Source organism: Micromonospora sp. CP22, from assembly GCF_009712475.1.
Taxonomy (GTDB): Bacteria; Actinomycetota; Actinomycetes; order Mycobacteriales; family Micromonosporaceae; genus Micromonospora.
Window position 1 is genome coordinate 1 of the sequence record NZ_VCJO01000025.1, and the last position, 54,254, is coordinate 54,254.

General features: G+C 69.2%; 49 protein-coding genes. 18 read left to right on the forward strand and 31 right to left on the reverse strand.

Annotated features, from left to right (window positions below; all coding sequences use genetic code 11):
* Positions 1–73: 73 nt before the first annotated feature.
* The 3 genes from FF096_RS24085 to FF096_RS24095 are packed head-to-tail and all read right to left on the reverse strand — an operon-like array spanning position 74 to position 4,134.
* The gene (locus FF096_RS24085) at positions 74–1,681 is read right to left on the reverse strand and encodes a tryptophan halogenase family protein (RefSeq protein WP_155221852.1); all 1,608 of its coding nucleotides are present in this window, start codon (positions 1,679–1,681) and stop codon (positions 74–76) included.
* A gap of 57 nt (positions 1,682–1,738) precedes the next feature.
* The gene (locus FF096_RS24090) at positions 1,739–2,467 is read right to left on the reverse strand and encodes a tryptophan 2,3-dioxygenase family protein (RefSeq protein ID WP_155221853.1); all 729 of its coding nucleotides are present in this window, start codon (positions 2,465–2,467) and stop codon (positions 1,739–1,741) included.
* Between the two features lie 41 nt (positions 2,468–2,508).
* Positions 2,509–4,134: a (2,3-dihydroxybenzoyl)adenylate synthase gene (locus FF096_RS24095; RefSeq protein WP_155221854.1), complete on the reverse strand. Its 1,626-nt coding sequence runs from the start codon at positions 4,132–4,134 to the stop codon at positions 2,509–2,511.
* A 123-nt stretch (positions 4,135–4,257) separates the two neighbouring features.
* Here FF096_RS24095 and FF096_RS24100 point away from each other — a divergent pair, with 123 nt between their 5' ends.
* The 5 genes from FF096_RS24100 (at position 4,258) to FF096_RS24120 (ending at position 8,288) form a co-directional block, all read left to right on the forward strand.
* Entirely contained in the window at positions 4,258–5,025 is a 768-nt protein-coding gene (locus FF096_RS24100) for a thioesterase II family protein (RefSeq protein WP_196222624.1), read from the forward strand.
* Positions 5,022–5,768, forward strand: a complete 747-nt coding sequence (locus FF096_RS24105; protein ID WP_155221856.1) for an SDR family NAD(P)-dependent oxidoreductase — start codon at positions 5,022–5,024, stop codon at positions 5,766–5,768. Before FF096_RS24100 ends, FF096_RS24105 begins: the two co-directional genes overlap by 4 nt.
* Before the next feature lie 50 nt (positions 5,769–5,818).
* Positions 5,819–7,066, forward strand: coding sequence for a pyridoxal phosphate-dependent aminotransferase (locus FF096_RS24110; RefSeq protein WP_309223854.1), 1,248 nt, complete (start codon positions 5,819–5,821; stop codon positions 7,064–7,066).
* Between the two features lie 100 nt (positions 7,067–7,166).
* Positions 7,167–7,736, forward strand: a complete 570-nt coding sequence (locus FF096_RS24115) for a flavin reductase family protein (protein ID WP_155221858.1) — start codon at positions 7,167–7,169, stop codon at positions 7,734–7,736.
* An 18-nt stretch (positions 7,737–7,754) separates the two neighbouring features.
* A complete protein-coding gene (locus FF096_RS24120; protein ID WP_155221859.1) occupies positions 7,755–8,288 on the forward strand; it encodes a helix-turn-helix domain-containing protein in 534 nt (177 codons plus the stop codon).
* 6 nt (positions 8,289–8,294) lie between these two features.
* Here the strand turns inward: FF096_RS24120 and FF096_RS24125 are convergent, their stop codons facing one another.
* Together FF096_RS24125 and FF096_RS24130 are read right to left on the reverse strand one after the other, a co-directional pair.
* Positions 8,295–10,253, reverse strand: a complete 1,959-nt coding sequence (locus FF096_RS24125; protein ID WP_155221860.1) for a multicopper oxidase family protein — start codon at positions 10,251–10,253, stop codon at positions 8,295–8,297.
* Complete coding sequence (locus FF096_RS24130) at positions 10,250–10,681, reverse strand: DUF6220 domain-containing protein (RefSeq protein WP_155221861.1); 432 nt, start codon at positions 10,679–10,681, stop codon at positions 10,250–10,252. The genes FF096_RS24125 and FF096_RS24130 overlap by 4 nt, the downstream gene beginning before the upstream one ends.
* Before the next feature lie 152 nt (positions 10,682–10,833).
* On the opposite strand from FF096_RS24130, the gene FF096_RS24135 reads away from it, so the two are divergent.
* The 4 genes from FF096_RS24135 to FF096_RS24150 all read left to right on the forward strand — a co-directional run bounded on the left by FF096_RS24135 (position 10,834) and on the right by FF096_RS24150 (position 15,726).
* Positions 10,834–12,066 (forward strand): sensor histidine kinase, encoded by a 1,233-nt coding sequence (locus tag FF096_RS24135; protein ID WP_230462910.1) that lies wholly within the window; start codon positions 10,834–10,836, stop codon positions 12,064–12,066.
* Positions 12,063–12,743 carry a response regulator transcription factor gene (locus FF096_RS24140; protein WP_309223855.1) on the forward strand — a complete coding sequence of 227 codons (681 nt, stop codon included), beginning with the start codon at positions 12,063–12,065 and terminating at the stop codon, positions 12,741–12,743. The genes FF096_RS24135 and FF096_RS24140 overlap by 4 nt, the downstream gene beginning before the upstream one ends.
* Before the next feature lie 76 nt (positions 12,744–12,819).
* The gene (locus FF096_RS24145) at positions 12,820–14,031 is read left to right on the forward strand and encodes a cytochrome P450 (protein ID WP_155221862.1); all 1,212 of its coding nucleotides are present in this window, start codon (positions 12,820–12,822) and stop codon (positions 14,029–14,031) included.
* A 120-nt stretch (positions 14,032–14,151) separates the two neighbouring features.
* A complete protein-coding gene (locus tag FF096_RS24150) occupies positions 14,152–15,726 on the forward strand; it encodes an NAD(P)-binding domain-containing protein (RefSeq protein WP_155221863.1) in 1,575 nt (524 codons plus the stop codon).
* 109 nt (positions 15,727–15,835) lie between these two features.
* Here FF096_RS24150 and FF096_RS24155 read toward each other — a convergent pair whose 3' ends face one another.
* The 17 genes from FF096_RS24155 to FF096_RS24235 all read right to left on the reverse strand — a co-directional run bounded on the left by FF096_RS24155 (position 15,836) and on the right by FF096_RS24235 (position 32,843).
* A complete protein-coding gene (locus FF096_RS24155) occupies positions 15,836–17,629 on the reverse strand; it encodes a non-ribosomal peptide synthetase (protein ID WP_309223856.1) in 1,794 nt (597 codons plus the stop codon).
* 177 nt (positions 17,630–17,806) lie between these two features.
* Positions 17,807–18,376 (reverse strand): helix-turn-helix domain-containing protein, encoded by a 570-nt coding sequence (locus FF096_RS24160; RefSeq protein ID WP_155221865.1) that lies wholly within the window; start codon positions 18,374–18,376, stop codon positions 17,807–17,809.
* A gap of 66 nt (positions 18,377–18,442) precedes the next feature.
* Complete coding sequence (locus tag FF096_RS24165; RefSeq protein ID WP_196222625.1) at positions 18,443–19,852, reverse strand: cation:proton antiporter; 1,410 nt, start codon at positions 19,850–19,852, stop codon at positions 18,443–18,445.
* Positions 19,849–20,112 carry an MbtH family protein gene (locus FF096_RS24170; RefSeq protein ID WP_309223857.1) on the reverse strand — a complete coding sequence of 88 codons (264 nt, stop codon included), beginning with the start codon at positions 20,110–20,112 and terminating at the stop codon, positions 19,849–19,851. The genes FF096_RS24165 and FF096_RS24170 overlap by 4 nt, the downstream gene beginning before the upstream one ends.
* A gap of 112 nt (positions 20,113–20,224) precedes the next feature.
* Positions 20,225–21,892: a fatty acyl-AMP ligase gene (locus FF096_RS24175; RefSeq protein WP_196222626.1), complete on the reverse strand. Its 1,668-nt coding sequence runs from the start codon at positions 21,890–21,892 to the stop codon at positions 20,225–20,227.
* A 173-nt stretch (positions 21,893–22,065) separates the two neighbouring features.
* Positions 22,066–22,695: a 4'-phosphopantetheinyl transferase superfamily protein gene (locus FF096_RS27380; RefSeq protein WP_155221868.1), complete on the reverse strand. Its 630-nt coding sequence runs from the start codon at positions 22,693–22,695 to the stop codon at positions 22,066–22,068.
* A 9-nt stretch (positions 22,696–22,704) separates the two neighbouring features.
* Positions 22,705–22,959, reverse strand: a complete 255-nt coding sequence (locus FF096_RS24185; protein WP_196222627.1) for a phosphopantetheine-binding protein — start codon at positions 22,957–22,959, stop codon at positions 22,705–22,707.
* Positions 22,952–23,818 (reverse strand): alpha/beta fold hydrolase, encoded by an 867-nt coding sequence (locus FF096_RS24190; protein ID WP_155221870.1) that lies wholly within the window; start codon positions 23,816–23,818, stop codon positions 22,952–22,954. The genes FF096_RS24185 and FF096_RS24190 overlap by 8 nt, the downstream gene beginning before the upstream one ends.
* Before the next feature lie 536 nt (positions 23,819–24,354).
* Positions 24,355–24,954 carry a GNAT family N-acetyltransferase gene (locus FF096_RS24195; protein ID WP_155221871.1) on the reverse strand — a complete coding sequence of 200 codons (600 nt, stop codon included), beginning with the start codon at positions 24,952–24,954 and terminating at the stop codon, positions 24,355–24,357.
* Positions 24,955–24,985: 31 nt separating this feature from the next.
* A complete protein-coding gene (locus FF096_RS24200; protein WP_155221872.1) occupies positions 24,986–27,667 on the reverse strand; it encodes an aminotransferase class III-fold pyridoxal phosphate-dependent enzyme in 2,682 nt (893 codons plus the stop codon).
* Positions 27,664–27,924 carry an acyl carrier protein gene (locus tag FF096_RS24205; RefSeq protein ID WP_155221873.1) on the reverse strand — a complete coding sequence of 87 codons (261 nt, stop codon included), beginning with the start codon at positions 27,922–27,924 and terminating at the stop codon, positions 27,664–27,666. Before FF096_RS24205 ends, FF096_RS24200 begins: the two co-directional genes overlap by 4 nt.
* A gap of 102 nt (positions 27,925–28,026) precedes the next feature.
* Positions 28,027–28,893 (reverse strand): alpha/beta fold hydrolase, encoded by an 867-nt coding sequence (locus FF096_RS24210; protein ID WP_155221870.1) that lies wholly within the window; start codon positions 28,891–28,893, stop codon positions 28,027–28,029.
* A gap of 27 nt (positions 28,894–28,920) precedes the next feature.
* Positions 28,921–29,880, reverse strand: a complete 960-nt coding sequence (locus FF096_RS24215) for a nitronate monooxygenase family protein (RefSeq protein ID WP_155221874.1) — start codon at positions 29,878–29,880, stop codon at positions 28,921–28,923.
* Positions 29,880–30,707, reverse strand: a complete 828-nt coding sequence (locus FF096_RS24220; RefSeq protein ID WP_155221875.1) for a hypothetical protein — start codon at positions 30,705–30,707, stop codon at positions 29,880–29,882. Before FF096_RS24220 ends, FF096_RS24215 begins: the two co-directional genes overlap by 1 nt.
* Positions 30,704–30,952: a phosphopantetheine-binding protein gene (locus tag FF096_RS24225; RefSeq protein ID WP_230462911.1), complete on the reverse strand. Its 249-nt coding sequence runs from the start codon at positions 30,950–30,952 to the stop codon at positions 30,704–30,706. The genes FF096_RS24220 and FF096_RS24225 overlap by 4 nt, the downstream gene beginning before the upstream one ends.
* The gene (locus FF096_RS24230) at positions 30,949–31,827 is read right to left on the reverse strand and encodes a diiron oxygenase (protein ID WP_155221876.1); all 879 of its coding nucleotides are present in this window, start codon (positions 31,825–31,827) and stop codon (positions 30,949–30,951) included. The genes FF096_RS24225 and FF096_RS24230 overlap by 4 nt, the downstream gene beginning before the upstream one ends.
* A 44-nt stretch (positions 31,828–31,871) precedes the next feature.
* Positions 31,872–32,843, reverse strand: a complete 972-nt coding sequence (locus FF096_RS24235; RefSeq protein ID WP_155221877.1) for a hypothetical protein — start codon at positions 32,841–32,843, stop codon at positions 31,872–31,874.
* Positions 32,844–33,623: 780 nt separating this feature from the next.
* Between FF096_RS24235 and FF096_RS24240 the strand changes: the two genes are divergently transcribed.
* Entirely contained in the window at positions 33,624–34,562 is a 939-nt protein-coding gene (locus FF096_RS24240; RefSeq protein ID WP_196222628.1) for an alpha/beta hydrolase, read from the forward strand.
* Positions 34,563–34,599: 37 nt separating this feature from the next.
* Here the strand turns inward: FF096_RS24240 and FF096_RS24245 are convergent, their stop codons facing one another.
* The 5 genes from FF096_RS24245 to FF096_RS24260 all read right to left on the reverse strand — a co-directional run bounded on the left by FF096_RS24245 (position 34,600) and on the right by FF096_RS24260 (position 39,515).
* Entirely contained in the window at positions 34,600–36,309 is a 1,710-nt protein-coding gene (locus tag FF096_RS24245) for a fatty acyl-AMP ligase (RefSeq protein WP_155221879.1), read from the reverse strand.
* Between the two features lie 363 nt (positions 36,310–36,672).
* Complete coding sequence (locus tag FF096_RS27385) at positions 36,673–37,278, reverse strand: response regulator transcription factor (RefSeq protein ID WP_155221880.1); 606 nt, start codon at positions 37,276–37,278, stop codon at positions 36,673–36,675.
* Positions 37,279–37,665: 387 nt separating this feature from the next.
* Positions 37,666–37,839 carry a hypothetical protein gene (locus FF096_RS26415; RefSeq protein ID WP_309223858.1) on the reverse strand — a complete coding sequence of 58 codons (174 nt, stop codon included), beginning with the start codon at positions 37,837–37,839 and terminating at the stop codon, positions 37,666–37,668.
* Between the two features lie 82 nt (positions 37,840–37,921).
* On the reverse strand, positions 37,922–38,461 hold the full coding sequence (locus tag FF096_RS24255) for an aromatic ring-opening dioxygenase LigA (protein ID WP_309223859.1): 540 nt from the start codon (positions 38,459–38,461) through the stop codon (positions 37,922–37,924).
* 133 nt (positions 38,462–38,594) lie between these two features.
* Positions 38,595–39,515 (reverse strand): hypothetical protein, encoded by a 921-nt coding sequence (locus FF096_RS24260; protein ID WP_155221881.1) that lies wholly within the window; start codon positions 39,513–39,515, stop codon positions 38,595–38,597.
* Positions 39,516–39,853: 338 nt separating this feature from the next.
* Here FF096_RS24260 and FF096_RS24265 point away from each other — a divergent pair, with 338 nt between their 5' ends.
* A complete protein-coding gene (locus FF096_RS24265) occupies positions 39,854–41,293 on the forward strand; it encodes a cellulase family glycosylhydrolase (RefSeq protein ID WP_196222629.1) in 1,440 nt (479 codons plus the stop codon).
* 69 nt (positions 41,294–41,362) lie between these two features.
* Here FF096_RS24265 and FF096_RS24270 read toward each other — a convergent pair whose 3' ends face one another.
* Positions 41,363–42,808: a glucose-6-phosphate dehydrogenase gene (locus FF096_RS24270; protein ID WP_155221882.1), complete on the reverse strand. Its 1,446-nt coding sequence runs from the start codon at positions 42,806–42,808 to the stop codon at positions 41,363–41,365.
* 234 nt (positions 42,809–43,042) lie between these two features.
* Between FF096_RS24270 and pgi the strand changes: the two genes are divergently transcribed.
* The 3 genes from pgi (at position 43,043) to FF096_RS24285 (ending at position 45,968) form a co-directional block, all read left to right on the forward strand.
* Positions 43,043–44,677, forward strand: a complete 1,635-nt coding sequence (pgi, locus tag FF096_RS24275) for a glucose-6-phosphate isomerase (protein ID WP_155221883.1) — start codon at positions 43,043–43,045, stop codon at positions 44,675–44,677.
* A gap of 126 nt (positions 44,678–44,803) precedes the next feature.
* Positions 44,804–45,406 carry an MOSC domain-containing protein gene (locus FF096_RS24280; protein ID WP_155221884.1) on the forward strand — a complete coding sequence of 201 codons (603 nt, stop codon included), beginning with the start codon at positions 44,804–44,806 and terminating at the stop codon, positions 45,404–45,406.
* Between the two features lie 262 nt (positions 45,407–45,668).
* Entirely contained in the window at positions 45,669–45,968 is a 300-nt protein-coding gene (locus FF096_RS24285) for a BON domain-containing protein (protein WP_155221897.1), read from the forward strand.
* 73 nt (positions 45,969–46,041) lie between these two features.
* Here the strand turns inward: FF096_RS24285 and FF096_RS24290 are convergent, their stop codons facing one another.
* A complete protein-coding gene (locus tag FF096_RS24290) occupies positions 46,042–46,611 on the reverse strand; it encodes an STAS domain-containing protein (protein WP_155221885.1) in 570 nt (189 codons plus the stop codon).
* Between the two features lie 211 nt (positions 46,612–46,822).
* Here FF096_RS24290 and FF096_RS24295 point away from each other — a divergent pair, with 211 nt between their 5' ends.
* The gene (locus tag FF096_RS24295; RefSeq protein ID WP_155221886.1) at positions 46,823–47,929 is read left to right on the forward strand and encodes an L-dopachrome tautomerase-related protein; all 1,107 of its coding nucleotides are present in this window, start codon (positions 46,823–46,825) and stop codon (positions 47,927–47,929) included.
* Between the two features lie 103 nt (positions 47,930–48,032).
* The gene (locus FF096_RS24300) at positions 48,033–48,203 is read left to right on the forward strand and encodes a hypothetical protein (protein ID WP_155221887.1); all 171 of its coding nucleotides are present in this window, start codon (positions 48,033–48,035) and stop codon (positions 48,201–48,203) included.
* 51 nt (positions 48,204–48,254) lie between these two features.
* Here the strand turns inward: FF096_RS24300 and FF096_RS24305 are convergent, their stop codons facing one another.
* Entirely contained in the window at positions 48,255–49,883 is a 1,629-nt protein-coding gene (locus FF096_RS24305; protein WP_155221888.1) for a glycosyltransferase 87 family protein, read from the reverse strand.
* 273 nt (positions 49,884–50,156) lie between these two features.
* Between FF096_RS24305 and FF096_RS24310 the strand changes: the two genes are divergently transcribed.
* The gene (locus FF096_RS24310) at positions 50,157–51,494 is read left to right on the forward strand and encodes a PHB depolymerase family esterase (RefSeq protein WP_155221889.1); all 1,338 of its coding nucleotides are present in this window, start codon (positions 50,157–50,159) and stop codon (positions 51,492–51,494) included.
* Positions 51,495–51,681: 187 nt separating this feature from the next.
* Positions 51,682–53,292: an RICIN domain-containing protein gene (locus FF096_RS24315; RefSeq protein WP_155221890.1), complete on the forward strand. Its 1,611-nt coding sequence runs from the start codon at positions 51,682–51,684 to the stop codon at positions 53,290–53,292.
* 321 nt (positions 53,293–53,613) lie between these two features.
* On the opposite strand, the gene FF096_RS24320 is transcribed toward FF096_RS24315, so the two are convergent.
* Positions 53,614–54,254: endo-1,4-beta-xylanase (locus FF096_RS24320; protein WP_196222630.1), on the reverse strand; the 641-nt coding region annotated here is incomplete at its 5' end.

Here is a 54,254-nt window from a genome sequence, read left to right on the forward strand (position 1 = left end):
GTGGTCAACCGGCACACCGACAAGCCCGCCGCACCTTCAACCGGACCTGACCAACCTCATCTCAAACACGCACTCAGAGACCGGCGCGCATGGCGGCGAAATACTCGTTCTGCGTGGGCAGTTCCTGCACCAGCTTCTGGGCCTTGGTGCGGATGCGCTCGAACTCCGCCATCGCCGCCCGCTCGTCGGCGAACTCCAGCGCCGGCGAGTGCCGCACGTCGATGCCGCCCGCGCCGAGCAGGATGCAGTTGTACGAGTAGGGCGGCAGACCGTGGTAGTACGGGTAGATCGACTCGGAGTCCGGCACCTTGTGCTGCCAGATCTCCAGGCGCTCGGCGAGCGAGTCGGGGATCGTACGGGTCTTGGTGTCCTTCCAGTACTGGTTGTCGACCCGCTTCGCACCCCGGTAGTGCAGGCAGAGGAACTCACGCACGCCGTCCATGACGTGCGAGACGGACTTGTTGTACTGCTCCCTCAGCAGGTCGTCACCGCGCCCGGCCGGGAAGTACTTGACGATCTGCTCGATGGCGTGGTGGATGAAGAAGATGCCGGTCGACTCCAGTGGCTCGACGAAGCCGCTGGCCAGACCGACGGCGACACAGTTCTTCACCCACGAGCGGCGGCTGCGGCCGATGCGCATCCGGATGTGGTTCGCCGGCACGTCGGCCGCCTCCGGCCCGACGAACTCGCGCAGCGTCCGCTCCGCCTCCTCCGGCGTGGTGTACTCACTGGCGTAGACGTAGCCGGTGCCGATGCGGCTGATCAGCGGGATCGTCCAGATCCACCCGGCCTCCTGCGCGGTCGCGGTGGTGCACGGCCGCAGCGGCTTGCGGTCCATGTCCAGCGGCACCTGGAGGGCGACCGCGCTGTCGTTGGGCAGCGTGTCCTGGTAGGACACGAACGGCTCGCCGAGCGCCTTGTTCAGCAGCAACGCCCGGAAACCGGTGCAGTCGACGAAGAGGTCGGCGGCGAGTTCACCGTGCTCGGCGGTGCGTACGTGCGAGATGAACCCGTGTTCGTCGAGCGCCACGTCCACGACGTTGTCGACGATGTGCTTGACGCCCCGCTCGGTGGAGTAGCCGGTCAGGAACTTCGCCAGCAGGTGCGCCTCGAAGTGGTACGCGTAGGGGATCTGCGCACCCTGGTACTCCGCCATGGTCGACCGGGCCGTGGTCTCGTCCTGGTTCTGCTCGACGAATCCCTGGTCGACCAGGCTCCCGTCGAGGTACCGGGGGGAACGCTCGGCGTCACACAGCGACGCCATCACGAAGCAGTCCTTGTCGAACCGCGACGTCGTCGGGTAACGCAGCCACCAGTCGCTGAGGGGGAACCCGTCGACCGAGGCCATCTGCTCGAACGGGTGGTAGAAGTGGTGGCCCGGCTCGCGCCAGTTCTCGAACCGGACGGCCAGCTTGTAGGTGGCGTTGCAGGCCGGCATCCAGTCGGACTCTTTGAGCCGTAAGAACTCGAAGAAGTGCCGGATGTCGCTGAAGGTCGCCTCGCCGACGCCGATCGTGCCGACGCTCGCCGACTCGACGACGGTGACGTCGATCCGGCCACCGAAGGCGGCTGCCAGGTACGACGCGGTCATCCAACCGGCCGTACCACCACCGACGATGACGACTCGCTGTGTCCTGCCGGGCTCGCGCGTGTTCTTGGCGGCGGCACCACTGACAGTCATTGCGGTTCCTCCTTGTACCCGATTACCCGGGACTCGACGAAAGGGGTGTGCTTCGGCTCAGTGCTGGTCGACCCCGCCGCTGATCGCTGGCGTCAGGACCTCCGGGAACAACGTGCGCTCAGTCGACCGCCACAGGTAGGCGGCACCGGCCGACCCGGCCGTGCCACGGGCCGCGCCGAGGAACTGCTCGGCCAGTTGGGCATGGCGGGCACGCCACGAGCGCACCGCGTCGTCGAAGGCCACCAGGGCGGCGCGTACCCGCTCGACCGACCTCAGGTCACCGACAATCCGTGCCCGGTCGCGGTACTCGACGAAGGCGCACGACAGCGACTGCTCCTCGCAGCGGGCGACGAGCCGAGCCCGTTCTCCCGAGGTGAACCCTGGCGTGTTGAGGAAGCGCGGGTCCCGGGCCCCGCACAGGAACTCGATCTCCCGATACTGTGCGGACTGGAAGCCGCTCGACGAGCCGAGGGTCGCTCGGATCTCGTCGAACGACTCGGGTGCCAGCGTGCTCAGAACGTCGAAGTGTCCGCTGAGCACCCGCATCGCCGACGGTAGCCGTTCGATGTGGTCAGCGGCGTCGTCCGCCCGGTCGCGGTTCAACGCGTCCCGAGCGGACTCGAGGTGTCGCAGGATGACCGCGAACCACAGCTCGCACGCCTGGTGGGCGGCGAAGAAGAGGGTTCGGTCCGGCTCGTCGCGCACGCAGGCGATGTCGAGCAGTTCCGCCAGCCTGAGGATCTCCCCGTACGCACGGTCGCGCTTGGTGTCCGTCGGATTGGTCATCGGTGTGCAGGCCCTCCTCAGCAAGGTGCAGCGACGGTGGCTCAGTGGCGCTGAAGCTCCCGCCGCCCCGCGCGCAGGGCGTTCTTGTCGATCTTTCCCACGGGGGTACGAGGCAGATCAGGCACGACGACCAACTCGTCGGGCAGCTTGTACGGCGCCAACCCACGGTCGCGGATGTGCTCCCGGATGGTGCGCAGTGACAACGGCGTCGCCGCCGCCTCCGCCTCGGCGGTGAGTACCACGAACACGCAGATCCGCTCGTCGACGGCGTCGTCGGGAATGCCGACGACCGCCGCGTCCCGCACCGACGGGTAGGTCAACACGTGGGCCTCCACCTCCTCGGCGGAGACCTTCTCGCCGAAGTGGTGGATGATGTCCTTGAGCCGGCCCTCGATGACGATGCGCCCGTCCTCGGTCAGCTTGGCCAGGTCGCCGGTGCGGTAGAACCCGTCGGCGGTGAACGCCCGACGGTTGTGCTCCGGCGCGGCGAAGTACCCCCGGATCGTGTACGGGCCACGGGTGAGCAGCTCGCCGGTCACCCCGGCCGGAAGCTCGCGGTCCTCGGCGTCGACGATCTTGACCTCGTCGTCCGGGCAGATGGGCGTGCCCTCGGTGGTGTAGACCACCTCCAGCGGATCGTCGAGCCGGGTGTGGGTGATCAGGCCCTCGCCGATGCCGTAGACGTTCATGATGCGGCACTTCAGGCCCGACCTGACCCGCTCGGCCGCGGCGGGGCTGAACTTCGAGCTGCCCACCTGGAGGGTCATGCCGCTCATGTCGACCGGCATGAACTGCGCCGCCTCGGTCCACAGCAGGGCCAGCGCGGGGACCAGTGCGGTGTGCGTGACCCCCTCCCCACCGATCAACGGGAAGACGTGGTCCGGGCTGGGGTTGGCGGCCAGGACGGCCTTCCCGCCGAGGAGCAGCGCGCCGAGCACACCCGGGCAGCCGAGCGCGGCGTTGTGCGGTACGGGGTTCGCGGCGAGATAGACGCTGTCCGCGCCGAACCCGGTCACCTCGGCGCACGCGAAGATGTTGTAGGCGTAGTCGTCGTGGGTGCGGGGGATCAACTTCGGCACACCCGTCGTCCCGCCGGACAGCAGCAGTAGCGCGATCTCCGAGGCGTCGACCGGGGGCAGCGTACGCGGTTCGGACTTGACCAACTCGGCCAGCGGGGTGAACTCGGCGCTGTCGCCGACGATCACGACGTGCCGCATGCTCGGCACGTCGGCGACGATCTCGCGAGCCAGCGCACGGTGGTCGAACCCCTGGAAACGGTCCGGACCGATGTAGGCCACCGCGTCCGAGGCACGGGCCAGGTGGGTGATCTCGTCCCGGCGGTGACCGGGCAGGGCCAGCACCGGTATCGCGCCGATGCTGAACACCGCCAACAGGACCGACAGGAATTCGTTCACGTTCGGCAGGTGCAGGATCAGCCGGTCGCGACTGCCGACACCGAGGTCGAGCAGGCCCGCGGCGATGCGATCGGCCTCGTCCGCCAGCTCCGCGTAGGTGACGCGACGAGTGGCGTCCACTGCGGCGATCCTGTCCGGATGGCGGCGGACGCTGTCGTCGAAGAGCTGCCGAAGGGAAAGACCTCGCCAGTAGCCCGCTTGGCGGTAGCGTTCGGCGACATCGGGCGGCCAGGGCACGAACCCGTCGAGCATGTGTCTGTCCTCCTTCGGTACGGCGATAACAGATTCCGGTAGCAGCCCAGGGGCCGCGTCACACCCGACAGAGCCTTGACAGATTGTCTAGATGATCAAGCGGCCTCGGTGACGCTCGATATCGTGAGCCGAACACGGAGATCCAATCGGGGTTGGTTACGTACGCTCACCAGCGTCGAAGAACCCACCGCACGGCTGGTCTGTTTTCCGCACTCCGGAGGCACGGCGGCGGTGTACCGCCCCTGGTCGACGGCGCTGCCGGCCGACGTGGCGCTGCACGCCGTGCAGTACCCGGGCCACGCCGACCGACTGGCCGAGCCGCCCGCCGACAACATCGCCGAGATGGCGACCCAGGTGGCCGCGGAGCTACGACAGCTGCCGCCCGTCCGGTGCGCGCTGATCGGACACAGCCTGGGCGCGCTGGTCGCCTACGAGACCGCCCGCGCGATGCGGGACAGCGGCGCCCCCGTGCACCACCTGTTCGTCTCGGGCGCGGCCGGGCCGTGGCTGGCCGGTGGCGGCACCACCCACCGACTCGGTGACGACGAACTGTGGTCGTCGGTCGTGCGACTCGGCGGGATCGAACCGGAGATCGCCGACCAGCCCGAACTGCGCGACCTGCTGCTGCCCGTACTGCGGTCGGACATCACCCTGCACGAGACCTACCGCCCGGCACCGGAGGCCACGCCGCTGGAGTGCCCGGTGCGGGGCTACTACAACACCGAGGACCCGCTGGTCGACGCCGATCAGGTGGCCACCTGGGCGGCGGTCAACGACGGGGAATTCAGTATGCGAGCCCTGCCGGGGGGTCACTTCCGGTTGCTGTCCCACCCGGACGAGATGGTCGCCGACATCATGGCGGCCCTGACAGAGAGCGGGGTACGGCGATGAGCCTCGACGGCACTTCGGTCGTCGTCACCGGCGCCGCCACCGGCATCGGCCTGGGAATCACCGAGTGCCTGGTGAAATCGGGCGCCAAGGTGACGGTCGTCGGCCGCCGCGAGGAGCCGCTGCGGGTGCTGGCGGACCGCCACCCGTTCGCCGTGGCGGTGGTGGCGGCGGACGTCTGCGCCCCCGGCACCGCCGAGCGGGTCGTCGCGGTCGCCACGGAGACCTTCGGCCGCCTCGACGCGGTGGTCAACAACGCCGGCATGGCCCAGTTCGGCCCTATCGACACACTCGACCCGGCACGGTTCGACGAGATGTTCGCGGTGAACGTCCGCGCGCCCGCCGACCTGATCCGGTGCGCGCTGCCGCAGCTGCGGGCCAACAAGGGCAGCGTGGTCAACATCTCCTCGGTCGGCGGCGTGCTGTCGATGCCGGGTCGTGCCTACTACGGCGCGACCAAGGCGGCCCTCAACAGCCTCACCCGTTCCCTGGCCCGCGAACTCGCCCCGGACGTACGCGTCAACGCCATTCTCCCGGGCCCGGTGGACACACCGTTGTGGACCAACGCCGGACTGGACGACGCCGGCATCGAGCGGCTGCGGACCGACCTGACCGCGGCGACCCCGATGGGCCGTTTCGGCGACCGCACGGAGATCGGCCAATGGGTCTGCAACCTGCTCGATCCGGCGTTGTCCGGCTGGGTCACCGGCGCGCTGATTCCCGTCGACGGCGGCCGCACGGCATGAGCCCCGCCCAGTCAGGTACCAACCCTTCACGGAACAGAGGTGGTCAGAGCGTGAGCCCCGAAATCTCGTCCGCTGCCAGCTTCATCCCCTCCTCGTGTCTGCACACCATCTTCCGCGCCGCCCAGGACATGGAGCAGCGCACCGGCGCGGAGGTGGTCAAGCTGCACGTCGGTGACCCGTACTTCCATCCCGCCGACAACGTCGCCGACGCGTTCGTGGCCGCGGTGCGGCGTGGCGACACCAAGTACACCGGGCCGGAGGGCCTGCCCGAGCTGCGCGAGGCGACGGTCGAGAAGCTGCGTACGGACAACGGTGTGGACACCGTCGTCGACCGGGTGCTCGTCACGCCGGGCTCGTGCGAGGGACTCGCCGCCCTGCTGCAAACCCTCACCGAGCCCGGGGCCGAGATCCTCCTGCCGGAACTGCACTGGCCGGTCCACCTTCAGCAGAGTCTGCTCGCCGGTCTCCGGCCGGTCCTGTACCCGCTCGGGCCCGGCTTCCGACCCGACGTCGAGCAGATCGCGGCCGCCGCCAGCCCACGCACCAAGGTGCTGCTGATCAACTCGCCCGCCAACCCCACCGGTGTCGTGCTGAACCCCGACGAGATCCGGGCCCTGCTCGACCTGGCCCGCACCCGGGGCTGGCACGTGGTCAGCGACGAGGCGTACGAACACTTCTGCTACGAACGCGAGCATCTCTCCGTAGCGTCCCTGGAACGCGACGTCCCGGTCGACGAGCGCATCGTGCACAGCGTCTTCAGCTTCTCCAAGAGCTTCGCGATGACCGGCTACCGGCTCGGGTACGTCGTGCTGGCCAACGACCGCGCCGCCGATGTCATGCGGGTGGTCCAGGAGGCGAACATCATCGGCACCTCCACCCCGGTGCAGCACGCCGGAGTGGCCGCGCTGGCCAGCCGGCACGACGCCGCCGCCACCAACCGGAAGCTGGTGCAACGCAACCGCGACGTGGCCCTGCCACCGCTGGTCAAGGCCGGACTGCTGAGCGACCTGCCCGCAGGTGGCTGGTACGCGATGCTGGACGTGGCCCGGACCGGGCTGGACGCGGAGACGTTCGCGCTGCGCCTGCTGGAGCGCAAAGGTGTCGCCGTGGTCGCCGGCAACGGCTTCGCCATGCGTCCCGAACTCGACGACCGGGGCCACATCCGTGCCCACGACTTCGCACCCTGGGCGCGGCACCTGGTCCGGGTCGCGTTCTGTGTGGATCCCGGCTGGCTGGAGACCGGCGTACGCAAGATCCTGGAGTTCGTCGACGAATGCGGCGAAGAGGGTCCCCGATAGACCGGTCGCGCCGATCACCTGCCGTCGGGTTCTGCCCGACCGGCAGGTGCGGCGATCCGCAAGGCTCCCTGTGCGTTCGAGCGAGGAGGTGGGCAACACCATGCCGGAGCCCGTCACAGGCACCGTGACGTCACCGCTGGTCGACCCGGCGCAGTTCCGTTCCCTCATGGCCACACATCCCGCCGGGGTCGCCATCGTGACGACCACGGCGTCGGACGGCGTGCCGTGGGGACTGACCTGCTCGTCGGTGTGCAGCGTCGCGCTACAGCCGCCGACCCTGCTGGTCTGCCTGCGCGCCGCGAGTCCGACACTGGCGGCGCTGCTCGCGGTGTCCACCTTCGCGGTCAACCTGTTGCGCGACCACGCCGAGCGGGCCGCGCAGTTGTTCGCCTCCGGCGCGCCGGACCGGTTCGAGAAGGTCGCCTGGGCCCCGGATCCGGCATCCGGCATGCCGCACCTGGTCGACGACGCCCACACGACCGCGGACTGTCGCGTCAGCAACGCCATGCCCGTCGGTGACCACGTCGTGGTCTTCGGCACGGTGTTGCGGATCCGCGCCCACGCGGTCGCCCCGGTCAGCCCGCTGCTGTACGGCATGCGGCGGTACTGGTCGCTGGCCGGCACCCCGCCGTCCGAACCGTCCGGGCCGGATCCGGACGCTCGACGGTGAACGAGACCTGGAGTTGAGATGAGCAGTGTCCGCACCAGCGCCCAGCAGGGCGCACCGCGTTCCTCCGGCCCGAAGGCCCGGATCCCCGACTGCCCGCTGGGACGCACCGTGGAGACGGTGGGCGCCTGGTGGACGTTGGAGATCCTGCACGAACTGTTCAACGGCCACACCCGGTTCGCGGCCATCCGAACCAACCTCGAGACACCCACCGAACTGTTGACGGAGCGACTCGACGACCTGTGCACCCGGGGCCTGATCGAGCAGGTCGCCGACGTCGCGGGCGCCGAGGACCGGGAGTACCGACTGACTCCCCTGGGCCGGACGCTTCGTCCGCTGCTGCTGGTCATCGCCGCCTGGGGCAACCACCGGCTGGCCCCGGAGGACCGCAGCGTCGTGCTGGTCGACACCGAGACCTCGGCGGAGGTGGACCCGGTCGTGGTGGACCGGCGGACGGGTCGGCGGATCGACACCGAGAACGTGGTGTTCGCTCGCGGACCGAAGGCCAGCGAGAAGGTCGCGGCGAGATACCCGAAGATCATGCTGGCCACCTGAGTGCCGTCAGGAGGGGTGGCGGTGCCCCGCCGCGTGCGAGCCGTGGAACGGGGTGCTAACGCCGTCGTAGCGCAGGTGCAGCATCATGCCCTGTTCGGCGTGCGGCAGGTTGTGGCAGTGGTTCATCCAGATGCCGGGGTTGTTCGCCTGGAACGCCACCTCCCACACCTCGCCGGGGCGTACGTCGAAGGTGTCCATCCAGAGCGGACTGCCCTCGGCGGGCTTGCCGTCGCGGGACAGGATCAGCACCGGATGACCGTGCAGATGCCACGGATGGGTTTCCAGACTGCGGTTGACCACGGTGAAACGCACCACGTCGCCCTCGGTCACGATCTGGTCGGGGATCGACGGATGGCCCCGCCCGTTGACCGTCTGCGCGAACGCGGGCCGCCCGTCGACCATGGCCACCCCACGGTCGAGCACGAGGGTGAAGTGCCGGTCCGGGGTCGCCGTACGCAGGGGCACCGGTGCCGAGGTGCCGTAGGTGAGCAGGTCCAGTTCCGGCCAGCCGGCCGTGTCCTGCGTGGCCGCCTCGCCGTCGGGCGCGTCCGGTCGGGGTCGCACCCACACGGCGGCCACGCCGTCGACGAACAGCGCCACGGGGGTCTCCGGCATGGCGAACACCAGGTCGCGGCGCCCACCCGCGGCGACCCGCAGCGCCGTCCGGCTCGTCTCACCGGGCCCCTGTAGGTCACGGCCGTCGACGGCGACCACCCGGAACCCGGTGCCCGCCAGCGCGAAGCGACGCGGGTCGGAGTCGGTGTTGACCAGGCGCATCCGGACCGTCGCGCCGGCCGGCGCGACATGCTCGACGCCCGCGACCGCCGGGCCGCCGTTGAACGTGTGCACCGGAACGACCACGTCGAGATCCGCCGGCTGGGGATCCGCGCGGGGTGTCACGACGAGGACTCCGTAGAGGCCACGCCGCACGCCGACGTGGGACACGTGATGGGTGTGGTACCAGTAGGTGCCGACCTGGTCGGCGCGGAACCGGTAGTCGAAGGTGGCTCCGGGGTTCACCTTCGGCTGGCTGAGGCCGGCCACTCCGTCCTCCCCGCAGGGCACGTCGTAGCCGTGCCAGTGCAGGGTCACCCCCTCGTCGATGTCGTGGTTGGCCAGCGTCACCTCGACGAGGTCCCCCTGGGTCGCGGTGATCTGCGGGCCGGGGGCCACGCCCTCGAAGGTCCAGGCGTCGACGTCCTGCCCCGACGGCAGCCGCACGGCGGCCTTGCGGGCGGTCAGCTCGTAGGCGCGTCGTACGCCACCCGGCGCGGGTGTGTCGGGCCCGCGCAGGTCGGCCACCGAGACCGGGGAGGCGCCGGACGGGCCGGGACCACCACCGGCCGTGTGTTTCGGCGCGGAGGACAGCAACGTCAGGCCCACGCCGGTGCCGGTGGCGCCCACTGCGGCCACTCCGCCGGCGACGCCGAGGAAACCGCGACGGGACAGGCTCGGCCCGGCATCCGGGTTCGCCTCCCCCGCCTCGAGGGGCGCGGCCAACGATCGCGCGGTCAGCAGCACCGCCGCCAGCACCAGACCGACCGTGATCAGTGCCACGGGCAGGGTCAGCGGATACCCGGCCAGGTAGGTGAGCCCGAACCCGGCCAACGCGGCGTACCCGGCGCCGAACAACGCGACGACGCCGGTAGGTCGGTCACCGGCCCGGCCGGACGCCCCGGTGACCCGCGCGTACAGCGGCGGCCCGGCCACCGCCACGGCGATCACCGCGGCCACCGCGAGCAGCGGCATCCCGAGCAGCACCTTCTCCTGGGCGAACCACCAGCCCCGCCCGGCCAGTAGTGCCACCGACACGGCCTTGCCGACGGTCAGCGCCAGCGCCGCGACGAGTAACGTCAGGGCGACCCTGGCGTAGCCGCGTAACGTCGTCACGGCGGCGGCGAGCCACCCGACGGCGGCCAACAGCGCCCAGGCGTGATCCAGGACGGTCAGTGCCGCCGTCGTCATGACCGGGCGGCGTGACTGGTCTCAGTGCTGCTCTCCGTGGGCTGCCAGGCGATCTGGCGTGCCTGACGGACCACCCACAGGGTGACGCCGAAGATGACCAGCCCGTTGACCGCGTGCACGCCGAAGATGAGGTGCCCCGCCTCGGAACCCTCGCCGAAGGACCGGGCCACCTCCCGGATCAGCGACTGGACGAGCACCAGTCCGGCCACCACGGCCGTCCTGCCGATCACCCGTCCGGGCATCCGGGCGAGCGCGGAGACCCCCACGAGCACGATGGCGAACGCGAGCATCGAGTACCCGAGGAAGCGGTGGGGTGAGAACGACTCCTCGATGGGGGCGGTATCGAACGCCCCACTCGCGGCGAGGTAGAACTGCACGACCTCGGCGAACAGCAGCAGCGAGGCCAGACCCGCGAAGAGCTTCTTCATGGGACAGATCGTCGCGTCGCACCGCCCCGCGCGCATGGCACCAAACGCGGCATCCGCTACGCCGATGCGCGTAGCGGACGCCGCTGCGGGTACGTCGCAGGGCGTAGTCGGCCACGCACCGGAGAGTTCGGTCGTTGTCGTAGGATCGCGGCATGAACCTGCGGGTGATGCCGGAACGACTGCGCTCCTGGTTCGCGCGGCGGCCTGCCTGGTTCGTCGACCTGCTGTTGGCGTTGTTCGTCACGGTGATGCAGGTCCAGAGCGTCAGCAAGCACGGTGCCGTCCTCCCCGAGCCGATCGCCCGACCCGTCTCCGACTTCGGGTACGCCGGCTTCGGCCTGGTGGTGGTGAGCGGCCTGGCCATCGCCGTGCGACGCCGGTGGCCGATCGCCGTGTTCGCGGTCACCGGCGTGACCAGCCTGGTCTACTTCGGTCTCGGGTTCCCCGACCGGATGGCCTGCCTCGGTCTCTTCGTCGCCCTCTACACCCTCGCCGCCTACGGCGACGGACGCCGCTCGCTGCTGATCGCCGGCGCGGGCACCGCGGTGCTCGCCGTCGGTTGGCTGGTCGCCGGGGCGGACATCCAGCCGGTGGAGGCCGTGGGTTGGGTGTTCCTCCGGATCGGCGCATCGGTCATCAGCATCACGCTCGGCGAGTCCGTACGATCCCGCAGGGTCATCGCCGCCGACGCCCAGCGGCGGGCCGAGCTGGCCGAACGGGCCCGCGAGGAGGAGACCCGGGCGCGGGTCGACGCCGAACGGTTGCGCATCGCCCGCGAGGTCCACGACACCGTCGCACACGCCATCGCCATCATCAACGTGCAGGCCAGCGTGACGGCCCACGTGCTCGACAAGCGACCGGCTCAGGCCCGCGACGCGTTACGCGCCATCGAGCAGACCAGCTCACGGGCGCTGCACGAGATGCGTGCCGTGCTCGGGGTCCTGCGTGAGGACGGGCGCGAGCCCAGTCCCGGCCTCGACCAGCTCCACGAGCTTGCCGAGAAGGGCCGTGCGGCCGGTCTCGACATCAGCATCGAGCAGACGTCGGCGACATCGCCGCTACCGAGCGCGGTGAACAGCGCGGCCTACCGCATCGTCCAGGAATCGATCACCAACGTGATCCGCCATGTCGGGCCGACCCGGGTGAGCGTGACGATCGAGGCGGCGTCCGACACGCTCCACATCCGGGTCACCGACGAGGGGGTACGCGACTCCGCGCTCGTCGCGGTGGGTGCGGGCGGTCCACCGTCGAGTGGTCGGGGCATCATCGGGATGCGGGAACGCTGCCAACTGCTCGGCGGGGACCTGCACGCCACCGCCCGTCCCGACGGCGGCTTCGAGGTCATCGCCCGCCTGCCGCTCGCGCCGGTTGCGGCACGCCAGTGACCGACCCGCTCATCAAGGTGCTGCTCGCCGACGACGAGCGGCTGGTCCGTTCCGGCTTCCGGCTACTGCTGGACCTGGAGGACGACATCACCGTGGTCGGCGAGGCCACCAACGGCGCCGAGGCCGTCGAGTTGGCCCGCGTCACCCGGCCCGACGTCATCCTCATGGACATCCGCATGCCGCGACTGGACGGCATCCGTGCCGCGGCGCAGATCGCCGAGATGCCGGGGTTGGAGCAGGTGCGGATTCTCATCCTCACCACCTACGACACCGACGAGAACGTGTTCGAGGCCCTCCAGGCGGGCGCGAGTGGTTTCCTGCTCAAGGATGCCGGCCCCGCCGAGCTGCTGCACGCCATCCGGGTCATCGCCGCCGGGGACGCGCTGCTCGCCCCCCGGGTCACCCGCAGGCTCATCAGCCAGTTCACGGCACGACGTAAGGCCGCGCAGGCGGGCGAGGAGCGGCTCGCGGTACTGACCGACCGCGAACGTGAGGTGCTGACGCTGGTCGCGCAGGGGTTGAGCAACGACGAGATCGGTGCCGCGCTGTTCCTCAGTCCGGCGACCGCGCGTACGCACGTCAGCCGCATCATGGGCAAACTCGGCGCCCGCGATCGTGCGCAGCTGGTGGCGATCGCCTACCAGACCGGGCTGGGCCAGTACACCGAGCAGCACTGAACCCGTAGCGGGTCGGGCCCGAAAGGAACAGGCAAGAGTCCACACCAGAGGGTGCTCTGGCTGCCACCATCTTGCCATGAGCGAGTCTGCCCTCGGTGTCCGGTCCCTGGACCTGGTCGATCCCGCCACCTTCGTCGACAACGACGTGCACGCGTTCTGGCGGGAAGTACGGGCGACGAGGCCGGTCTACTGGCACGAGGCCACGCAGGGCGGTCCCGGGTTCTGGGTGGTGTCCCGGTACGCCGACGTCCAGGCGCTCTACCACGACGCGGCGCTCAGTTCCGAACGCGGCAACGTGCTCGATGTGGTGCTGCGGGGCGACGACTCGGCGGGCGGAAGCATGCTCGCGGTCACCGACGGACCGCAGCACCGGAAGCTGCGCAACCTGATGTTCAGCGCCTTCACCCCACGCGCGCTGGGCGAGGTGGTGGCCAAGGTCCAGATCCGCTCCACCGAACTCGTGGCGCAGGTCGTCGGTGCGGGGCCCGTCGACTTCGCCGCCGAGGTGGCCGACCAGATCCCGATGAACACCATCTGCGACCTGCTGTCGGTGCCGCTCGGCGATCGCAAGGACCTGTTGCAGTGGAACAAGATGGCGCTGTCGTCCGACCGGGCCGACAGCACCGACCTGGACGCGCTCAGCGCTCGCAACGAGATCCTGCTCTACTTCGTCGACCTGGCGCAGGAGCGGCGCGACAAGCCCGGCGACGACGTGATCAGCATGCTCGCCAGCGCCGAGGTGGACGGGGTCGCGCTGACCGTCGAGGAGATCGCGGTCAACTGTTACAGCCTGATCCTCGGCGGCGACGAGACGTCCCGGATCTCGGCGATCTGCGCGGTCCTGGCCCTGATCGAGAACCCCGACCAGTGGGAGGCCCTCCGCACCGGCGCGGTCGACCTCGATTCCGCCGTCGAGGAGGTGCTCCGCTGGGCGACCCCGGGGATGCACGTGGCACGCACCGCGGTGAGCGATCTGGAGATCCACGGGCACCGGGTCCGCCCCGGCGACATCGTCACCCTGTGGAACACCTCGGCGAACAACGACGAGGCGGTCTTCCATCAGCCGCGTCGGTTCACCCTGTCCAGGTCACCCAACAAACACCTCTCCTTCGGTCATGGCCCGCACTACTGCCTCGGCGCCTTCCTCGGCCGCGCCGAACTGCGGGCACTGCTGGCCACCCTGACCACCCAGGTGGCCCGGATGGAACTGTGCGGCAAACCGCGTCCCATCTACTCGAACTTCGTCTCCGGCTACGACACGCTGCCCGTCCGTTTCGAAACCGGCTGATTCACGGCGACACCGGGCGGCAGCCCCTGGGCGACCCGGCTACCCGTGTCCATCCCCGACGGGCGCGACCGCCGCGGCCGGGCGATCCCACCCCCGAGACCGCATTTCGAGAATGTCGAGGTGACCGTGAAAAACGTCTGTGTCATCGGCGCGGGCCCGTCGGGCCTCATCGCGATGAAGGAACTACTGGACGAGGGTCACACCGTGACCTGTTTCGATCACAACGCCGAGATCGGTGGAGTGTTCCGCGCGGACGCCGGCAACGACGAGCCGGCTGCCTACGACTCGACGCTGCTGACCATCTCCAACTACATGATGGCGTTCTCCTGCTTCCCGCCGCCGGAGAAGCAGGAACGGCGGTTCTGGACGGCCGCCGAGTACCGGCAGTACCTCAACGACTTCGCCGACACCTTCGGTCTGCGGCCCCTGCTGCGCCCCCGCACCGACGTGCTGAGCATCGCCAGGAGTGACACCGGCGACGGCTACGTGGTCGAGACCGCCTCCGTGGACGACCCCGCCGCCCGCACCAGCCATCAGTTCGACGCCGTGGTGGTGTCCAGCGGCACGCACCGGGTTCCCAACAAGGTCAGCCTGCCGGGTCAGGAGGACTTCACCGGGGTGATCACCCACTCGGCCTACTACCGCAACGCCGAGCCGTTCCGGGGCAAGCGGGTGCTGTGCATCGGCATCGGCGAGACCGCTGCCGACGTCGTCAACGAGATCGCCCAGGTGGCGGCGAGTTGCACCCTGTCGGTACGCCGCTGGCAGTCGGTCGTCGCACGGTTTCCGGGGAACCGCCCGCATCCGAACGACGCCTACACCTCGGAGATGCTCAACGCGTTGCCGCTGGCGGCCGCCACCGCAGTGCACCGCGTCGGGACGCTGATCGGCAAGCGGTTCGGCAAGAACCCGGTGAGCCGGGCGGTGGCCGAGTGGAACTCGCACAACAAGACCTTCTTCAACCACTTCCTGACCAAGAACGAGGCGTTCATCCACCGGATCGTCGACGGCACGCTGACGGTCAACGCCACCGGCATCGAGCGACTCGGTCCGGACTACGTCCAGTTCAAGGACGGCAGGCGGGTCACGATCGACACGATCATGCTGAACACCGGCTACACCGAGGACTTCACCCTGCTCAAGGACGTGCAGATCACCGACGTGCGCCAGATGTACAAGCACATGATCCACCCGGAGCTCGGCACCGGTGTGGTCTTCATCGGGTGGGCCCGGCCCGCGGCGGGTGGCGTCCCGGCCTGCTCGGAGATGCAGGCCCGCTACTTCGCGCTGCTGTGCAGCGGCAAGCGGACCCTGCCGCCGCCGGCCGAACTCGATCAGCTGATCAAGCGGCAGGCGGCCTACGAGGACGAGTTCTTCACCGGCAACCCCGAGCTGCGTACGCTGGTGCACTACAACCGCTACATGATCGATTTCGCCAAGGTGATCGGGTGCTCGCCGTGGCGACCGGAGGTGTTCCGCGAGCCTCGGCTGGCGTACCACCTCTGGTGCGGTTCGCAGGTGCCCCTCGTCTTCCGCCTGTACGGGCCGCACAGCGACCGGGAGAACGCCAAGCGCCGGATCCTGGAGCTACCGGTCGCCTTCGGCCCCGCGGAGATCATCCTGGCCACCGCGCTCACCGGTGTCACCCGCGCGCTCGGCGCGGTGGGCCTGGTGAAACGCGACGGCGTCTACTGACTCCGGAGCCGGCGGTACACGTCACCGCCGCGCGCCCGCTCCACCCGACAACCACGGTGAGCCGGGGTGCTGCCCACGACCGACGGTCCGGGCAGCACCCCACCCACGCCTACCGTGACCGCGCCATGATCTCGGCCAGCTCGGCCAGGCTCTCGGCCTCGAAGACCGAACGCATCGCGACGCTCACGCCCAACTCCTTACGCATCCGGCTGGCGAGCTTGGCCGCGAGCACCGAATGGCCGCCCAACTCGAAGAAGTTGTCCTGCGGCGTCACCTCGGTGAGGTCCAGCGTCTCGGCCACCAGGCCGCAGAGCAGCACCTCCAGCGAAGGCGCGTCACCGGTGGCGGGCGGGTCGACGGCGCCCGACGGAGCATCCTCCGGCCCGGGTCGCTGCTCGGCCGCAGCCGTCGCCGCCCGCTCGGCGAGTGCCTTGCGGTCGATCTTGCCGTTCAGCAGGGTGGGCAGCCGGTCCAGCACGACCACGGTCGACGGGACCATGTGGTCGGGCAGCGCCGCCCGCACGTGCTCGCGTACCTCCGCCGCCTCCGGACTGCGCTCCCCCGAGGCGGTCACGTAGGCGACGATGTGCTGGGACGAGGCGTCGGCGCCACCGAGCACCGCCACCGCCAACTCCACCGCCGGGTGGCTCTCCAACCGCGCCTCGACCTCGCCGAGCTCGACCCGGAAGCCGCGAACCTTCACCTGGTCGTCGACCCGCCCGGTGAAGTAGAGCTCGCCGTCGGCCGCGCGCCTGCCCCGGTCACCGGAGCGGTACATCCGGCTGCCGGGCGGGCCGTACGGGTTGGCGACGAACCGTGCCGCGGTCAGGCCCGGACGGTGCAGGTACCCCCGTGCGACACCGCTGCCGGCCAGGTAGAGCTCACCCTCGCCACCGTCGCGCAGATCCCGCAGCTGCTCGTCGAGCACGTACACCGCGCTGCCGTCCCAGGGTGACCCGATGCTCACCGCCTCCTGCACACCGTCGACCGGTCCACCGATCGACGTGCCGACGGTCACCTCGGTCGGGCCGTAGCCGTTGAACAGCCGCCGCCCCTGAGACCACTCGGTCGCCAGAGCCCTGGTGCAGACGTCCCCGGTGGAGGTGAGGGTGCCGCCGGACAACAGGCCCGCGCTGTCGGTGATGCTCAACGCCACCGGCGGTAGCGTCGCGTGGTCCACCCGGTAGGTCAACATCGTCTCGCGCAGCGAGTCACCGGGCATCAGGGCGTCCTGCTCGGCCATCACCAGCGTCGCCCCGTGCATGAGGGCCATGGTGAAGTCCCAGAACCAGGCGTCGAAACTGAACGACGCCCACTGCAACACCCGCTCGCCGGGGCGGATGCCGTACACCCGGGCCTGCGTGGAGACCAGGTCCGCCACCCCGGCGTGGGTGAGCGCGACGCCCTTGGGCACGCCCGTCGATCCCGAGGTGTAGATGACGTACATCAGGTTGTCGGCGGTCAGCGGTCCCAGCCGTTCGTCCGCGGTGACGTCGTCACCGCGTTCGCCCGCGCACTGCGCCACGCACTCCGCGGAGTCGAGCACCAGCTCCGGCACGCCCAGGTCCAGCGGGGCGACGCTGCCGGTCCGCAACAACAGCACGGCACGGGCGTCGGTGACCATGTGGGTCAACCGCTCGGCCGGGTAGGTGGGATCGAGCGGCAGGTACGCACCGCCCGCCTTCAACACGGCGAGGACCGCCGTGATCAGCGCGTCGGAACGTGGCACCGCGATCGCGACCAGCGAATCCGGCCCCACGCCGGCCGCGATGAGCCGACGGGCCAGTCGATTCGCGCGTGCGTTCAATTCCGGATACCCGACGACGGTTTCCCCGAAAATGACCGCCGGAGCCTCACCGGAGGTCAGCACGCTCGCCTCAAAGAACTCCGAAACAGTGTCCACTCCGCCTCCGACGCAGCTTTCCTGCCAATGTGTATCGACCATAGCCGTGGTCACACCACGCTTTGTCGTACGCTTTCCCGGGTCTTTCAGATTGCTTGCGCTCCGACGGACCGCACGATCGGATCCGGGTGACCGGTCGCGGTCAGGGTCGGATGAGGTCGACGGGGTCACCTCCGCTCACCGTGACCGGGACCTTCTCGACGCCGCCGTGACCGCCCGCCGGGTGTCCACCTGAGGGGTCGACGTTCGGGAGGCGGGCTCGACGAAGAAGCCACGGCCCCAGACGGTACGGATCGCGAGGCCGACGATCTCAAGACGTCGACGGAGCCGCATGACGTGCAGGTCGAGCGCGTTGCTCGACGAGCTGGCACCGGAGCTTTCCAGGATCTCCCGTAGCTCTGTCCGGTAGACCAGCTGGCCGTATCTGTTCAGCAGCGGCGCCAGCATCTCGCACTGCATCAGCGAGAGCGTGACGGATGTGTTGTTGAAGTACAGCATCCCGGCCGGGTCCAGCACCGGCTTCTCGTTGAGGACCGCCCGGGCCGCCAACTGGCGGATCCGGACCTGGAGGTCCTCCCGGCCGATCGGCGGGCGCACCCAGTCCTCGTAGATACTCAGTTGGTCTGGCGGTGCCGCGCCGTGCTCCACGATCAGCAGACAGAGATGCTGCTGCTCGTGGCATTCCGCGCGGATGTCACTCTCCGCAGGCCAACGTACGAACTTAACCAGGTTCTTGACATCGACCATCGCCTGCATCCCCCATAGCCACCATGTCTCGATGGGAATTAAGAAATGCCACCCCTGAGACACTCCTCACAGGTCTCTCTTCTTTCCGTCGAAGCGATCGGCCGGCGCGCCGGCCACCAGCGGGTGTTCCCGCCGGTCGGATGTGGAGGGCGGTAGCGCCGCTGCGACCCGCCCGTCGTGCCGTAGTGACCAGCGCACCAGTGGCCCCGTCGCCGCCGTGGTGAGCACCGCGACGAGCACCAGGACGCTGTAGCCCAACTGGTTGAGGAAGCCGGCTTGGTAGCCGATGCTCAACACGACCAGTTCGGTGACTCCTCGGCAGTTCATGAGCATCCCGAACCGCAGCGCTTCGCCGTTCGGCATCCCGGTCAACCGCGCCGCCCCGCCCGCCCCGATGATCTTGGTGACCAACGCGGCCACCAGCACCCCGATGAACACCAGCCAGGTGACCGGCGTGGTGCCCAGCAGCCCGATCGAGGTCGTCATGCCGACCCCGGCGAAGAACAGCGGCAACAGGATGAGCAGGGTGAAACCCTCCAGTTGCTGGCAGATCCGTTCCACGACCAGGGAGTCGCGCGGCACGGCGACGCCGAAGAGGAAGGCGCCCACCACCGGGTGCAGGTGGATGGACTGGGTGAGCACCGAGTAGCCGATCGCCCCGGCCACCAGCACCACCGTCAACGACGGGGCGGAACCCAGTCGTCGCACCAGCGCCACCAGCAACGGGCGTACGCACAGCGCCGTGACGAGGACCAGCGCGGCCCCGAGCAGCAGGACGCGTACTCCCCCACCGCTCGTGCTCTGCCCGGCCAACAGGAAGGCCAGCACCAGCCAGAGCAGCCCGTCGCCGATGGCTGCCGCCGAGATGGACAGCACACCGACGCTGGTGTGGCGCAGCTTCAGGTCGTCGAGGATCCGGGCCAGCACGGGCAACGCGGTCACCGCCATGGCCAGCCCGACGAACATCATCGTGCCCGTCGGCGAGTCCTGCGAGCCGACGAACAGACCACCGGTGAGGGCAACGATGCCCATCCCCGCCAGCCACGGCAGACCCATGCCGGCGACCACCACCGCGCCGACCACGCCCTTGCGCTCGATCCGGTCGGTACGCAGCTCACAGCCGAGCAGGAAGACGAAGATGACCAGACCCAGCTGAGCGACCTTGTCGAGCCCGTCCATCACCATCGGAGGGAACAGGAACCCGGTCGCCGACGGCCAGACAGCGCCGAGCAGCGACGAGCCGAGCACCAGGCCGCCGACCATCTCGCCGACGACCGACGGCTGACCCAGCCGCCGGGCCAGCGCCGCGATGGCCTGGCAGGTCACCAGGACCACCGCGATCGCGAGCAGGAATCGGGTGAGCGAGTCCCCGTCGGGCGAACCCGCCGTGTCCCACAGCGGCACCGTGCTCACCAGCACGACAAGCCCGAGGGCCGCACCGAGCAGGGTCCGGGTCCGTGTGGACAGGGTGATCACGCTCGCAAGCCGGTTGACCAGGTTCGGCCTGGGTCCGGGCCTACCCAACCGGCCCCCGACCCGGCGTCCCGCAGGCTCTTCGGGCGCATGTCGGTCCAGGTCCGGTCGATGTGGTCGACGACCTGGCGTCGGGCCGCCGGCCCGTACACCACGTGCCAACCGTCGGGGACGGCGATCCCGACCGGCCACAGGGAGTACTGTTCCTCGTCATTACGCAGGGCCAGGAATTCCTGGCTGTCGTCGTCGAACGGATTGGACACGCGGACAACCCCTCAGGATCTCGAATGGTTTCCGGACGGTGACAGGTCAGGGTTGTGGCAGGCCCCAGTCCTCGTGGCCGGTGAGCCGGCGAGGTCGGTGGGCGTCCGGCTGTCAGGTCGGCGCGGACGCCGGGTCCTCGATGAACAGTTGACGTGCCTTCGCTCGTTGCAGCTTTCCGCTGGTGGTCTTGGGAATGCTTCGTCTCGGGACGAGGTGCACCTGCGCCACGGGCACGCCGGTCTTCGCGCTGACCGTGCTACGCACCGCCTGGCGGAGCGCCTCCTGCTGATCGGCGGGTACGTACGACTCGACGATGAGGTGCAGTTCCTCGGAGTCTCCGTCCTCGGGTCGGTGACCGACGGCCACGACCGTGCCGAGTCGGATGCCCGGCACCGACTCGACGGCCTGCTCGAAGTCGGACGGGAAGTAGTTGGACCCACGGATGATGATCAGGTCCTTCGACCGTCCGGTGATGCGGATCTCGCCGTCTCGCAGGTAACCCACGTCGCCGGTCTTCCACCAGCCCGGCTCGGCGATGGACGCGGCGGTCTCCTCCGGCATGTCGAAGTAGCCGACCGTCCGGGCGGGGCTGCGGAACTGGATGTCACCGATCTGGTTGTCGCCCAGTGGGTTGCCGTCACCGTCGACGACCCGGACCTCGGTGTCCACGACGGGTGCGCCACAGGCGACGACGTGCATCGCGCTCGGGTCGCCCGGGTCGACGTCGATCGCCTGGCCGTGCGTGACGGCGGCGGTACGGTCGATGGTGTCGACCTGGACCGGTCCGTTGTCCCGCGCCATGGTGATGGTCAGGGTGGCCTCGGCCATGCCGTAGCAGGGCATGAGCAGGTCCCGTCGCAGGCCCCACCGGGCGAACCGGTCGACGAAACGCTGGACCGTGCCGGGGTGGATGGGCTCCGCTCCGCAGAACGCCATCCGCCAGGACGACAGGTCCACGTTCTCCATGTCACTGTCGCGTACCCTGTCGGCCGCGTAGCCGTAGGCGAAGTTGGGCGCCGCCGAGAAGTTCCCCCTCGTCGCGCTGATGTTGCGCAGCCACTCGACCGGCGAACGCAGGAACTGCGTCGGGGGCATGAGCACGGTGTTGCTTCCGACGAACGTCGGAACCATCAACCCCGACATGAGGCCCATGTCGTGGTACAGCGGCAGCCAGCTCACTCCCGTCTCGTCGATCGACCATCCCGTCGCCTTGACGTTCTGCGTCATGTTCGCGGACAGGTTGGCGTGTGAGATCATCACGCCCTTGGGCCTGCCGGTCGATCCAGACGTGCACTGGATGAACGCCAGTTCGTCCTCGGAAGGCAGCCGGAACTGCCGCAGTGACGCCTCGGCCGACGCCGCACGCTCCAGCAACACGTCACCGTCGACGAACACCGTGTCCACCACGGTCTCCGACGCCTCGACCACGGCACCCTTGGCCACCACCGCCGCCGGCCGCAGATAGGCCACCAGCTCCTTGACCTGACCGTCGAACCCGGCCGCGCGCCCGAAGCTCGTCGGCACCGCGATCGCCGTCGGGGCCGCGCCGAGCAGCTGGCAACCGAAGAACGCCGTCACGAACGTCCAACTCGTCGGCAGACACAGCAGGACCCGATCGCCTCGGCCCACGCCGTAGTCGGCGAGGACCGCCGCGCACCGCATGGCCTCGTCGAGGACCTCGTCGTACCGGCGCGACTCCAACCGACCCGGCTCGGGCACGACCGTCATCTGCTTACCGTCCGACCCACGCTCCGCCTGCGCCACCAGCGCATGCGTCACGGTGGGATGGTTCGGAACACTACCCCTCATCAACCCGCTCCTCACAACCTAGGACGGCCCTACCCCACAACCCGTGACGAGTCCGGAGGCGATGCTTGTGGCTTGCCGATCCGGTCCCGAACCGCACGGTCAACTCGTCGACCACGTTCCGCACCACGTGGTCTCTCGCGATGTCACTGCTCACCCGACCCGCCGTCTGCGGTGGACCGCCCGTTCCCCTCGGGCTCCTCGGTGCCGTACCGCCGCACCGCCAAGGCGAACGAGGAACCAGCCTCGGAGCACACCCATACCGGCATCGACAGACCGCCGAACGAGGCGACCAGCCCGGCGTCGGACCGGACCAACCCGATCCGCCAGAACAGCAGGCCGTCCGCGACCACCGTCCCGGCCAACGCCTTGAACGCCGCCTCCTTGGCCGAGAACAGCTCGACCGGACTGTGCCGGCCGGCCGGCGCCAGCAGGGTGCGTCGCTCCCGATCGTTGAGAACAAACCTGGCCATGCGCTCGGTGACCGCCGCATCCTCGATGTCGACGCCGACCCCGGCCGCACCGGGGACCACCGCCGCGACCGCCATCCGGTCGGTGTGGGCGATCGACCCCGGGTACCCACGCGGGAAGTCCGGCCTGCCGCCGGTGGCGCGCGGGACGGCCCGCACCGCCGATCCCGCTGCGGCCAGTGCCGCCGCCGCGGCCTGACGACCGGCCTCGGACTGCTCACGCGGCCCGTACGGCGGCGGCACCGGGCACCACCGAATGGACGCCTCCGGCGTGACGGCGGTGGGGGTCCCGAGTACGGCGGTCACCGAGTCACCTCACACGCGCAGCGCCACGACGTGGTCGGCGAGCGAGCTGATCGAGCGCAGCACCTCCGGTTGGATGTCGTCGTCCCACTCGAAGCCGAACGCGTCCTCCATCCGCACCAGCAGGCTGACCAGGGCCGCCGAGGACAGTCCCTGCTGACGCAGCGACACCGTGTCGGATACGTTCCGCACGAAGCTGTCCGGGCCGTGCATCTCGACCAGCAGCTCACGGATGCGCTGCCGGGTCTGGGTTACCTGGTCAGGCATTCGCCTCGACCTCGTCGACGAACTTCGCCACCAACGCCTGGAAACCCGACGCGTCATCCAGGAACGGCAAATGCCCCGCCCCCGGCATGATCTCGCAACGACCATCAGGGAACTTCGCCGCCAACTCCTGCGCCCCCGACGGACTCAACAACACATCATCATCACCAATGACCACCAACGTCGGCGCCTGAACCCGAGCCAACAGATCCGGACTCGACTCACCAGTCAACGCCAACTTCAAACCATTGGTCAGATCCTCCTTGGTCGACAAAGCCAAAAAGCTCTCCCGCAACCCAAGGAAACCCGGAGTACCCAACTCCTCGATCATCTCCGCACCGAACACCTCCGGATACAGATGCGCATACAACGCCGCCATACCGTGATGCTCCAACGTCAACAACCACGCCCGCTGCACCAGACGATGCCGACGCATACCCCGAGGACCAAGCGCCGGACCCGCCAACACGATGCCCTTGACCCGATCCGGATACTTCAACGCCACATCACGAGCCAACACCGTCGAAATCGACGTCGACAACAAATACGCCTTATCGATCTCCAACGCATCCAACAACCCGACCACGTCATCCGCGTGATCATCCCACGACGGATACGTCTCCGGATGCGACGACCGACCATGACCCCGCAGGTCATAACTCACCACACGATGAGCCACCGACAACTCATCCGTGACCACCCGCCACGCCGGAGTCGTCATAAAAAAATTGTTCAGCGTCAACACAACCGGACCAGAACCGGTCGACTCGTAATACAACTCAACACCATCACGCACCCGAGCCCGCACCGCATCCTCGCGATACTCCAACTCAAGACGCTCAAGAACCTCACCAGCAGACACCACATCCCCCTTTATTCACACCTGCGCGCCGAGCGCGCATTCGGGTGACTGCATCACGTCCCGACGGCACCCCCGACGAATGGGCACCACCTCAACCGGCAGAGCCCCCCACCCGGGCGCCGCCTTCAATGACGCCGCCTTCTACCGCAAAAGCCGTGCCGATCTCGTAGCATCGCGCGTACTCCACTCTTGCCCTAAAGCCGGCGGGACACTTCCGCACGCTATCACTTGATCGACGTACTGCAATCCGTTAATTCTGCATACCACCCTGTGCGCTTCACACGCGGCGCACGAAGAGGATGGTTCGTCCTAATTACAGAGACCCTCCCGGTGCACTTCAATCATTGGATTTGTCCATGCCATGTCGGATAAGCGGCTGCGCGAATCGGTCGGATCCCACTGCGCTGCGACAAATCCGCCTCAGGCATACATGAAGGACCTGTGGACCGCCGGGAACGTTGTGCTCCCGGCGGCCCACAGGTCCGGCACCACCCCAGCCGGTGGCACTCAGCCGGTCCCCGGCACGAGGCGACGACCTAACGCGCGTCCCGCCACATGAAGCTGGTGTTGATGCCGAGGATCGCCTCCTGGGAGACCACCCGGAAGCCGAACCGCTCGTAGAGCACGACGTTGCGGTCGACGTCCGCCTGGAGAAAGGCCGGCACCCGCTGCTGATCGACATCGTCGAGGAATGCCGCGAGCAGCGCCGATCCGATCCCGTACCCCTGCTGCTCCGGGTGGACGGCGATCGGTCCGATGTGCCAGTGCGGCTTCTTCGGCTCGTGCTTGGCCCGCCCGCCGATCACCTTCAGGGCACGCGGCAGACCGAGGCCCATCGTGCGGACCTGCGACGGGATCGACTTGATCTTCTCGCCGACCGTCATCTGGCAGTGCGGCCACTGCGCGGCCTTGAGCACCCCGGCGAGCCGGCCCTCCCGCTCGGCGACGAGCACGTGGCTGGCGCTGTTGCTGAGCTTGAGGGTCAGGGCCGCGTTCTCCATGATCCGGGCAGCCTTGTCCTGGTTACCGCCGGCGATGGCCAGGTTGCTCGGGTTGAGGGCGAACGCGAGCCCGACGATCCGGCTCGCTTCGGCCATCTCAGCCGGTGTGATTCGCCGTACGGTGACATCGCTCATATATGAACCTCCGGGTCGGGTAGGTGGGGTGCTAGCTCGCCACCCACGGGTTCGTCGAAACGTCCGCCGTGGTGATGCGAGTGGGGTGGAACCCGTGTCGACGGGCCAGTTCCAGAGCGGACAACACCCCGGCGACGGACAGGCCGCCGTAGGACGGACTGGCCATCTCCGGTTCGAGACCCAGCAGGATCGTCTCCGCCAGACACGAGTAGACGACCCCCGGTGGCAGGGTGATGCCCGGGAAGTGTGGCGTCTGTCCACCCGGGAGCCGGATTCGACCACCGGAGACGAGGGTGACGTTCGGCAGGCCCGCCACCGCCGGGTGGGCGTCACCCGGCACCGCGAGATCGCAGACGAGCACCTCCCGGTCCGCCGAGAGGTGGGTGGGCAGGATGACCGGGTCGGCCGCGTTGGTGGCGCTGACCACGATCGGGCAGTCACGCAGCGCCTCGAGGTCCTCGGCGACCGAGACGTCGGTCAGGTGGGCCACCCGTTTCGCGACCGTGGCGAGTCGGCGCCCGGAGCCGGGCCGGCCGACGAGGACGAGCGACTCACAGTGCGGGGCGACCAGGTCGGCCATCACCGCGCCGATGTTGCCGATGCCGCCGACCAGACCGACCCGACGTGTACCGGAACCACTGCTGGCCAGGTGACGCTGAAGCAGGTCGTAGGCGCAGGCCGCGGTGAGCGAGTTGCCGGAGGTGATCCGTATCTCGTGCTCGACCACATCCCGTCCGGCACCGGTCACGATCGAGGTGTAGCCGCCCAGACCGACGACGTCGCCACCGAGTTCGACGCCCAGTTCCACCGCGTCCAGCACCGTCTGGGACAACCAGGGCCGTTGCCCGGCCCGCATCGCGTCGACCGCCTGGGCGGCGGTGAACGGCACCGCCACCACACTCAGGTCGGCCACCCGTCCGGTCTCCGAGGCGATCCGGTGTCGGACGACCTCGAACGGGCTCAGCTCGCCGCGCATCCGGTCCAGGGCCGCCGCGCACCGGCCGTCCGACCACTCCGCCAGCTCCGGGGCCAGCGAACGCACCGTGGAGGCGTTGTCGAGGTTGGCGAGGAACACCACACGCGGGACGTCACCGTCGTGCTCGACCCGCCGACGGCGAGGCGGCGCCGGCACGTGCTGACGTGGCCGCCAGGCTCCGGTCGGCGGCACGGCCAGGTGCGCCAGCAACGTCGCGTAGTCGCCCTTGGCGATCAGGCCGGCCACGTCGTCGAAGGCGGCGGCGGCCCGCTCGATGTCCGCGGTGTCGATCAGGGCGGACGGTTGTACGCGTACGGTCGTGGGCGCGGACAGGGTGGGCATGACCCGGACCCGGTGTGCGTGCAGCAACCGACCCGCGATCAGGAAGCCGAGCGACTCGGCGTCGAACACGGCGCGCAGCAGGGCCGACTCCGGCTGGGGCACCCGGAACTCCACCCCGAGGAGGAGTCCCCGGCCGCGCACCTCCGCGATCGCCTCCGGCCACCGTTCGGCCACCTTGACCAGTTGGTCACGCAGTTCCGCACCGACCACGGCGATCCGGTCCCGGTGACTCTCGTACAGGTCCAGTGCGGCCGTGGCGATCAGCGCGGAGAAGTCGTCTTCGGCGAAGGTGGACGTGTGGTGGCGTCCGAAGTCGGCGACATAGCGGTCAGCCGCCACCATCATCGCCGAGATCTTGGCCAGGCCACCGCCGAGCGACTTCGACAGCAGATAGTAGTCGGCGACCACTCCGGACGGCTCGGACGCCAGGAACGTGCCGGTGCGGCCCATGCCGCACTGGATCTCGTCGAACACCAGCACCGTGTCGTGCCGGTCGGCCAACGCGCGCAGGGCCGCCAGGGTCTCGGTCGGGACCTCGCGCACCCCGGCCTCACCCTGGACGGGCTCGACGAAACAGGCGGCGACCGGTGACAGGTGACGGGCCGCGGAGTGCGGCACCGCGTCGGCGTCCACGGTGACGGTGCAGATCTCGACCAGACGGTCGTCGAGCGCCGCCACCACCGCCTCGGGCGTCCAGTCGGTCAGTCGGACCCGCTTCGGGCCGGGAACGTGCAGGTCCTCGGGCACGTTGGAGCCGTGCGTCAGGGTTCCCGCAGCGGTGGTCTTGCCGTGGAAGGCGTTGCGCAGCGAGACCAGGACGGGCTCGGCCGCCAGGGCTTCGGTGACCTTCTCGATCGCCTCGGTGATCACCTCGCCGCAGTGCCGTCCGGCAGCCGGCCCGGTCGCGCAGGCGGTGTCGGCCAGGCCGTCGCGGTGCAACCGGCGCAGGGAGCGATCGAGTTCCTCGCGCAGCGCGCCCAGCCGACGACGCCGTTCGACCACGGCGTGCTTCACCGCAGCCTCGACCGCCTCCGCACCGGTGGACCCGAGCGTCACGACGTAGTCCACCCCGGTGGTGGCCCGCACCAGCGTCGACAGCTTCGCGGCCAGCGCGGCCGCCCCCGGGCGGATACTGGCCTGGGCGTTGAAGGGAAGCTGCTCGTCGAGGCACTGTCGGGCGACCGCCACCAGCGCCGGATGGTTGTGCCCGAACAGGGACGAGCCGGCACCGCCGACCAGGTCGAGCACCTGGTCGGCGGCTTCGGCATCCGTTGCCGGCTCCGGTGTGAGATGGTCGCCGCGCCCACGGCGGTACGCCACGTCCAGGTTGAGGGCCTGGAAGAGGCGACCCAGTTCGGGTCGGGCGTAGCGACCGAAATCAAGCTCGGCGCTCATGTCGCGCCGACCTCGTTCCCGACCCGCATCCGCATCGACGCGGTCACCTGTTCCACCACGTCGCGCAGGGTCCGCATCGACGCCGCCTGCCCGTCGGACACCTGCACGTCGAACAGGGACTCCATCTCCACGATCAGGTCGATCGAGCGCACCGAGTCCAGGCCGTAATCCACCAGCGGCGTGTCCGGATCCAACTCCGCCACCTGCAACCGGCGACGGAACAACTCGTCAACCACATCCAGAACTTCGCGATCCATTGCGCTCCCCCTCCTCACGCAACGTGCCGTCCCGGCCAGCGCCTTGGCAGCCGTCTGGTTGGCCGAGAACAACTCGTTCCGGTTTTCCTGACCGTTACCTGGTCAGGCATTCGCCTCGACCTCGTCGACGAACTTCGCCACCAACGCCTGGAAACCCGACGCGTCATCCAGGAACGGCAAATGCCCCGCCCCCGGCATGATCTCGCAACGACCATCAGGGAACTTCGCCGCCAACTCCTGCGCCCCCGACGGACTCAACAACACATCATCATCACCAATGACCACCAACGTCGGCGCCTGAACCCGAGCCAACAGATCCGGACTCGACTCACCAGTCAACGCCAACTTCAAACCATTGGTCAGATCCTCCTTGGTCGACAAAGCCAAAAAGCTCTCCCGCAACCCAAGGAAACCCGGAGTACCCAACTCCTCGATCATCTCCGCACCGAACACCTCCGGATACAGATGCGCATACAACGCCGCCATACCGTGATGCTCCAACGTCAACAACCACGCCCGCTGCACCAGACGATGCCGACGCATACCCCGAGGACCAAGCGCCGGACCCGCCAACACGATGCCCTTGACCCGATCCGGATACTTCAACGCCACATCACGAGCCAACACCGTCGAAATCGACGTCGACAACAAATACGCCTTATCGATCTCCAACGCATCCAACAACCCGACCACGTCATCCGCGTGATCATCCCACGACGGATACGTCTCCGGATGCGACGACCGACCATGACCCCGCAGGTCATAACTCACCACACGATGAGCCACCGACAACTCATCCGTGACCACCCGCCACGCCGGAGTCGTCATAAAAAAATTGTTCAGCGTCAACACAACCGGACCAGAACCGGTCGACTCGTAATACAACTCAACACCATCACGCACCCGAGCCCGCACCGCATCCTCGCGATACTCCAACTCAAGACGCTCAAGAACCTCACCAGCAGACACCACATCCCCCTCATCCCATGTCGACGCTCAAGCAGCAGGAAGGACTGCGGCGAATCCGGCGACGACGTCGGCAGCCGACGGCTGGTCGGTGAGAGAGCCGCAGGACAGACCGCAGTACATTGCCATTTCCTCGATCCGGCCGGTGGTCGCCACAGTAGGCACCGCGGCACTGAAACGAGGCACCAGATATGACCGGTCCTCCACCGAGGTCCGGCCGATGAACCGCTTCGGTTGCCCCGGGTTCTCGGTCACCGGCGTGGCCAGCACCCGGTGCCGCCGACCAGGCCACCCGATCTCGTAGACGTCGGTGATCACCGTGTCGTCCCCGTCAGCCGCGCAGACCGCCGCCTTGAAGTGGGGATGCGCCCAGGACTCCCGGGCCACGACGAAGGCCGTCCCCAGCAGCACTCCGTCGGCTCCGGCGGCCACCGCCCGCGCCGCGTCGGCAGGCGACCCGATGCCACCCGCCGCGACGACGCAGGCCTCGGGCAGCCGGTCACGCAGCTGGGCGACCAACTCGTCCCGACGCGACACACCGAGCAGGTGCCCACCCGCCTCGATGCCCTGCGCCACCACCACCGCGCCCCGCTGCGCCGCCAGCACCCCGTCCTCGACGGTGCCGACCTGCACCACCAGAGCCCGGCCGGCGGCAGTGACCTGCTCGAACACCGCCTCCTCAGGCATGCCGAACAGCGACACGTAGACGTGCGGCGGCGTCTCGGCGAGCACCTGCTCCACCTGGCGGGCGAGATCGTCGGGCCCGACCACCTCGGGGATGAGGTTCACGCCGACCGGACGCGACGTTCCCGAGGCCAACCGGGTCAACACCGCCGACAGCGGCTCGCCGATGAGTTTGTAGCCGCCCACGCAGCCGGCGGCGCCCGCCTCGGAGACCGCGCACGCCAGCTCCGTGCCGGCGACGCCGCCCATGCCCGACTGGAGCAGGGCCACGTCGATGCCGAGCACCGTCGCCACGCTCGATCGCATCAGCCCAGGCTCTCCACTGCGGACACCGCGGCCTCGACGCCACCGAAACGCGCCGTCAGCGTGTGCACCCACCGCTCGACACCGAACGCCAGGCAACTGGTGTGGGCGGTGTCGCCACCGGCCTGGATCTCGCACCGCTCGCCGAAGAAGTTCCGGTGGTAGTTGACCGAGCCGATGGCCAGGCCGTCGACGACGAACTCCTCCTTGACCGGGAACAGCCGCTGCATCTTGGCCTTGCCGCTGTTCTTGTCGAAGAACGGGTCCGTGGCGACCTCGACCTTGACCTCCAGCCCCACTTCGGCGCAGAGCGCCAAGACCGCGTCCTTGGCCCGGCCGAGGTGCTGCTTGGCCCCCTCTTCCTGACCGATGAAGACGATCTCCCGCATGGAGAAGCCGAGCAGCCGCTGTAGGCCGTCGTAGTGCTCCTCGTTGCGGAAACAGGTGCCCAGGGTGGTCCGCACGACGCCCTCGTCGGGCAGCACCGAGCCGGCCAGGTCGAGGTAGATCGCGTAGCACGCGGCCGAGGGCAGGGCGAACTCCGCGGGCCGCATCACGTCGGCCGGCACCTGCTCCACCGGACGAGACGACGTCGCCAGCAGCGTGCCCACCCGCTCCGGGTCGAGCCGGGCAGCCGCCAGCCCGAGGTGCGGGAAGTTGTCGTAGTAGTCGAAGGTGTCCAGGTCCCGAGTGCGCAGCAGGAACGGGAACCGGAACTCCTCGGCCCCCCAGCCGTCCGCCAGGCGCCGGAACACCGCGTCGACCGCCCGCAGCAACCGCAGCTGGTCGCCGTTGAGAACCCTCAGGCCATTGTCGGTAACGGTGGTCATGACGCCGCCTTCTGCTTCAGGAACCGCGCCCCGATCGCGTTGAGGGTGCGGAAGTCGTCGAGGTCGAGTTCCTCGGGGTCGATCGACTCGCCGGTCAGCTCCTCCAGCAGGAAGATGAACTCGACGAAGGCCAGCGAGTTGATCGCCCGGCTGTCGATCAGGTCGAGGTCGTCGTCCAGCTGTTCGAGCTTGGGGTTGCGCTCCAGGATGAAGTTCCGGACCGCCTGCATCGCATCGGTTGTCACTTGACCAGTTCCCTGCCCACGCCGGACTTCGTCAGGAAGGTGCGCGTCCGCTTGAGGATCCGCTCGTGCGCGGCGTGCCGGGCCGGGTGCTCCAGAGCACGACGCCGCAGGGCCAACGCGTCCGGGATGCCGGCGTCGCGGTAGGCCGCGGGGTTGTAGAGGGTGGCGATGCTGTACCGCAGGTAGTTCTCCAGGTACTCGGCGACCAGCGGCACCTCGGCCGGGTCACGCTTGGCCACCTGGCCGAGCAGGTTGGTGAAGATCATCCGTCCGAACGCGACGTGCCTGCTCTCGTCCTGGTGGTGCACCCGGTTGATCTCGCGGGCGATGTGCGGCAGCGACTCGTCGGTGGCCATGTACGCGTTGTAGTGGTCGACGATCTCCTCGAAGATGAGGATGCGGGCGAAGACCACCAGCTCGCGGGCGACCGGCGACAGGTGTTCCACCGAGTCGGCCTGCAGCGTCGGCTGGGCCGGGTAGAGCTTGCCCCCGTAGCGCAGGCAGAACTGCGCGAAGAACCACATGTGCTCGTTTTCCTCACCGATGAAGTGGTGCAGGAACTCCGAGACGTTCGCGTAGGTCCGCTCGTGGATGCGCATCACGACTTCGCTCATCAGCTCGCGGATGCCGTGGATGTTGAGGCTGAAGAAGTTGATCGCCTCGTACTTGGTCAGCGCGATCTGCTGCTCTCGGGTGAGCTCGTCCCACATCTCCGTACCCGCGAGAGTGGTCAGGCTCTCGCTCATCCACGGCTTATCGGGCTCGATGGCGTCCGGCCAGTCGAACAACGTGTACGGGTTGTAGTACCCCGACTCGGCCATGTGCTCGAGCCGGTCCAGCTCCAGCTCGATCGGCTCGATCTCTCGTACCGCCATTGTCTGTCGTCCTCCCCGATAGGTGGTTCAAGAGGTCAGGTTGTTCACCGCGCCGACCGGATGTCGGCACGCACCAGCGCTGGCTGCGGCGAACCGCATTCGTGGCGTCCGAAGGACGCGTTGCCGGAGGCGGTGGACGGGATGACCTTGTTGTAGAGCGACCCGAGACACAGCTCCTGGAACTGCTCGGTGTCGGCCGACAGGCGCGCCGCCAACTGCGCCTTGGCGATGTCGACCGTCTTGGTCAGCCCGTCGTCGTCGGTCACCTCGACGCACGCGTGCGGTAGGTCGAGCGCGCCGCCGAGCACCCCGGTGAACCAGCCCCGCTTCGCCTCGGCCCGGTATCCCGCGGCCCGGAAGCGCTCCGCCAGCAGCAGGCTCGCCGCGATGCAACTGGTCACCCCCAGCTCGTGTACGAGCGGGTAGTCGGCCTGCATCGGTACCGGAATCATGTGCCAGCGGTAGCCCGCGTTCAGGTAGTCGCGGGTCAGCGTCCGCAAGGTCGGCGAGACCAGAGGGGTCCGGGCACCGGTGTTGGTGACGGTCGCGACGTACTCGGCCGACCCCTCACTCGGCGCGAGCGGCGTGATCTCCTCAAGGTGACCGCCGTACCGGACCACGTCGGGCCCCTCCAGCCGCCACGGCGCCACCCCCGCGCACTCGTGGCACTCCAGTCGGACCCGGAAGCTCCAGGTCTTCGGCCGCAGCAGGTCGTCGAGCGGCCGTCCGGCGAACCGGAACAGCATTCGGAACGCCAGCTCGGGCTGCGTATTCGACCGCTGCGAGTACATGCCGAGGTTGTACAGATCGTTCGGGTCGAAGTACCGGACGCCGTCACGGTCCTCATGCGGCAGGCCGGCGTCGACCAGCCGGTCCACGTCAGCCGCGTCGCAGTGCAGCATCTCCCGCGCCACGGACTCCGGCTGGGTCTTGTGGGAATACTGGTCGGGAACGAATGTGATCGCCTCGGCGACCTTTTCCCACGGCTGGCACGCACTTACTTGTTGCTGTGGCACGGTCTCTCCCCCAGGCAGATTCAACCGGGTCGGCGACCCGCGTCACCACCGGTCACGACCGCACAGGAATACGAAACGCCCGGAAACGGGCTATTAGCATGGTTCGCTACATTCCGCCGGGCCCTGCCTGACCCTGTGGAACACCAACGCACGCTACCACCTGCCAGACGCCCCGCAATCCATTAATTTCGCATATCCAGCTATGCGCTTTCCACGCATCGCACGATTACGACGATTCATCCACCGGGCCGGGAGATCGCTTCGCCACCGCACCCGGAAAGCGCTCCCGCGAGGGGCCGGCACGATAGCTTGTGAGCGGAGTTTTAGCAGCTCAGGACGGTTGACCGCAGTGTCGTACATCCGATCGAACGCAACCGTTGTGGGTTACGTCACACAATGCGATAGGCGCATTGCGGCCGAATGAAAGGCAGTGACAGCCCAGCGCGGTCCGGTAACGACTTTCTCCGACGCCCCCACAGATCGCCGCAACCGCCGAGATCCCCCGACGCATATTCGATCTGCACCTTGCACGCGCGGATCGACGACTGGGTAACTGTCGAGGCCACGTCGGGAAGTCGACTTTCCACGGAACTGTGGTCGGCACTACGGCAACAGCCCGCGCACGCATCCGGGCGTGCGTTCCTCACGGTCATATTCCGAGCGGGCGTCGGTATCGTATGGTGCCGCACAACGGACGCCCGACGCGTGGACGAGATGTCGTGTGACAGGGCGCGGATCGGCGGGCCGCAGTCGCCCGACCAAGCCATTGAAGGGGCCACCATGCCGTTGGATCGGATACTCCGGAGACTCATCGCCTGGCAGCACGCCGACGGTGCGCCGACGCCGCTCCGCGCGATGTCGATCGAGCAGGCCCGCGAGCGCTACCGGGCGAGCGCCCTGCGCCCCCGACGCCAGGACGACGCGACGGTGACCGTCGTCGACGAGAAGATCGACAGCTCGGACAACACGTCCATCCGGTCCAGGGTGTACACCCCGCAGGACCACACCGACCGGGTGGTCACCTACCTGCACGGCGGCGGCTGGGTGACCGGCGACCTCGACACCCACGACCTGGCCTGCCGCGTGCTCGCGGCGTCGCTGGGCGCGGTCGTCGTCTCGATCGACTATCGCCGGGCGCCGGAGTTCCCGTACCCCACGCCGCTGCACGACGCCATCGCGGCCGCCCGGTGGACGAGCCGGATGTACCCCGAACACCACCACGTCCTCGCCGGCGACAGTGCCGGCGCCCACCTCGCGCTCGGCGTCGCACTCGACGCCCGCGCCGACGGCGACCCGCGGATCACCGCGCTGCTGCTGATGTATCCGCCGGTCGACCCGACCCTGCGGATCGCCGCGGCCGGTCCGCACACCGACGGGTACCTGCTGTCGATCGACGATCTGGCCTGGTGTTACGCGCAGTACCTGCCCGATCCCGAACACCGGAACGACCCGGCCGTCGACCTGCTGCACGCGGACCTGACCGGTCTACCGCCGACGGTGGTCGCCACCGCCGAGTACGACCCACTCCAGCGCGAGGGTGAACTGCTGGTGGAGAAGCTGCACACCGGTGGCGTGCCGGTTCGTCACGTGCCGGGGCCGGGACTCGTGCACGGTGCCTTCCTGATCCAGGACATCGTGCCCGCGGCGGCCACCAACGCGCAGCAGGTCATCCGGGAGCTCGACGCACTCCTCACATCCACCCGACAGCCCCCCGCATAGTCGTCCGTCGGTGCGCGCCGGGTCCGCCCGGCGCGGCTCACGACGCCGTGACCACCAGCGGCTCACCGTCGCTGTAGACCGCGACCAGGTCGCCGTCGAGGAACCGACGGCGCATCGCCGGCCGCTTCACCTTTCCGCTCGTGGCCCGCACGACACCGCCGCGACGCAGCAGGAACGTCCCGTCGGCGCGGAGGCCGAACTCACGGTCAAGGGTGCGGTTGATCTCGTCCGCCAGGTGCCGAAGTCGGTCCTCGGACGGCCGTCCGTTGACCTCGGAGACGACGACCAGGGCGTCGCCCGACGCGGATCCTTCGCTCGGGACCGTGAAGATCGCGCTGATGATGCCCAGACCACGGATCTGGGCCCGCAGCGCCCGCTCGATCTCCTGCGGATAGAGGCAGCGCCCGTCCACGACGAGCAACTCGGCCACCCGCCCGGTCACGTACAGCTCACCCCCGTGCAGGGTGCCGAGATCCCCCGTACGCACGTAGCCGTCACCCGACACCGCCGGGTCGGTCGTGGCCTCGTCACCCCAGTAGCCCCGGCACACGCTGGGGCCGCGTACCCAGATCTCGCCGATGGACCCGGCGGGCAGCGCCTCCCCGGTGCCCGGATCGGCGATCAGCACCTCGACGTCGCGTGGCCTGCCGCAGCTGACCACCGCCTGGCCCACGGTGGAGGGAATGAACCGGTGCCGCTCCAGACCGTGCTCGTCCACCCTGGTCACCACCGCCCGGCGGAACGGGTCGGTGGACACGACCAGGGTCGCCTCCGTCAGGCCGTAGCTGGGGCACACGACGTCGTCGCGGAGGCCGGCCGGGGCGAACCGCTTGGCGAACGCCTCCAGCGTCTCGATGTGTACCCGCTCCCCTGCGCTGACCCCGACTCGCCAGCGGGACAGGTCCAGCTCGGCCAGTTCCTCGTCGGTCACCCTGGCCTGGCACATCGCGAAGGCGAAGTCCGGAGCTGCGGAGGCGTGGACGTCGTACTCGTCGATCAGGCGCAGCCAGAGGTACGGACGCCGGATGAAGGCGGCGGGATGCATCAGCACGCAGCCGCCGCCCACCAGCAGGGCGGGCAGCAGGTGGCCGAACAGACCCATGGCGTGGTGCAGCGGCACCCAGCCGCCGAGTCTGGTCCCGGCGCTCAGCTCGTACGCACGACGCTGCGTCTCCACGTTGTGCAGGAGATCGCCGTGGCTGACCAGCACTCCTCTGGGCTCGTCGATCGCGCCCGAGGTGTACTGGAGGATCGCCGGTGTGTCGTGTTCCGGCTCGATCGGCGACCACGACTCCGCGTCCTCGGCGGCGTCGCCGTCGGTGGTCATCAGCGGCAGGTCGGCCAGCCCGGTCGAGCGCATCCACTCCGCGACGTGCCCCGCCTCGGCCGTGTCGGTCAGCACCGCCGAGACTCCGGCGTTCTCCGCGATACGCCGTGCCCGCGATCGCTCGTGCGGATAGCCCGGCAGGGGTGCCGGCACCGCGACCATCCCGGCGTAGAGGCAGCCCACGAGCGCCGCGACGAACTCGAACCCGGTGGGATACAGCAACAGCACCCGGTCGCCTACCCGGCCATGGGCCGCGAGCCACGCCCCAACCCGCCGTGCCGCGGCGTCCACCTGGGCGAACGACCAGCGCTGGTCGGCCGCCACGTCGTCGACGACGATCAGTGCGGTGCGCTCCGGCGCCGACCGGACGTGCTCACGAATCGCTGTGACGGCATTGGCGGTACGCGACGAATCCATCATTGCCCGGTTTCCTCTCCCTGCCGTGCGCACGACTCACCAGCACCACCGATGACTCCTCGCGGTGCCTCAGGAACTCAACAAGCAACGAAAAGTTTTGGTACGGCAACAACACGGACTGTCAGCGAGCTGAAGAATCGCCGAGATCCGCAGGTTAGCATCGGCGAAGTGCGGCATCCACCGAATCGTCGCACTAATGAGATTCACATACCTGCGGCATTAGGAACGCACACGTGTGATCTCAGGTCACCCAAACAGCCCCACTCGAAGAATAAAGCCAACGTTTACCAAGGGGAAAGGTTCTGCAAAGAAACGGACGCGAGGTGCGCCTAGTAGCCCCAGCTCCAACCACACCTCGCGAAACGGTCAGATCCAGTGCGACTCCCGGGCGATCCGCAACGCGTCGATCCGATTGCGGGCCTTGAGCTTGGTGACCACCGACGACAGATAGTTGCGCACGGTGCCGTCGGACAGCCGCAACCTGGTGGCGATCTCGCCGACCGTGTCCCCCTGGTAGACGTACGTGAGCACGGACAGTTCGCGCGGTGTCAGTGGACAGTCCCCGTTGCCCAGTGCAGCCACCGTCAGCTCTGCGTCGAAGACGCGTTCCCCCAGGTGGACACGGCGGATGGCATCGAAGAACTGGCGCGGCGGGACGTCGCGCTGCACCAGGCCGGCGATGTCTCCGGCGAACGCCCGCCGCACGACCGGCCGGGTGAACGAGGTCGCGAGCAACATGCTCCGGCAACCCGGGATGCTGGCCACCTTCTCGGCGAACGCGACCGCGTCGCTCTCCTCCCGCTGGAAGCTGATGATCACGACGTCGGGTCGGTGCAGCTCGGCGAACTCCACCGTATCCAAATAGTTTGCTGTCGAACCGACGACGCGGAACTCCTCCTCCTGCGCCAGTAGTGCAGTGAGCGCAAAACGGGACAGATGCAGAACGTCGGACACCAGTACGTCGATTGCCACGTATTCCCTCCAGACGGTTCCCCGACCGCGCCGTTGGGGGCCCGGCGCGCACCCTCGACGTCATAATGTCACACGCGTACGAAAATCTGAAGGTCGATATCCGACAGCAGGCTAGACACCTTTCGCTACCACTGTGGACATTCGCCGATGCAAGATTGCGACAACCGTGACAGTGTCAAATTAGCGATAGCCGACCAACTATCCGGAGCTGCGACAGACGCGGGAAGATCGCGACATTTCAGCCCGATGTGACAAGAGGCCGACAGGCTCTCGCGACACCTCGGGGTGTGCGTCAGAAGCGCCGACGCGGCGATAGCGCCGATCCCGCATATGTCGGATGTGAGACCGATGCACCCGTACGAGAGGACGTGTGGAGCGGAGGCCAGGTCACGGACCGACGGCCCGGCCGGCCAGCTCGTCGTCGAGGCCGGCGAGGAGGTCCTGCGGCGCCCGCATTCGCCACGCGTCGGTGACCAGTTCGGCGAGACGCTCGACGGTGACCGCCGCCAGCCGCACCATGACCAGCGGAAGCCCCTCGTAGGCGGGGGTGGTGAAGAACAACCTGCGGACGTTCGCGTCGTCAGCCGACCGGCCGTGGTGGAGCCGACGGAGCAGCCCACCACGACCGGGACGCGTCGACGTGTCAGTTCGTCGTCGCGGGCGGCGTCAACACCGCCAGCCGGCGGGCGACGACCAGCAGCACGTAACCGATGACGGCGAGCAGCAGTCCGAGCCCCATGGCCAGGGCTGCGACCCCGAAGGACACCACCGAGGTGAACAGGGAGGCCCGCAGGAACGACCCGGTCATCACGACCTGCCGCGTCGGGTCCTCACGGTCGAGCTCGGCGTACGTCCGGCCACCGCTGGCCTCCAGCGCGTGCCGCTCGATGACCTCAGCCTCGGCGTACGCGGTGAGCGGGCCGTCGATCCTCTCTCCGGCGAACCACTTCGCGTCCTCGGAGACGGTGATCCGCTCGTCGGCGAGCTGTCGCTGCACCGTCAGCCACGTCGCGCCACCGGCCACCAGCATGATCAGCCCCGCCGCGATCACCAGCACGGACAGCGCCCGGACAACACCGCCGGGTGTCGTCGACTTGTCCGCGCCTGCCTCGACCGTCTTCGCCATGGCATCCCCTTCGTCGTCGCTGCCCGCACCGGCGGTGCGGGCAGCCCCAGTGTGCACGATCATCAGTATCGACGTATCGAGTGGTGCCTGCATCTGGCGGCGACATACCAGGGGTGGGCGGTGGCCTCCGGTGGATACGGGCGGGGCGGCGGGGAGGTCGATGCCACCCCGCCGCCCCGGTGCCCGTGGATCAGGACGTGAACCTGTCCAGTGCCAGCTCGATGGCACCACTGTCCGGCTGGGCGTACGACTTCATGGTCTCCTTGTTGTAGGAGATGAAGCTCGGGCAGCGCACTGCCGGGGCGTTGATCCGACCGCCCTCACCGATCTTCTCGCCGGTCTTGGCGGCGTAGAAGGTCAGCGTGTAGCGCGAGGAGACGTAGTCGACGGTGACCTGCTTGTCGTCGCTGCTCTTGTACTGGCACTTGCGCGGGGTGCCCTCGCTGCCCTCCTCGAAGGTGAGGCAGCCGACGACGGACACCGAGGCCCACTCGGCGGTCTTGGCGTAGTACGGCTTGTCGTAGCCGACCGACTTGCTCAGCCAGGACTGCGGACGCTCCGGGGAGTTCGCGAACGTGTAGATCTTGGTGCCCTTCGCGCCGGTGTAGGGCGCGGCGTTGAGGATCGGGCTTCCCTCGCACACGGCGGACATGTCGCTGGAACTGCGAGCGGTCACAGCGTTGTTGTTGTCAGGCTGCTCCTCCGGCGGCGGAGGGGCCGCCGGTGAGGTGCTCGGGTCCGCGGGGGCGCTGGTCTCCGCCCCCGGCCCGGCGATCGGATCCTCATCGTCGTCGGCCAGCACGAAGAAGCCGATCACGCCACCGCAGGCGACGAGGACCGCCATCACGACGGCGCCGATCCCCAGACCGAGCCAGAGGCCCTTGTTCGAGGACTTCGGCGGCTGTGCCCCGTAGGGCGGCGGCGGAGGCGGCGGCGGGGCCGCTGCGCCGTACGGCGAGGGGTACCCGCTCGGGGTGACCGGGGAACCGGGCGGAAGGGGCTGACCGACTGGCGAGCCAGGCGGACCGACCGGGGAGCCGGATGGTGAGCCCCACGGGTTGGCGTTCGGATCCGGCTGCTGCCCACCGTACGGCGGGTGGCTGTCACTCATCTGATGCCCTTGTCAAAGTCGAGAGGTTCGCTGGCAGATGATCAGAGCCAGGGTAGTGAGCAGCGCAAGTCCCGACGTCATCGGCTCCCCCGAGCACGGCTCGGCGGCGGACACGCCCCCGCCGGGGCCGCCGACGAGGGCTGGGAGCGGCCCGCCCGACGGCCGCCCCAGGGAACGGCTTTGGGACCACCGTCGATCACATCCTTCGACGCATCGAAATATTGCGTTATGGTTTCGAACCATCGTAGGCTGCCGTGGGAGCGCTCCCGGGCCGGCCCCGTCCGTCGTCGCCGAAGCGCGGCACCCCCACCACCACGACCAGATTGCGATGGTCCACCATGAAGCATCCTCCACGCCGGCTGCGGCGCCTGCTGGTCGCCACCGGCGCTGTCGGCGCGTTGACCCTCGGCGCGTTGACGGCCCTGCCCACCACCAACGCGATGGCCGCGACCGGCTGCTCCGTGACATACACGACCAACAGCTGGTCCGGCGGGTTCACCGCGAGCGTCACCATCACCAACCTCGGCGACGCGGTCGACGGCTGGACCCTCGGGTTCAGCTTCCCCGACAGCGGCCAGCGGCTAACCCAGGGCTGGTCGGCCACCTGGAGCCAGAGCGGCAGCTCCGTCACCGCGCAGAGCATGACCTGGAACGGTTCACTCGCCACCGGAGCCAGCACCAACATCGGCTTCAACGGCAGCTTCACCGGCGCGAACCCGTCGCCGAGCTCGTTCACCCTCAACGGCACGGTCTGCACCGGTTCGACCACGCCCACCACTCCCCCACCGACGACGCCACCACCCACCACTCCGCCGCCGACCACGCCTCCGCCCGGCGGCCAGACTCCGGTGGACATCAACGGCCAGCTGCGCGTCTGCGGCGTCAACCTCTGCAACCAGTACGGCCGGCCGATCCAGCTGCGCGGCATGAGCACCCACGGCATCCAGTGGTTCGGCCACTGCTACAACAACGCCTCCCTGGACGCCCTGGCCACCGACTGGAACGCCGACCTGTTCCGGATCGCGATGTACGTGCAGGAGCAGGGGTACGAGACCGACCCCGCCGGATTCACCAACCGGGTCAACAACCTGGTCGAGGAGGCCACCCGGCGCGGCATGTACGCGATGATCGACTTCCACCTGCTCACTCCGGGTGACCCGATGTACAACCTGGAGCGCGCCAAGACCTTCTTCGCCTCCGTCTCCGCCCGCCACGCCGCGAAGAACAACGTCATCTACGAGATCGCCAACGAGCCCAACGGGGTCAGCTGGTCGACCATCAAGAACTACGCCGAGCAGGTCATCCCGGTGATCCGGGCCAACGACCCGGACGCGGTGGTCATCGTGGGTACCCGGGCCTGGTCCTCGCTGGGCGTCTCCGAGGGCGCCAACCACAACGAGATCGCCGACAACCCGGTCAACGCCAGCAACATCATGTACGCCTTCCACTTCTACGCCGCCTCGCACCTGGACAACTACCGGGCCGAGGTGGAGCGGGCGGCAGCCCGACTGCCGCTGTTCGTCACCGAGTTCGGCACCGTCGACTACACCGGTGACGGCGGGGTCGACCTGGCCAGCAGCACCCAGTGGCTGGACCTACTGGACCGGCTGAAGATCGGTTATGCGAACTGGACCTTCTCCGACAAGGCGGAGGGCAGCGCCGCGCTGCGGCCGGGCACCTGCAACGGCAGCAACTACACCGGCACCTCGGTGCTGACCGCCTCCGGCGCCTTCATGCGGGAGCGCATCCGGACCCCGGACAACTTCCCGACCAGCTGATCCGAACGCACCACCACCACGCGGCCCCGGCGGTTCACCGCCGGGGCCGCCCTGGTGCTGAGGCCGAGGTCACCGTGGGCAGCCGAGCACCGGGCCGATCAGCGAATCGGCCGGCCCGGCGGAGCCCGCCCGGTACTCCTGCAGCGGCACCGTGCCAGCCCTCCACGAGGCCAGCACCGGCTCCACGATGCGCCAGCACTCCTCGGCGACGTCGCCGCGTACCGAGAGGGTCGGATCGCCCTCGAAGGCACCGCGCAGCACCTCGCCGTACGCGGGCAGGTCGCCGGGTCCGAAGTTCGCCGCGAGGTTCACCTGATCCAGATCGAAGGGATTGCCGGGAGCGTTGATGTTGAGGTCCAGACCGAGCCGGTCCGGGCCGAAGCCGATCCGCAGCCGGTCGGGCCGTTCGTAGCCGGTCAGACCATCGGGAACCCGGGCCGGCTGCTTGAAGGTGACCACCGCCTCCTTGCGTACGCCGTGCACCGCCTTGCCGGAGCGGAGCCGGAAGGGCACTCCCGCCCAGCGCCAGGTGTCGACCGTGACCACCAGTTCCGCGAGGGTCTCGGTGCCCCGCCCGGCGTCGACGCCGGGCTCGTCGGTGTAGTTCGGCAACCGTCGCCCGGCAGCTTCGCCCGCGGTGTAGCGGGCCCGCCGGCTGGCCCGCGCCGGATCGTCCTGCCACAGCCGGGTGGCCCGCAGCACCTGCGCCTTGCGCCCCCGCAGTTCCTGGGCCTGCAGGGTCGGCGGCGGGTCCATGGTGAGCAGGGCCAGCACCTGGAGCAGGTGGGACTGCACCATGTCCACCAGCGCGCCGGTGCCGTCGTAGTAGCCCGCCCGCCCCTCCAGGCCGAGAGTCTCGTCGAACACGATGTCCACGCAGGCCACGTGCGCCGAGTTGAGCACCGGCTCGAAGATCCGGTTGGCGAAGCGCAGGCCGAGCAGGTTGAGCACCGTCGACTTGCCGAGGAAGTGGTCGATCCGGTGGACCTGGTCCTCCGGTACGATCGTGACCAGCAGTTCGTTCAGCGAGCGGGCCGAGACCCGGTCGACGCCGAAGGGCTTCTCCAGCATCAGCCGGGTGCCCGGCGGCACGCCGACACGGGCCAGCGCGGCGGCGGCCCGGGCGGTCACCATCGGTGGCAACGCGAAGAAGATCACCACCGGTCCGGCGCAGCAGCCCAGCAACGACCGCAGGTCCTCCTCGCGCGTGACGTCGGCCGGCACATAGCGTGTGTCGCGGATGACCTCGGACTCCGCCGGACTCACCTCCCCGGCGGCGGCGAAGGAGTCAGCCACCCGACGCCGCCAACGCTCGTCGTCCCAGCCCTCCATCCCGCTGCCGATCAGCCGCAACCCGGGCACCGCGCCGGTGGCCACCAACCGGCCCAGGCCGGGCAGCAGCAACCGCCCGGTCAGGTCACCGGTGGCGCCGAGCACCAGCAGTGTCTGCCGTACGCCGTTGCGGGCGGGTCGCGTGGGGACAGCGGCGGGCGCGCTCGATGCCGACGTCGTCATGCCACCACCATGCCCTGCCCGACGATCGGCAGGTGCCGGACCCGGTGGGTTTCACCGGGTTTCGCGCACCGATCCACCCCGCCGCGTTCCGGTCGGATCGCGTCGCCGTCGCGTCGCCCGCACGGATCGTGGTGTCGGGCCGGCGAGCCGATCTTCGTATGGCAGTCTGGTGTCACCGTCGGTCGGGACGAGGCCGACGGCGTGCCCGACCCCTGCGAGGAGACGATCGATCCGATGGCTGCGGACGTCACCAGCACCGACGAGTGGCAGGCCCTGCGCAAGCACGCCGACGAGATCCGTGGGACGCACCTGCGGGACCTGTTCGCCACCGATCACGACCGGGGCCGACGGTTGGCCGTCGAGGTGGCCGACCTCTACGTCGACTACAGCAAGAACCTGGTCACCGACGAGACGGTACGCCTGCTGACCGCCCTGGCCGAGCGGGTCGGCCTCACCGATCGGATCGCCGCGATGTTCACCGGTGCCCACATCAACGGCACCGAGGACCGCGCCGTGCTGCACACCGCGCTGCGGCTGCCGTCGGACGCGACGCTCGGCGTCGACGGCCAGGACGTGGTGGCCGACGTGCACGGCGTACGCAGGCGGATGGCCGAGTTCGCCGACAAGGTGCGCTCCGGGCAGTGGCGTGGGCACACCGGCGAGCGGATCCGCACCGTGGTCAACATCGGCATCGGCGGCTCCGACCTCGGGCCGGTGATGGCGTACGAGGCACTGAAGGCGTACCGCGACGGCGGTTTGAGCTGCCGCTTCGTGTCGAACATCGACCCCACCGACATCCACGACACCACCGCCGACCTGGATCCGGCCACCACCCTGTTCGTGGTGGTGTCGAAGACCTTCTCCACGCAGGAGACCCTGGCCAACGCCGAGCAGGCCCGGCGCTGGCTGCTGGCCGGACTCGGCGCGGACGCCCACGCGGTGGCCCGCCACTTCGTCGCGGTCAGCACCAACGCCCAGCGGGTCACCGACTTCGGCATCGACCCGGCCAACATGTTCGGCTTCTGGGACTGGGTGGGCGGCCGGTACTCGCTGCCCTCGGCGGTCGGCCTGTCGGTGATGTTGTCCATCGGGCCGACCCGCTTCGACGAGATGCTGGCCGGCTACCACGCGGTGGACGAGCACTTCCGCACCACCGCGCTGGCGGACAACGCGCCGGTGCTGCTCGGCCTGCTCAACGTCTGGTACACCAACTTCCTGGGCGCGCAGACCCACGCCGTGCTGCCCTACTCGCAGTACCTGCACCGGTTCCCCGCCTACCTGCAGCAACTGACCATGGAGAGCAACGGCAAGTCGGTACGCACCGACGGCCGTCAGGTGTCGTACGACACCGGGGAGATCTTCTGGGGGGAACCCGGCACCAACGGTCAACACGCCTTCTACCAACTGCTGCACCAGGGCACCCGGCTGGTGCCGGCGGACTTCATCGGGTTCAACGAGCCCAACCACGACATCGGCGACATGCACGACCTGTTCATGTCGAACTTCTTCGCCCAGACGGCGGCGCTGGCCTTCGGCCGCACCGCGGAGCAGGTCGCGGCCGAAGGCACCCCGGCCGACCTCGTGCCGCACCGGGTGATGGCCGGCAACCACCCGACCACCTCGATCGTGGCCGACCGGCTCACGCCGGCCACGCTGGGCCAGTTGGTCGCCCTCTACGAGCACATCGTGTTCACCGAGGGGGCGATCTGGGACATCAACCCGTTCGACCAGTGGGGCGTCGAGTTGGGCAAGGTGATGGCGAACCAGCTCGCGCCGTTGCTCACCGGCGACCGAGCTGACGTGACCGGTCTCGACTCGTCCACCGCAGCTCTGATCGGCCGGTACCGCAGCCGACGCCGACGCAACTGACGGCCCCGCGCGGGGGACGCGGGCACGTCGCAGCGCCCGGTCACGGCGCTCGTAGCGCAGCCCGCGTCCGGTCTCGGGTATCGAGAACTGTTTGGCCGCCGTCGACGTGTGGAGCACAGTCAGGCCATGGAGAACTCCATCACCGTCCGCCACCGCCCGATGGACGAGATTCTGGAAGGGTTGCCCCTCGTACGGCGTTCGCCGCGCGGCGTCGGCACTCTGGCGCTGACCGTACGCCGCCCGGCCGTCGACGCCCGCGAGGTGCTGTCGGAGGCCGAACTGGATCCGGTCGCCGGGCTGCTCGGCGACAGTTGGGGTCAGCGATCCAGCGATCGGACGGCCGACGGGTCACCGCACCCCGACATGCAACTCAACGTCATCAACGCGCGTTTCATCGAGCTGATCGCCGGGCCCGACCGGGACGCCTGGGCGCTCGCCGGGGACCAGCTCTACGTCGACCTCGACCTGAGCGTCGACGCCTTGCCCGCCGGCACCCGCCTGGCGATCGGCGACCAGGCCGTGATCGAGGTGACCGACCAGCCGCATACCGGCTGCGCCAAGTTCGCCGCCCGATTCGGCCGTGACGCCCACAAGCTCGTCTGGACCGACGAGGGCAAGGCAATGCGGCTGCGCGGCCTCAACGCCCGGGTGATCGTGGGTGCGACGATCAGGACGGGCGACACCATCCGGCAGCTGCCTGCCGGCCAGCCACACGTCGAGGCAGCCTGACCAGGCGCGGATCGTCCACGGACGTCGCAGGGCCACACCGGGAGAACAGCGTCTCCGCTCCCGGGTTGCCGTCCACCGACGACCGGAGACAGCCCGTCACCGACCGATGTCGATCGGTGACGGGCCGGTGACCTCCGCTGGACTGTCACGCAACTGTCATCCAACCGTGCGGTCGACTCCAAGGTCGTTGCGCAAGGTGGTGGTCCATCGGGGCGGCGCGTCGGGGTCGCCGGCGTCAACGACGAAGGAGACCGCTGTGGTGATGCCGTGGCCCTGGCCGATGCCCGACGACCACTCCTTCCGCGCCTTGTGGGAGGAGCCGCAGCATCACGACGAGGACGTCCGCCTCGCCGCGCTGGTCGCCCAGCGGCTGAGCGCCGACTGGTCTACCCGGAGGCAGCAGATCACCGTGATGGTGCAGAACCGGGTCGTGATCCTCACCGGCCTGGTCGCCAGCGCCGAGACCCGTCGCGCGGCCGGAGAACTGGCCTGGGACATCGAGGGCGTGGCGGACGTCTGCAACGCACTCCGGCTGACCGGAGCGCGGCGGGGCCGCCGTTGAACTTCGGCCCGTCCACGGTGCCCGGCACCGGCTTCGTGGACGGGCCGAACACGCAGACCGGCGAGCCGGACGGTTACGCGGACGCCGTCCCACCCGGGGCCTGGCCCTGGAGGAGGGCCAGCGCGTCGGCGCGGGTGTCCGCGATGGGAAACACCTCGTCGAGCAGGGTTACCCGCAGCACCTGACGGATCAGCGGCGAGGTCGACACCAGGCAGAGCTGTGCGCCGCGTTCGGCAGCGCTGCGGTGCGCGCGGACGAGCAACCCGAGGGCGGTGGAGTCGAGGAGGTCCGTCCGACCGAGGTCCACCACGACGTGCCCGCCCATGTCGGCCGCGTGCCGCAACGCCATGCCCAGGTTGTCGCCGGTGTCGACGTCGACGTCTCCGGCGACGGTCACCACGGTCACGGCACCGAGATGCTCGATGCCGAGAATGCCGCCGGGAACGCCCACGGAGGCGGGGGCGAGCTGGGTACAGTGCGCGCAGCGGTGCGGGCCGTCGGCCAGCGGTGAGCCGCTCCAGCCGTGTTCGGACACCAGCGGCCAGACCACCTCCGCGTCGGAGGGCACCCGCGGCGCGGCAACGGTGTCGCCGCAGTTGTCACAGGTCAAGGTGACCAGATGGTCATCCAGGACGATGGCCATGGCGTGCTCCTTCCCAGGTCGGAGGGGTCGGGGTCCCACCCTGCCGGGGCCAGGTGGCGGGTACCGCGCGGACACATGACGGTTGGGTGACGAATCGGCCCTCCGTCTCCAGCGGTCGGATCGACGACGACGGCATCGGATTCGTCGCCCGGTTTGAGACGATAGGCGCAGAGAGATCAGTTGATCCCTGTGTGCGACGGGAGGTCGAAGGATGCGACATTCACTACCCACCGACGAGCCGGTCGGCAGGCTCGAAGTGGTGCACCGGTTCCGCGGCCCGATGCCCACCGGGGTGACCGTCTCGCACCGTGGCCGGATCTTCGTCAACTTTCCCCGGTGGGGTGACCAGGTGCCCGCGACCGTGGTGGAGCTGCGGCGCGGACGGGAGGTCCCCTTCCCCGACCTGCGCTGGAACACCCCGTCTGGCGACGACGACCCCTCCGCCTTCGTGTCCGTGCAGAGCGTGGTGGTGGACCCGATCGACCGGCTCTGGGTACTCGACACCGGCAGCCCGATGTTCAGTCCGACGTCACCCGGCGGGCCGAAGCTCGTCCGCGTCGACCTGAAGACCGACACCGTCGCCCAGGTGATCACCTTCCCGCCCGACGTGGTGCTGCCCACGTCGTACCTCAACGACGTGCGCTTCGACCTGCGTCGCGGGGAGGCCGGGCTGGCCTACATCACCGACTCCGCCGACGGCGCGCCCAACGCCATCATCGTGGTCGACCTGGCCAGCGGCACGTCGTGGCGGCGACTCAACGACCACCCGTCCACCAAGGCCGCGCCGCTGGCGGACTTCCGTCCGGTGGTCGAGGGACGTCCGTTCCTCGTTCGTCCCCCGGACGGGCCTCCGCAGCCGGTGGGCGTCGGCGCCGACGGCATCGCCATCTCCGCCGACGGCGCCCGGCTGTACTACTGCGCGCTGGCCACCCGCCGCTGGTACAGCGTAGCCACCGACGCCCTGGCCGACCGTGCCCTCAGCGACGCGCAGGTCGCCGCGACGGTGGTCGACGAGGGCGACAAGGGCGGCGGCGCGGACGGACTGGAATCCGACGACGCCGGCCGGATCTACCTCACCAACTACGAGCACAACGCGGTGCTGCGACGGCGCCCCGACGGGGAGTTCGAGACCGTGGTGCACGACGCCCGCCTGCTCTGGCCGGACACCCTGAGCGTGGCCACCAACCGGCACCTCTACGTGATCGCCAACCAGGTGCACCGCCAGCCGCCGTTCAACCGTGGTCGGGATCTGCGCCGCCGCCCGTACGCCCTGTTCCGGACCCGCATCGACGCCGGACCGGTGCTGCTACGGCCGTGACCACCGGTCCCCGATCGGGTGGAAACGACGCCCGATCGCGACGGTGCGCCGCAGCCCGCACGTAGCGTCGCGGGCAGGTGCCCCACGAGGTGAGGAGCGGGTCGTGACCGAGCCGGAGGAAGAGCGCGAGAAGAGCGCGAAGACCGATCCGGTGCTGTTCTCGCCGGACGGCGACCCCCACCACAACCCGGCGCAGGCGCCGTTGCCCGACGAACACCCGCCGGTGACGTACACCCACGACGGTGAGACCGACGTGCTCGACGGCGAGCAGTAGCGGTCACCCGCATCCCCGGTCGGCGGCAGGCCGGAGGAGGCCGACGGGGCCCTACCGCGATCCGGTCCGCAACGCCGCGGTCAACTCGTCGTCGTACGTGGCCAGGGCCCGTCCGTCGACGGAGTAGGCGACCAGCCGCCCGTGGGCCATGGTGGCCGACCGGAACGAGAACGTCCGTACGCCCGGATAGGCGGCCAACAGCGGAATGTCGCGCGGTGGGCCCCCGGGAGCGGAGTGGTACTCCAGCCGCGCCACCTGCGCGGAGACCACGCCGTTGACCCGTACCTTGGTCTCCTCCCTGCGGACACCGAAGGTGACCGGGGCGTCGGTGCCGTAGCGGGCGCACTCCACCGGCCCCCGGCACACGAAGAAGTACCGCGAGTTGACCACGTCCGACAGCCGGTACGCCTTGAAGGTCGGGTCGGCTCCGGCCGGCAACGGCTGCACGGCGAAGAACGCCAACGCGCCGAGGGAGGCGACGCCCACCCGCAGCCATCCTCGCCCGCCGACCCGGGCGCGGTGGGCACGGGTGGCGGTGAGCGCGACCGCGCCGAACCCCGTCACACAGAGCACGGCCGTGCCGATGACCCGGGCGTTCTCGAAGAGGAACTGCACGCCGGGTCGCATCGACACCGGAGCCAGCACCGCGCCCAGCGACAGCACCATGCTGGCCAGCAGCAGTGCACCGGCCACCCGCCGGGCAACGCCGAGCGTGCCCACCAGCAGCATCGCGGCCAGGACGGTCCACACCTGGTGGTGGGTCCAGGACACCGGGGACGCGGCCACGGTGGCGCAGCCGACCAGCACCGCGGCGTGTCCCGGGCGGCCCAGCCGGGCCAGCGCCCGCGCCCGGAGCAGCGCCACCGCGCAGATGGCGACCACCAGGGCGGCCCAGACCACCGGGAGGGCCGCCGGGTCCATGCCGAGGCGGAGCAGCATCCCGTGCACCGACTGGTTGCCCAGTGACGCCAGGTTGCCGATCCGGGAGGTCTGGGTGACCGTGCCGGCCCAGTAGGTCAGGCTCTCGCCGGGCAGCACGGCCAGGGCCAGCACCCCGCAGACGACGAAGGCGGCCACCGCGCGGGCCGCGTCCCGGTACCGGCCGCAGACCAGGAAGTAGAGCACGAACAGCAGCGGAGTCAGCTTGACCGCCGCCGCCACACCGACGAGCAGGCCACGCGTCCGCGACGGCGACGCCATCGCGTCGAGCAGGGCCAGCAGCACGATGAAGATGCTCACCTGACCGAACCGCAGGTTGCTCTGCACCGGTGCGGTGACCATCAGCACCGCCGCCACCGCCGCCACGTTCAGTGACGCCGACGTCGTCACGCCCGCCCCAGCCGACGCGCCGACGCGGCCCGCGGCGAGCGCGCGACCGACAGGTACGGCTATGGCGACCACGGCGGCACAGGTGGCCGCCAGCCAGATCGCCTCGACCACACCGAGCGGGACGGTCGTGATCGGCCAGAGGACGAGCGCCGCGAACGGTGGATAGGTGAACGGCCCCCCGTTCGGCGCCACATATCCGTACAGCGGACGGCCGGCCCGGAGGTCGGTCAGCGCTCCGTGGTAGATGTGCAGGTCGGAGAGGCGATCCGGACGGCGCAGCACGAGCACGACGGAGACCGCCGCCGCCACCGCGAAGCCCAGCCACAACAGCGCCACCCGACGATCCCGCATGGACAGAGGATAGGAGCAGCGGGGCGCGGGCGTGGGCAACTCGGCGTGTGGAGCACCGGCTCGGGCCGCCGCCGGGCGCGCTCGGCCGCCACTGCCCCACCGCTCGGCGCGGCACCGCCACCGCTGGGCGCGGCCAGCCCACCACACCTTGTCACGCCTCCGTCACCACGAAGAGAATTGTCGATGCGTTCTGAGAGCCGGACGAGGTAGGGCATCCGGGCAGCCCTCGATCGGAACACCATTCTGTCTCCTTCCGTCCGGAGGACCCGTTACATGAAGAGAGCGATCCGACTGTGGTGCGCCGCCCTGGCAGCCACCGTGCTGACGGCGCTGGCCGCCCTGTCCCTACCGACAGCGGCCTCGGCGGCGTCGTTGACCGAGGTGACCAACTTCGGCGCCAACCCGAGCAACCTACGGATGTACCTGTACGTACCGGACCGGGTCGCGCCGCAGCCCGGCCTGCTGGTCGTCGTCCACTACTGCACCGGCAGCGGGCCCGCGATGTACTCGGGAACCCAGTACGCCAGGCTGGCCGACCAGTACGGCTACATCGTGATCTACCCGTCGGTGACCCGCAGCAGCCAGTGCTTCGACGTCTACTCGTCGCAGGCGCTGCGTCGCGGTGGCGGCAGTGACCCGGTGGGCATCATGTCGATGGTGGAGTACGTCCGAGCCCGGTACTCCGTGGATCCGACGCGAATCGCCGCGACCGGCACCTCGTCCGGGGCGATGATGACCAACGTCCTGCTCGGGCTCTACCCCGACGTGTTCCGCGCGGGCGCGGCGTTCGCCGGGGTGCCCTTCGGTTGCTTCGCCACCACCGGCGGCTCGGAGTGGAACAGCGAGTGCGCCAACGGGCAGATCATCCGTACCCCCCAGCAGTGGGGAGACCTGGTCCGTAACGCCTATCCCGGTTACACCGGGCCACGGCCACGGATGCAGATCTGGCACGGCACCAACGACGAGATCCTGCGCTACCCAAACTTCGGCGAGCAGGTCAAGCAGTGGACCAACCTGCACGGCTTGAGCCAGACCCCGACCTTCACCGACAGCCCTCAGCCCGGCTACACCCGGACGCGCTACGGGGGTTCGGGCGGTGACGCGCCGGTCGAGGCGATCAGCATGCAGGGCGTCTCGCACAACCTGCCCGTCGACGCCGCGCAGGCGATCCGGTTCATGGGGCTGGACAGCACGTCACCCACCCCGACGCCAACCACCACGACGCCCCCGCCCACGCACACGCCCAGCCCCACCCCCAGCCCCACACCCTCGCCGACCACGCCACCGCCGGCGGCGGGGTGCCGGGTCGCGTACGAGGTCAACGCCTGGAACACCGGGTTGACCGCCTCGGTCACCATCACCAACACCGGTGGCACGGCGATCAACGGCTGGAACCTGGCGTTCACCCTGCCGACCGGGCAGACCATCACCAACGGCTGGAACGCGACCTACTCGCCGACCTCAGGCGCGGTGACCGCCCGCAACGTCTCCTACAACTCCACGATCGCCGCCAACGGCTCGGTCACCATCGGTTTCCAGGCCAACCACAGCGGCAACACCGCCAGCCCGTCCTCGTTCACCCTCAACGGCGCTCCCTGCACGGTCACCTGACCGTCGCCCGACCCGGTGTCCGTACGGTGGCTGCCGTGCGGACACCGGTCGTCGGGGTCGCTGTCGACCATTGGCTTGACGGAGATAGCAAGATATATTCCTGTCAATATCAGGAAAGCGCTTGCTCTGCGTCGTTCACCACTCCGGCACGCGCTCCACCACCGCACCCGTACCCGGAGGAACCCGCATGCTGTCCAGGACAGGAAGACGAACCCCTCGGCGCTGGCTGGTCGCCGCCACCACCATGGCGCTGCTCGGCGCCGGCCTGGTCGTCGCCGCGCCGAGCGCCCAGGCCGCCACGGTGAACCCCAACACCACGTACGTGTTCGTCAACCGGCACAGTGGCAAGGCGATGGACGTGTGGAACTGGTCCACCGCCGACAACGCCCCGATCAACCAGTACTCCCGCACCGACGCCGCGGTACAGCAGTGGCGGTTCGTCGACGTCGGCAACGGCTACTACCAGATCCGCTCCGTACACAGCGGCAAGGTCCTCGAACTGCCCAACGCCACCGACGGTGTCCAGCTCGTCCAGAACACGGCGGCCAGCGGCAACAACCGCCAGCACTTCCGGCTCGCCGACTCCGCCGGTGGGTACGTCCGGTTCCTCAACCGGCACTCCAACAAGGCCCTCGACGTCTGGGCCTGGTCCACCGCCGACGGCGGCATGATCTCCCAGTACCAGGACCTCGACGGCGCCAACCAGCAGTGGCAGCTGGTCGCGCTGGGCGGCGGCGACAACGGCAACGGCTGCGGCAGCGGTTCCTTCCAGGCCGAGGCGGTGCTCAACGGCGGCACCTGGACCGCCCGCAACGGCGGCAGCACGGTCTACACCGGCAACGACATGCGGGCCGCCGTGCAGGCGGCGGTGAACAGCCTCAGCCCCGGGCGGACCAGCAAGCAGCGGGTCGTGGTACGCGGATCCGGCTCGATCAGCGCCGGCTCCCGCATCTCGCTGCCCAGCTACACCACGATCGACGTCTGCGGCACGATCAACGTGACCGGCTCCGGCTCCGGTGACCAGGCGCCGATCTACTCGCGGGGCACCACCCAGGTGGAGGTGCAGAACCTCACCGTCACCGGCAGCCCGCTCTACGGCATCTTCATGCGCAACGTCACCAACGTGATCCTCGGCCGGATCGACATGCGGCTCTCCAGCGGACTGGGCGTACGCATCGACAACCGGGGCGACACCAGCCAGTGGACCCGTAACGTGCGCATCGACAACGTCTACGTCTCCGGCGCCAGCTCCCACGCGGTGGAGACCTACGGGGTGGACGGGTTGACCATCGGGACCGTGACCGCCCGCAACGTCGGTCAGTCGGGCCTGCTGCTCAACGAGACCATCAACGCCACCGTGACCACCGTCGACGCGGAGAACGCGGGCGCCGGCACCGGCTACGCGGCGTTCCGCACCGCCAACCGGGCCGGGCGGATCGGCTCCAGCTACCCGATCAACATCCGGGTCGACACCGTACGGGCGCGCGGCGGCGGCCGTGGCATCTTCTGTGTCTCGGAGTCCGGCGGGGTGGCCGTCAACCGGGTCGACATCGCCAACACCGGAAACAACGCGATCCTGCTGGAGAACTGTTACGGCGTCGACATCGCGGCCGGTGGCGGCACGATCAGCGGTGGCGGTGAGGTCCGGTTGGCCGCGCGGACGGAGTTCCCCGGCAACCGGGACATCACCCTACGGAACTTCACCCTGGTCAACAGCAGGATCCTGGAGAACCCCTGCACGACCAACCTGACCATCAGCAACATCGGTCTGAACAACTCCAGCATCAACCGCTGCTGACCGTCCCCTGAGGCGACCGACACGGTCTCACCGGTACCGCTTCGGCGGGATCGCCGGAGAGCGCCCACCCATCGGAGGTCGGCGCCGCGACCGGGTTGGTCTGCGGGTCCGGAATGGTCCCCTGCCCGTCGCGGGTACTGCATCCGTCCGAGGAGCCGGGGCTGGACGTCGACATCGAGCGCAGCACCCGTACCGGCCGACGGCACTGCCGGTCGACCGGGCTGGAGGGCCGGCGCCCTGCACCAATGCACCGTCGGCCTCCGACACGCCAGGGCCCGGCGCGGGGATGTCCCCCGCACCGGGCCCGTTGTGCTGGATGGATCAGCTACCGGAGCAGGTGAAGCTACCGGATGGTCCGGTGCCGGTGCCCTGGAAGCCGAACTCGGTACTGCCGCCAGCGCCGACGTTGCCGTTGTAGTTGACGTTGCGGAACGTCACGTTGCCGCTGGTACCGCTCGGGTTGGCGTTCCATGTGTTGGTCAACGAGCTACCGCCCGGAAGCCCGATGGTGACCGCCCAGCCGTTCAGACTGCTGGAACCGGCGGTGACCCGGATCTGGGCGACGAAGCCCCCGTTCCACTGGTCCAGCGACGCCACCGACGCCGTGCAACCGGAACCGCCCGGCGGCGGGCTGGTCGGCGGCGGCGTGGTGGGCGGCGGCGTGCTCGGCGGCGGCGTCGTCGGCGGAGGCGTGGTGGGCGGCGGGTTGCCGTCGTTCAGGGCCTCCAGCGTCGCGTGGTACGCCTGCTTCTTGTTGCCGTTGTTGTCGAACAGCAGCGGGGTGCCGTACGAGCGCCACGAGTCGCTGTCCCGGATGCCCCACACGGTGATGCCGTTGCAGCGCGGGACGGCGAGGCAGTCCTGGACCACCCGACGGTACGTCTCCGCCTGCTGGGTGCCGGAACCCTCGATGTCCAACTCGGTGATCTGCACGTCGACGCCGAGGGCGGCGAAGCTGGACA

What these genes read in the sequence shown, in the direction of transcription:
- FF096_RS24085 (WP_155221852.1), bottom strand. Translation starts at nt 1,681, where the DNA reads ATGACTGTCAGTGGTGCCGCCGCCAAGAACACGCGCGAGCCCGGCAGG.
- FF096_RS24090 (WP_155221853.1), bottom strand. Translation starts at nt 2,467, where the DNA reads ATGACCAATCCGACGGACACCAAGCGCGACCGTGCGTACGGGGAGATC.
- FF096_RS24095 (WP_155221854.1), bottom strand. Translation starts at nt 4,134, where the DNA reads ATGCTCGACGGGTTCGTGCCCTGGCCGCCCGATGTCGCCGAACGCTAC.
- FF096_RS24105 (WP_155221856.1), top strand. Translation starts at nt 5,022, where the DNA reads ATGAGCCTCGACGGCACTTCGGTCGTCGTCACCGGCGCCGCCACCGGC.
- FF096_RS24115 (WP_155221858.1), top strand. Translation starts at nt 7,167, where the DNA reads ATGCCGGAGCCCGTCACAGGCACCGTGACGTCACCGCTGGTCGACCCG.
- FF096_RS24120 (WP_155221859.1), top strand. Translation starts at nt 7,755, where the DNA reads ATGAGCAGTGTCCGCACCAGCGCCCAGCAGGGCGCACCGCGTTCCTCC.
- FF096_RS24125 (WP_155221860.1), bottom strand. Translation starts at nt 10,253, where the DNA reads ATGACGACGGCGGCACTGACCGTCCTGGATCACGCCTGGGCGCTGTTG.
- FF096_RS24130 (WP_155221861.1), bottom strand. Translation starts at nt 10,681, where the DNA reads ATGAAGAAGCTCTTCGCGGGTCTGGCCTCGCTGCTGCTGTTCGCCGAG.
- FF096_RS24135 (WP_230462910.1), top strand. Translation starts at nt 10,834, where the DNA reads ATGAACCTGCGGGTGATGCCGGAACGACTGCGCTCCTGGTTCGCGCGG.
- FF096_RS24145 (WP_155221862.1), top strand. Translation starts at nt 12,820, where the DNA reads ATGAGCGAGTCTGCCCTCGGTGTCCGGTCCCTGGACCTGGTCGATCCC.
- FF096_RS24160 (WP_155221865.1), bottom strand. Translation starts at nt 18,376, where the DNA reads ATGGTCGATGTCAAGAACCTGGTTAAGTTCGTACGTTGGCCTGCGGAG.
- FF096_RS24185 (WP_196222627.1), bottom strand. Translation starts at nt 22,959, where the DNA reads ATGCCTGACCAGGTAACCCAGACCCGGCAGCGCATCCGTGAGCTGCTG.
- FF096_RS24195 (WP_155221871.1), bottom strand. Translation starts at nt 24,954, where the DNA reads ATGAGCGATGTCACCGTACGGCGAATCACACCGGCTGAGATGGCCGAA.
- FF096_RS24200 (WP_155221872.1), bottom strand. Translation starts at nt 27,667, where the DNA reads ATGAGCGCCGAGCTTGATTTCGGTCGCTACGCCCGACCCGAACTGGGT.
- FF096_RS24205 (WP_155221873.1), bottom strand. Translation starts at nt 27,924, where the DNA reads ATGGATCGCGAAGTTCTGGATGTGGTTGACGAGTTGTTCCGTCGCCGG.
- FF096_RS24215 (WP_155221874.1), bottom strand. Translation starts at nt 29,880, where the DNA reads ATGCGATCGAGCGTGGCGACGGTGCTCGGCATCGACGTGGCCCTGCTC.
- FF096_RS24220 (WP_155221875.1), bottom strand. Translation starts at nt 30,707, where the DNA reads ATGACCACCGTTACCGACAATGGCCTGAGGGTTCTCAACGGCGACCAG.
- FF096_RS24230 (WP_155221876.1), bottom strand. Translation starts at nt 31,827, where the DNA reads ATGGCGGTACGAGAGATCGAGCCGATCGAGCTGGAGCTGGACCGGCTC.
- FF096_RS24240 (WP_196222628.1), top strand. Translation starts at nt 33,624, where the DNA reads ATGCCGTTGGATCGGATACTCCGGAGACTCATCGCCTGGCAGCACGCC.
- FF096_RS24245 (WP_155221879.1), bottom strand. Translation starts at nt 36,309, where the DNA reads ATGATGGATTCGTCGCGTACCGCCAATGCCGTCACAGCGATTCGTGAG.
- FF096_RS24260 (WP_155221881.1), bottom strand. Translation starts at nt 39,515, where the DNA reads ATGAGTGACAGCCACCCGCCGTACGGTGGGCAGCAGCCGGATCCGAAC.
- FF096_RS24265 (WP_196222629.1), top strand. Translation starts at nt 39,854, where the DNA reads ATGAAGCATCCTCCACGCCGGCTGCGGCGCCTGCTGGTCGCCACCGGC.
- FF096_RS24270 (WP_155221882.1), bottom strand. Translation starts at nt 42,808, where the DNA reads ATGACGACGTCGGCATCGAGCGCGCCCGCCGCTGTCCCCACGCGACCC.
- pgi (WP_155221883.1), top strand. Translation starts at nt 43,043, where the DNA reads ATGGCTGCGGACGTCACCAGCACCGACGAGTGGCAGGCCCTGCGCAAG.
- FF096_RS24280 (WP_155221884.1), top strand. Translation starts at nt 44,804, where the DNA reads ATGGAGAACTCCATCACCGTCCGCCACCGCCCGATGGACGAGATTCTG.
- FF096_RS24285 (WP_155221897.1), top strand. Translation starts at nt 45,669, where the DNA reads ATGCCGTGGCCCTGGCCGATGCCCGACGACCACTCCTTCCGCGCCTTG.
- FF096_RS24290 (WP_155221885.1), bottom strand. Translation starts at nt 46,611, where the DNA reads ATGGCCATCGTCCTGGATGACCATCTGGTCACCTTGACCTGTGACAAC.
- FF096_RS24295 (WP_155221886.1), top strand. Translation starts at nt 46,823, where the DNA reads ATGCGACATTCACTACCCACCGACGAGCCGGTCGGCAGGCTCGAAGTG.
- FF096_RS24305 (WP_155221888.1), bottom strand. Translation starts at nt 49,883, where the DNA reads ATGCGGGATCGTCGGGTGGCGCTGTTGTGGCTGGGCTTCGCGGTGGCG.
- FF096_RS24310 (WP_155221889.1), top strand. Translation starts at nt 50,157, where the DNA reads ATGAAGAGAGCGATCCGACTGTGGTGCGCCGCCCTGGCAGCCACCGTG.
- FF096_RS24315 (WP_155221890.1), top strand. Translation starts at nt 51,682, where the DNA reads ATGCTGTCCAGGACAGGAAGACGAACCCCTCGGCGCTGGCTGGTCGCC.